Genomic DNA, 57,155 nt, shown 5'->3' with positions numbered 1-57,155 from the left:
GCCCTTGAGCAGGCTGGTGGCCGGTACCCATTCGCCCTTGTCATCCTGCGGGCTGGTGACCCGGCGTGCCTTGAGCTGGCTCATGCCGGCCTTCAGGCTGTCGGCCCGCGCCTTGCCACGCCCCTCGGCCAGAGTCTCGGCGAAGTTGGCAAACCAGAGGGTGAGCCAGAGCCAGGCGGTCAGCTGCCAGGCCAGCGAAGGAGCGACGCCGGAGAGCGGTTGCCCCAGCAGCGACTCCAGGGTCGCCATCACGGCCGCCAGCCAGAGGGTGAACAGGATGGGGCTGCCGAACAGCGCCCTGGGGTTGAAGCGATAGAGGGCTTCCACCATGGCCTGCAGGATCTGTGATTTCTGTTTCTTGCCCTTCACCGGAATGGTGTCGGTGCTCATTGAAGCGGACTTGCTCATTGGAAAGCTCCCTGCATCGAATAGTTGGTCACGCAGATCAATCGGGTGTGCAGCATCAGAAGGCACCTCCCAGCAGGCTCAGGTGTTCCGCCACCGGGCCCAACGCCAGCACCGGCAGGAAGGAGAGACCCCCCATCAGCAGCACGGTGACGATCAGCAGGGTGATGAAGAGCGGGCCGCTGACGGGGAAGTCCCCCTCGCTTCGCTCCTGGCGCGGGGCGCGGGCCAGCTGGCCGGCGATGGCCAGTACCGGAATGATGTAGCCGAAGCGGCCGAGCAGCATGGCCAGCCCGATGGCGATGCACTGCCAGCTGTCGGCGGCGGCAAAGCCGGCGAAGGCGGAGCCGTTGTTGCCGGCGGCCGAGGCGTAGGCATAGATCAGTCGTGACAGGCCATGGGGGCCATCGTGACCGATGACGGTGGCGGAGTTCGGCATCAGCAGGGTAATGCCGCCGATCACCAATACCCCGACCGGCATCACCAGCATGCTGGCGACCACCCACTTCATCTCGGTGATGCCGAGCCGTTTGCCCAGATAGGTGGGGGTGCGCCCCACCATCAGGCCGCACAGGAACACGGTGAGCAGCACGAACAGCATCATGCCGTAGATGCCGGCACCGACGCCGCCGAACACCACTTCACCCAGCAGCATGTTGATCATGCCGACCATGCCGGCGAGCGGGGCGAAGCTGTCGTGCATGGCGTTGACCGAGCCGTTGGAGGCGGCGGTGGTCGCCACTTCCCAGATGCTGGACAGCACGGGGCCGAAGCGGCTCTCCTTGCCTTCCCAGTTGCCGGCTTCGCTGGTGAGGTGGGCGAGGGCGGGATCCGGCTTCAGCTCCTGGCCGATGGCGAGGCAGAGCCCCAGCACCAGCATGATGGTCATGGCGATGAGGATGGCGCGGCTGTGGGCCAGATCCTTCACGTAACGCCCCAGGGTGCAGACCATGGCGGCGGCCAGCGTCAGCAGGGCGACCATCTCCAGCCAGTTGGAGAGGGCGGTCGGGTTTTCAAACGGATGAGCCGAGTTGATGCCGAAGAAGCCACCGCCGTTGGAGCCGAGCTGCTTGATGGCGATCTGGGAGGCGGCCGGGCCGAGCGGCAGCAGCTGCTCCTGGCCTTCCAGCGCGTGGAACGGCAGGTAGGCCGACAGACTCTGGGGCACCCCCTGCCAGACCAGCAGCAGCGCCAGGATCAGCGCCATCGGCAGCAGCACGTAGAGACAGAAACGCACCAGATCCTGCCAGAAGTTGCCAAGGTGGGTGGTCTGCTGGCGGGCGATGCCGCGAAACAGGGCGATGGCGACGGCGGCGCCGGTGGCGGCGGAGACGAAGTTCTGGGTGGTGAGCCCCACCATCTGGCTGAAGTAGGAGAGGCTGGCTTCGCCGGAGTAGGCCTGCCAGTTGGTGTTGGTCATGAAGCTGACCGCGGTGTTGAAGGCGAGTTGCCAGTTCAGCCCGGGCAGCTGCTGCGGGTTGAGGGGCAGCAGCCCCTGTGCCAGCAGGATCAGGAACAGCAGGCCGAAGCCGGCGCCGTTGAAGGCCAGCAGGCTGAGGGCGTAGGACTTCCAGTCCTGCTCGCGCCCGTCCGTGCCGCAGCAGGCCAGGGTGGCGCGCTCAAGCGGGGCCAGCCAGCGACTCTTGCCTTCAAATACCCGATAGAGGTAGTTGCCAAGCAGAGGCGCCGGCAGCAGCACCAGCAGCACGAACGCGACGGGATAGATGATCTCTTGCCACATATCCGGTTCCTCACTCATGGGTACGCGCGAGGGCGCGCAGCAGATAACCCGCGAGGGCGAGGACCAGCAGCAGATATAGCCAATTCATAACGACTCCGTTGAGGTAATTAGCGTCAGGGATCGATGCATATCCGTGTCGATCCCATAGGTCTCATTGACGCTGAAAGGGTATGTAAAACGGGCGTAAAGGCGCCATAAAGCCCAATTTGGCTGGCATAAAATCGGCGTAAAATCGGCGTAAAGAAGGCGTAAAGAAGGCGGGTTTTGCCGGCTGGTGGACGGGCAAGGCACAAAAAACCCGGCCTGGGCCGGGTTTGGTAGCAAGTTGCTGTGACTTTGATATGCGGTTAGCGCATGGTCACAAACTCTTCCGCGCTGGTGGGATGGATGGCGACACAGTTGTCGAAGTCCGCCTTGGTGGCGCCCATCTTCATGGCGACGCCGAAGCCCTGCAGGATCTCGTCCATGGCGAAGCCGATTCCATGCAGGCCGACTACCTTCTCTTCCGGCCCGACGCAGACCAGTTTCATCCGGGTGGGCTGGCGATGCTGGGTCAGGGCCGAGTACATGGCGGTGAACTGGCTGCGGTAGACCTTCACCTGATCTTCCCCGTACTCGGCAACGGCTTCCGGCTCGGTCAGGCCGATGGTGCCGATGGGCGGGTGGCTGAACACCACGGTCGGCACCAGATCGTAGTTGAGGTGCTCGCCCGGCTTGTTGTTGAACAGCCGCTCCGAGAGGCGGCGGCCTGCCGCGACAGCCACCGGGGTGAGCTGGATGCGGCCGGTGTTGTCACCGACGGCATAGAGGTTGGCGACGGCGGTGTTCTGGAACTTGTCGGTCGGGATAAAGCCCTTCTCGTCCAGGGTGATGCCGGTGGCAGCCAGATTGAGGTTGTCGGTGGCAGGCACGCGACCGATGGCCCAGATGAGGCAGTCCACGGTGAGGTGGCGACCATCTTCCAGTTGCAGGGTCAGGCTGTCGTCGGCGTTCTTGATGACGGCCTTGGGAATGGCGTGGGTGTGCAGCTTGGGCCCTTCCTGCGCCATGATCTCCACCAGGGTCTCGTGGATCATGGGGTCGAAGTTGCGCAGCGGCGCATGTTTGCGCACCACCAGATGGGTCTCGGAGCCAAGTGCCTGCATCACGCCAGCGATCTCCACGGCGATATAGCCGGCACCCACCACGGCAACCCGTTTGGGCTGGCTTTGCAGGTCGAAGAAACCGTCGGAGTCGATACCCAGTTCGGCGCCCGGAATGGTCGGGACCTCGGGGCGTCCGCCGGTGGCAATCAGGATGTGATCGGCGCTGTAGTGCTCGCCGTTCACCTCGACGGTATGGCTGTCGATGAAGCGGGCGAAGCCCTTGATGACGGTGATCTGGTTCTTGCCCAGCACGTTCTGGTAGGACTGGTGAATACGCCCGATATAGGCCTGACGGGATTCGACCAGCTTGGCCCAGCTGAAGTGGTTGAGCGTGGTGTCGAAGCCGTAGTCGGCGCCATATTTCAGGGCATCGGCGATCTGGCCTGCATACCACATGGCCTTCTTCGGTACGCAGCCGACGTTGACGCAGGTGCCACCCAGCTCTTTGGCTTCGATCAGGGCGACTTTCTTGCCGTACATGGCTGCCCGGTTGGCCGAGGCGATACCGCCGCTGCCGCCACCGATGGCGATGTAGTCAAAATGCTGTGCCATTGCGAGGTTCTCCGCTCGTTAAGAATGCAGTCACAGCATGATGGGGACAAAGCGGCCGGCCCACAAGAGCCGGTGCTCAGTTCTGCTGGATGGGCAGGCGAATGTGGAACTGGGCACCCTGGCCCGGTTCGCTGGCGCAGTGGATGCGGCCGCGCAGCAGCTGGACCACCAGATTGTAGATGATGTGAGTGCCGAGTCCGCTGCCACCCTGGCCCCGCTTGGAGGTGACGAAGGGATCGAAGATGCGCGGCAGTATCTCCGGGGGGATGCCGCGGCCGTTGTCACTGTAGTCGATGACCAGCTCGTCTCCCTGCTGCGCCACCTGGATGGTGATCTTTCTGGGCCTGTCCCAGCCATCGAAACCGTGATGGATGGAGTTGAGGATCAGGTTGGAATAGATCTGGGTGAAGCTGCCCGGGAAGGAGTAGATGCTCAGCTTGGGATCGCACTGGATGTCCACCTCGCACTGGGCCTTCTTGAGCTTGTAGCCGAGGGAGACCACCACCTGATGCAGGTTGTCGGCGAGGCTGAAGTTGTAGCGGGCCTCGGAGGACTGATCCACTGCCACCTGCTTGAAGCTGGCGATGAGCTCGGAGGCGCGGCGCAGGTTACCTTGCAGCAGTTGCATCGACTCGTCGAGATTCTGGGTGAATTCGTTGAGGTAGGTGCGGGAGAGCTGCTTGGCCTCGATATGCTGCTTGAAGTCGGCCACCCGCTCCTGCAGGTAGGAGGAGGCGGTGACGCTGATGCCGATGGGGGTGTTGATCTCGTGGGCCACGCCGGCAACCAGGGAACCGAGGGAGGCCATTTTCTCCGACTCCACCAGGGTCTGCTGGGCCTGCTTGAGATCGTCATAGGCCTTGCCCAGCTGGTCGTTGGCATCGCTCAGGCTGCGGGTGCGTTCCGCCACCTTGCCTTCCAGCTGCTCGTTGAACAGGGTGATCTCCCGCTCCACCTTTTTGAGGGGGGTGATGTCATAGCCAAAGCCGATCAGGTACTTGAGGTTGGGCCCCTCGTAGAAGGGAGCGAAGGTCCACTGCAGTACCAGCTCGTTGCCCTGCTGGTCGTGCATGGTGATCTCCCTGTCCTCCAGGGCGCCCTGATCGGCCAGGGTGGCGGCTAGCTCGTCACGCTGCTCCTTGCTGACGAAGAGATCCAGCCAGTTGTGCTGCAACAGCTCCTGGTGGTGATAGCCGGTGAGCAGGATGGCCGCCGGGTTGATGCTGGCGATGTTGAGATCCGGCTCCATGCAGCAGATGACCATGTTGGCGGAGTTGATCAAGGTGGCGGAGAAGTCCCGCTCCTGTTGGAGCTGATCGGCGGCCTGATGGCGGGCGGTGAACTCGTCGTTCAGCCGGGTGCGCATCTGGTTGAGGGTGGCGGCCAGGGTATCGAATTCGTCAGGGGACTTGCGGGGCAGGGGGCGACCTTCCAGGGTCAGCTCCACCGCGAGGCGATCCAGGCTCAGTTTCTGGGCATAGCTGACGATGCGGTTGATATGACGGATCACCAGATAGTAGATGATGACCAGGATGCAGAACGAGACGACCAGGGTCTTGATGGTCTGGCTGACCAGGATCAGCACGGATTTCTCGATGAGGCGCTGGTAGACCTGCTCCAGGGAGGCGGCGACGAACAGCTTGCCGACCACTTCCCCCTGATAGCTCAGGGTGAACTCGCGGGAGATGTCGTATTGGGGCTGCTCCACCCCCTGGGTGAGCAGGGGCACTTCCGAATTGCCCAGCATCTCCTTGACCATGACGAACTGCATGTTGGGCAGGTTCATGATGCCCTCGATCTGCACCTTCACCTGCTCTTCATCCAGGTTCCAGAGACTGGCCGAGATGGGTTGCAGGAAGGAGGCCTCGATCTGGCCGATGCTGGCCTCGATGACGGTCACATCCTTGTTGTAGTCCCAGGCGAGCTGAAGCACGGTGATGAGCAGTGCCAGCACCGTACTGCAGATCAGAATGTAGGAAAGCAGACGATAAGAGAGTCCGTTAAGGCCGACGGCCTTGGAGAAGATTCCTGACATGGCGTCCTTGCGGTCTGGATTGAGTGCGGTTTAGTTTAACTGCTTCATGGACTTATGTCGTGTGTCATCCAATGGATAAAAATAAGGCCCCTTTCGGGGCCTTTTTTGTGTGGGCTGGGATCAGTGACCGCCCTTGGCTTTTGCCGGGATGGATTCGTCGAATTCCGGCAGCGGCTTGTGCTCGGATGCCAGGAAGGTGTAGATGACCGGCAGCACGAACAGGGTGAACAGGGTGCCGATGGCCAGACCCGCCACGATGACGATGCCGATGCTGAAGCGCTGTGCCGCCCCCGCCCCCGAGGCATAGAGCAGCGGGATGAGGCCTGCGATCATCGCCGCCGTGGTCATCAGGATGGGGCGCAGACGGACCTTGGCAGCCTGCATCACGGCTTGCATCCGGTTCAGACCATGGAGCAGCTGCTCCTCCTTCGCCACCTCGCAGATCAGAATACCGTGCTTGGTAATCAGACCGACGAGGGTGATGAGACCGACCTGGGAGTAGATGTTCATGGTGGCCATGCCCCACGCCAGGGCGATCAGCGCGCCACTGATGGCCAGCGGCACTGACACCATGATGACCAGCGGGTCACGCACGGATTCGAACTGGATCGCCAGCACCAGGAAGATGATGGCCAGGGCCAGGGCGAAGGTGGCGTAGAGCGCATTCCCTTCGGTCACGAACTGGCGGGCTTCACCCATGAAGTCGTAACGATAGCCTTGGGGCAGCTTCTCTTCCGCGGTCGCCTTAAACCAGTTGATCGCATCCCCCATGGCCACGCCCGGTGCCGGCACGGCGCCGATGGTGGCGGAGTTCAGCTGGTTGAAGTGGGGTAGGGCACGGGGCTCACCCTTCACTTCAATCTTGATCAGGCTGCCCAGCGGGATCGACTTGCCGTCGGCGGCACGCACGTAGTAGCCCTTGATGGACTCGGGGTTGAGACGGAACTTGCGCTCCACCTGCGGGATCACCTCGTAGGAGCGGCCATCCAGGTCGATACGGTTGACGTAACCGTCCGCCATCATGGTGCCCATGGTGATGCCGATGTCCTGCATGGTGATGCCGTAGGCACCCGCCTTGTCCTTGTCGATGCTGATCTTCATGGTGGCCGAGTCGTAGTTCAGATCGAGATCCGAATAGACGAACTGGCCGTTGGCCTGGGTTGCCGCCAGCATCTCACCCGCGATCAGGAACAGGCTCTCGAAGCTGTTCGGGGTGGTGATAACGAACTGGATGGGCAGACCGCTCGACGCCCCCGGCAGTTCCGGGAACTGGAAGGTGGTGATGGCCATCCCGGGGATGTCCTTCACTAGACCGGCGACCCGATCCAGCACCTCTTTCTGGCTCGCTTCACGCTGGCTCCAGGGCACCATGGAGGCGATACCGAACGCCTGATTGGAGTTGAACACCCCCGAGAAGACCTGGGAGTAAGCGATCTCCGGCTGGTCGTCCAGGACTTTGTTCACGTCCGCCATGGTGTTTTCGATGTAGTCCAGGTTGGCGTTGGAAGGCGCCGTCCCCAGCACCGCCATGACGCCTTTGTCCTCGGACGGGGCCAGCTCGCTCGGAATGAACTTGAACAGCAGCGGCAGGCTGGCGAACACGATGACGGCAAACAGGATGACCACGATGCGCTTTTGCATCACGGCATGGAGCATGGCGTCGTAGCGGGCCGTCATCCGGTCCAGCAGATCGTGCACGGTACGCTCGAACTTGCCGGGCTCCTCGTTGGCCCTGAGCATCTTGGCGCACATCATGGGCGACAGGGTCAGGGCGATGATGCCCGAGACGAACACGGCTCCTGCCAGGGTCAGCGCGAACTCCTTGAACAGGGAGCCGGTGATGCCCCCCATCAGGGCGATGGGCGCATACACCGCCGCCAGGGTGACCGTCATGGCGATGACGGGCACGGCGATCTCCCGGGTACCTATGATGGCGGCCCGGAACGGCTCTTCCCCTTCCTTGATGTGACGGTCGACGTTCTCCAGCACCACGATGGCGTCATCCACCACCAGACCGATGGCCAGCACCATCGCCAGCAGGGTCATGAGGTTTATGGAGAAGCCGAACATGTCCATCATCATCACCACGCCGATGAGGCTCAGGGGAATGGTGATGATGGGGATGATGACCGCCCGGAACGAACCGAGGAACAGGGTGATCACCACCAGTACGATGGCGGCCGCCTCCAGTATGGTCTTGATGACCTCGTGGATGGATTCGTTGATGGCGATGGTGGAGTCATACAGGATGTTCACCTGCATGGTGCTCGGCATGTTGCGCTTCAGGCTCGGCAGCAGCTCCAGCACATCGTGGGCGATGTTGATGGGGTTGGCTGTCGGGGCTGCGTTGATGGCCAGAACCACGGCTTCGCGGCCATTGGCGCTGGCGCGATAGATGTCGTGGCTCTTCTCCAGGGAGACCTTGGCGATGTCGGAGAGACGGATCACCTTGCTGTCGCGGGTGGCGACCACCAGGCGCTTGAGCTCTTCGATGTTGCCGACCTGGGTCTCGGCGTTGCCGTTGAACAGGGTGAAATAGCCGGTGGCCTGGCCGGTCGCGGACTGATAGTTGTTGCTGTTGAGCACCGTCATCACGTCGCTTGAGGTCAGGTCAAAGGCGGCCATCTTGGCCGGATCCAGCCACACCCGCAGGGCGAATTCGACCCCGCCATACAGATCCACCTTGGAGACCCCGCCCACGGTAAACAGCTGGGGCTTGATGACCCGCTCCAGGTAGTCGGTGATCTGGCTGGAGTTGAGCTCCGGGCTGGTGAAGCCCATGTAGAGCACCGCCGTGGTGGAGCCGGTGGAGGAGGTGACCGAAGGGTCTTCCGCCTCTTTGGGCAACTGGGAACGCACCGAGTTGACCTTGGCCAGGATGTCGGACAGCGCGGCGTTCGGATCGGTGTTGAGCTTCATGTACGCCGTCACCGTGGAACTGCCCAGCTGGCTCGAGGAGGTCATGAAGTCGATGTTGTCGGCCTGGGCGACCGCCTGCTCCAGGGGCTGGGTGATGAAGCCCTGGATCAGGTCCGCACTGGCGCCATAGTAGCTGGTGTTGACCGTGATGACGGTGTTGATCACCTCGGGGTATTCACGCACCTGCATCTTGAAGATGGCCTGGAAGCCCAGCAGGGCTATCAGGAAGCTGAGCGAGATCGCCAGCACAGGCCGTTTTATGAATATGTCAGTAAATCGCATCGCAGCTCTCCGCGCTTACAGCATCGGGGTTTGTGCCGGAACGGCAAGGGCATCGTTCTCGACCACGTGCACCTTGGTATCGTTGCTCAGGCGAACCTGACCCGACAGCACGATTTGATCGCCAGCCTTGATGCCGGACAGCACATGGACATCGTTGCCGCGACGCTCACCTGCCTTGACCACCACCTGCTTGGCGCGTTTCACGCCGTCAGCCTCGTGAATGACATAGACGTTCTCGCCATAGAGGGTGAAAGAGATGGCGGACTGCGGGATCACGATCTGGTCCTTCACCGTGGGCAGTATGATGCTGGCGCGGGCGAACATGCCGGAACGGAGCTGGCCGTCGTTGTTCGGGATGTCTGCCTGCACCTGGATCAGGCCGCTCTGATAGTTGACCGCGGGCTCGATGGCCGTGATCTGGCCGTCAAACTGGGTCTGGGGATAGGCATCCACGTTGATCTTGATGGTCTGTCCCAGGGTGATTTTGGAGATGTCGGTCTGGGGCACGGTGAAGCGCAGGCGCATCACGCTGGTGTCTTCCAGGCGCACGATCTCGGTACCGGGCTCCAGATACTGGCCGAGGAAGACGTTGCGCAGGCCCACGGCGCCGCTGAAGGGGGCTCTCACCTCACGACGGGCGATGGTGGCCTTCAGACTGTCGATGTCCGCCTCGAGGGAGCGGTAGCTTGCCTCGGCATCATCCAGCTGGTCCCGGGAGATGGAGTTCTTCTGATAGAGGTTCTTGTAGCGCTCGAACTTGGCCCTGGCTGCCGGCAGTCTGGCCTGGGAAGAGTTCAGATTGGCTTTTTCCACACTGGAGTCCAGGCTCAGCAGCAGTTGATCCGCTTTGACATGTGCCCCCGATTCGAACCGGATGCTGTCGATGGTGCCTGACAGCTCGCTGGAGAGGGTGACCCCCTGGTTCGGCTCGATGAAGCCGATGGCTTCAATGGTGGGGACCCAGTCCTGCGCCTTGGTGACCATGGCGGTGACCGGGAACTCGGGCTCGGGCCGATTGGCCATGAACTCTGCAATCTTCTTCTGCTTGAACATATTGAAGCCGATGACACTGCCAAACAGGGCGAGTGCTATCAGCAACATGATGGCCATCCACTTTTTCATGAACAGGCTCCTGTGATGGAAACATTAGGGTTTAAAATGGCATTCCAGCTGGCCCGGATGACCGTCTCCAGCTGTTCCTGCGTCAATTCGAAATCGTGAACCCGGCGCTGCTGTGCCAGGTTGGCCACGCAATCCAGACTCAATGCTTGCAACACCAGAATGGGGAGATCGATGAAGAGTCCCTGTTGGCGTCCTTGCTCAAAGAAGCGCTCAAGTGGCGCCCACGTCGCCATTATGACCGGATCCCGCTCCAATTCAGCCCCCAATGGAGAACTTTCGTACTGCAATTTGCACTTGAGTGCATTGGGGTAGCTGGTGAAGATGGCATCGATGTTGAGCCAGAGGCGTCGATACTGCTTATAGGACACCTCTTCTATCTGCACACCTTCCATGACCAGGGGATGACACTTGAGGATAGTGTGCTGATAGAGCTGGCGGATCAGGTCATCCTTGTCGCTGAAATAGCGATAGATGGTGCCTGCCGCCACCTTGGCTTTCTTGGCGACCACGGCAATGGAAAGGCCGTAGAAGCCCTGCTCGCCGAGGATCTCGTGAGCTGCTTCGAAAATGCGTTCTTTCTTATCCATGGTTATCAGAGGTCAACGACTGAATGAACGTTCATTCATTCTAGGTGGGCGCAAAGGCAAGTCAAGCATTGCCCATCATCTCTGACCCTATGGGGTGAGGGATTCAAAAAGTAGTGGGGAATTGCTGGATCCAGCCTGAACAAAACAAAAATAGTTGAAAAGGGTCGGAAGTGATTGAAAAACAGGCACTTGATTCTTTGTGTCAAAAAAAGAGTAGACAAGGTCGGCATCATCATCAATAATGCGCCCCGTTCGACAGCGTAGCGCCCGTAGCTCAGCTGGATAGAGCGCTGCCCTCCGGAGGCAGAGGTCACAGGTTCGAATCCTGTCGGGCGCACCATCAAAAGTGCGCCGGTTAAACGGGCGTGTTGAAGAACGAAAACAGCTGTGGTGGCTGTAGCTCAGTTGGTAGAGTCCCGGATTGTGATTCCGGTTGTCGTGGGTTCGAGCCCCATCAGCCACCCCATTTTACAGCTTGTCAGGTACGCGAAGGTGGCGGAATTGGTAGACGCGCTAGCTTCAGGTGTTAGTGCCCCCCGGGTGTGAGGGTTCGAGTCCCTCTCTTCGCACCATACTTGCTGTATGACGAGGATGACCAGATGGTCATCTTTGTGTTTTTAGAATACCCCCTCGGTGATTAGCGCAGCCCGGTAGCGCATCTGGTTTGGGACCAGAGGGTCAAAGGTTCGAATCCTTTATCACCGACCACATTTGAAAACCCCGCTCAGGCGGGGTTTTTGCTTTTTGGCGTTTCTCTTCCACTTTTTCCTGTCACGTCTTTTTACACTTCTTCAGGCGCCTGTTCGCCACGAGTTCGCTATGCTGGGGCCCGGAGCCGCGAGACAGGGGACGCTCGGGCACGGACCAGATACAAGGCCTATGCATCACCATATCACTTCTCTTCAACTCTCCGTGCTGGCCATGGCCGCACTGCTGCTGGGTGGTTGCGCCCTGCAGCCGAAACCGGAAGCTCTTCTGATGGGCGCCGCCCCCAAGCCAAAGGCGGAACTCGAGGCTACCTTGGTAACCAGTGGTGGCTTCTGCGTGACCCTGAGCGAGCAGGGCCGTCTGCTGACCCAGCCCTGCGATCAGCAACCGAACCAGTCATTCAGCTGGGATGTCGGTGCCCTGCAACTGGCCGGGGATTGCCTGGTCGCCAGAGGGGAAGATGGTCTGGGGATGGAGGCGTGCCGGGAGGAGAGCCATCAATGGCAGTGGCAGGGGGATCGGCTGTTCAATCGGCAGGTGTCGTTGTGCCTGGATGTGGCGGGTCGCCGTCACAAGCCGGCCGTCCCCCTGCGCCTCGCCGAATGCTATGGCGGCGCCAACCAGAGCTTTGAGTGGACGCCCTCCGGCACGCTGTTGAACCGTCTGATACACCCGGCTCTGGTGTGGTGACAAGAGAGCGAGAAGAAAAAAGGGTGGCCACATGGGCCACCCTTTTTCGATCCGCGATGGGGATGCCTTATCAGCGGGTCTGGGAGGCGAACAGTTTCTCCAGATAGACGGCAACGCCATCTTCATCGGAAGTGAGGGTCTGTTCGTGCTCTGGCAGGGCCAGTTTGAGGCGATCGTGGGCGTTGCCCATGACCACACCACGGCCCACCATGCTCAGCATCTCGAAGTCGTTCATGCCATCGCCGAAGGCCACGGCCTGGGACATCTCCAGCCCGTGCTGTTCCAGCACGGCGCGCACGGCATTGCCCTTGTGCACGCCGGCGTGCATCACCTCGAGGCAGTCAGGCAGGGAGAAGGTGACGTTGATCCGATCACCATATTGCTGGTTGAGGTGCGCCTCTATCTTCAGCAGCTTGTCGTGGTCGCCGATGTAGAACACTTTGTTGACCCTGTCCTTCGGGTGGTTGGCCAGATCCGCCAGGCGGTAGCTGAAGCCGGAGTCGTGATGGAACTGCAGCAACCAGGGCAGCTCTTCTTCCACCAGCCACTCGTCGCCGTAGTAGACGTTGATGTGGATGGACGGGTCGCGTTCCATGGCGATCAGCTCGGCCGCCACCGTGCTCGGTAGCGCCTGGTTGTAGACCAGCTGATCCTGCTTGTCGTGTACCACGGCGCCGTTGGAGGTAATGAGGTAGATATCCAGCCCCAGTGCATCGCGGATGCTGCGCACATCCACATGGTGACGGCCGGTGGCGACCACGAACTTGACGCCCTGATCGACCAGACGGTGCAGGGTATCCCGGGTGCGGGAGGAGATCTGGTGCTGCCCGTTGAGCAGGGTACCATCGAGATCGGACACAACTACCTTGAACATCATTACCTCGACTTCAATTGAACGCCGGGGGAGTGTACCCCAGCGTCTGCCGTCACCCCATTTATTTAGGGATCCAAAAAATAACCAGCCCCTTCTGGTCGCGTCAGTAGCGCGCGAAGAAGGCCAGGGTCGCATTGAGCGCGGCCTGGCGCTGGGGATCCGCCTCGATGAAGAGCTCATGCCAGGCTCCGTCGATGCGCAGCGGCTTGCTCCCTTCACATTGGGCCTTGGCGCAGAAGGCCTCCTGGGCGGCGTTGTCCACCACGCTGTCCTCGCCGGCCTGCAGCAGCAGCAGCGGCGTCTTGATGGCGCCGGCGTCGGCTACGGCCGCGTCCGATCCTGTGATGGCCTGATGGATCCAGTGTGCGGTGGCGCCCCCCAGCCTGACCTGGGGATGCTGCTCGTAGATCTGGCGGAAGGCCTGATAACGCACCGTGCTGTGGGTCAGCTCGTTGTCGGCAAAGCCGTGATCCTCATAGGGTCCCTGACCCGGGCCGTAGGGGGGCTCGCCCACCCAGCCGCCGACCGTGCCGATGGTGGCCGCCAACCCCTTGGCCAGCCACTTGGGCAGGCCGCCGAGGTTGATGCCCATCATGGGGGAGGAGAGCACCGCCGCCTGGATGTCGTTCGGCCAGCGTTCCAGATAGCGGGCCGAGATGGCCCCCCCCATGGAGTGGGCCAGCAGGAACAGCTTGGCAGGCTTGTCCGGTACAATCACTTCGTCATGAAACTGTTTGAGATCGGCGACATAGTCGTCGAACTGGTCGACATACCCCTTCTCTTTGTCGGCCAGCATGCGGTCTGACATTCCCTGGCCGCGATGATCGATGAGGTAGAGGCTGTAACCCTGGCGCCAGAGATCCCAGGCCAGCTCCTGATACTTGAGGTAGCTCTCGACCCGGCCGTTGACGATGAGGATGGCGCGATCGATCTTGGGTTGGCGCAGGGCGGCATAGCGGAGGGTGACCCCGTCCTTGCCCTTGAACTCCCCCTCGACGGCATGCTGGCGCCAGAAGTCGGGCAGGGTCTGCTGATAGAGGGCGGGGACGTCGGCTTCAGTGGTCAGCTGGTAAGGATTGCTCACGGCAAGGGCTCCGGCAGAAAACAGGGTCAGGGCCAGCAGGGGCAGGTGGTTAAGCTTCATCAGTGTACTCTTCCGAAGGATCATCCGATTGATGGGCGGCCCAGCCCTTGCGGGTCAGCTGCATCTGCTGCCACCAGCGTTCGTCCGCCATGATCTCGCCGGCCGGACCGAGCTGGGGATAGGGCATCTCTTTCTCCTTGCAGAGCTGGGCATAGATGGGGTAGCCCCCCTCGAACAGTATGTGGTTTTGCTCCTCTAGGTCGAGCGGGCAGCCGCGCTGATAGCAGCCGGCCAGCTCGCGCTGGCGCTGGGCCTCGTAAAGGATGGCGGCGGCGGCCACCGAGACGTTGAGGGACTGCACCATGCCCACCATGGGGATGACGATATGGTGATCGGCCAGGGCCAGCGCCTCTTCGCCGATGCCGTGCTTCTCCTGGCCCACCAGGATGGCGGTGGGTCTGGTGTAGTCGATGGCACGAAAGTCCACGGAGCTGTCGGAGAGGTGGGTCGCCAGGATCTGCATGCCGGAAGCCTTGAGTTCGGTCACTGCACTGCCGATGTCCGGGTGCAGCTTCACGTCCACCCAGTTCTGGCTGCCGCGGGCGGTGCCCTTGCGCTTGTGGATCCAGCTCTTGGGCCAGACCGCGTGCACCCGGTGGATGCCGATGGCATCGGCGGTGCGCACGATGGCGGCCAGGTTGTGAGGTTTATGAACCTCTTCCATGCAGACGGTCAGGTCGAGCTGGCGCATGGCCAGCATGTCGGAAATGCGTTTGAAGCGTTCAGGAGTCATGTCGGTTTCTATGTCGTGAGGCCGGTGCATGCAACAAGGCTGGTGGCCTGCGGCATGGGGCCCTGGGTATCTCTTGAAAAGCAGCAGGCGGCTTGCGCCGCCTGTGTTCAGTTTTTCTGTCGGCTCACCCTGAGCACGTTGGGCATGACCCGGATCTTGCGCATGATGTTGGCGAGGTGGATCCGGCTCTTGGTGGTGATGAGCAGGGTGACCACATAGACCCGGCCATCCTTCTCCTCGGTGCTGATGGCGTGGATGTTGGCGCCGGTGGCGGCAATCACGTTGGCCAGCTCCGCCAGGGCGCCCTGGTGGTTGACGATCTCGATGCTGATGCCGGTGCGGAATTCCTGCTCCTGCTCCTTGTCCACCTCCCACTGCACCGGCAGGTATTTGTCCGGTTCGCGGCTGTAGCCCTTGATGTTGCGGCAGGACTCCTGGTGGATCACCAGTCCCTTGCCCGGGCTGATGTGGGCAATGATGGCGTCCCCCGGGATGGGGCGGCAGCAGTTGGCGAAGGTGACCAGCATGCCGTCGGCCCCCTTGATCGGCATCTTCTTGCTGGTGGATTTGGGCTGCTCTTCCGGCGGCAGTTCATCTCCCAGCATGCGGCGTGCCACCATGACGCTCATGGCGTTGCCAAGGCCCACGTCGGCCAGCAGCCCCTGCAGGTTCTCGTGTTTGGTATCGGCCAGCACCTGCTTGACGCGGGCTTCCGGGATGTCTTCGATGTTCTTGGCGCCGAGGGCATGGTTGAGCAGGCGGCGGCCCAGCACCACGGACTCTTCGGTGCGCAGGTTCTTGAGGAACTGACGTATCTTGGAGCGCGCCTTGGTGGTCACCACGAAGTTGAGCCAGGCCGCGTTCGGGCGGGCGCCGGGGGCCGTGATGATCTCCACCGTCTGACCGGAGTGCAGCGGGCTGCTCAGCGGATATGGGTGGCGGTCGACCCGGGAACCGACGCAGGCATGACCGATGTCTGTGTGCACCGTGTAGGCGAAGTCCACCGGGGTGGCGCCGGCGGGCAGCTCCATGATGCGGCCCTCCGGTGTGAAGACGTAGATCTCGTCGGGGAAGAGGTCGGTCTTGACTCCCTCGATGAACTCGAAGGAGCTGCCGGCGCTCTGTTGCAGCTCCAGCAGGCTCTGCATCCAGCGCTGGGCGCGGATCTGGGCCGTGGTGCCCGAGCTGTCCCCATCCTGCTTGTAGGCCCAGTGGGCGGCGACGCCCTTGTCGGCCATCTGGTCCATGAACTCGGTGCGGATCTGCACCTCCACCGGTACCCCGTGGGGGCCCACCAGGGAGGTGTGCAGGGACTGGTAGCCGTTGGTCTTGGGGATGGCGATGTAGTCCTTGAAGCGACCGGGGCGCGGCTTGTAGAGGCTGTGCATCTGCCCAAGCACCCGGTAGCAGGTGTCTATGTCTTTCACTCTCACTCTGAAAGCATAGATATCCATCACTTCGTGGAATTGCAGTTCTTTCTTCTCCATCTTGTTGTAGATGGAGAACAGGTTCTTCTCGCGTCCACTTACCTGGGCATCGATACCGGCTTCCCGCAGACGCCCCTCAATCTCGCTCTGGATGGAGTCGATGATCTCGCGTCGGTTGCCACGGGCGCGGCGCACCGATTCCCGCAGTACCCGGGAGCGCATGGGGTAGAGCGCCTCGAAACCGAGCTCTTCCAGCTCGTTCTTCATGGTGTGAATACCGAGGCGGTTGGCGATGGGGGCGAAAATCTCGAGGGTTTCCCGGGCGATGCGGCGGCGCTTGTCCGGTCGCAAGGAGCCGAGGGTACGCATGTTGTGAGTGCGGTCGGCCAGCTTGATCAGGATGACCCGGATGTCCTGGGTCATGGCCATCATCATCTTGCGGAAGTTCTCGACCTGGGCTTCCTTGCGATCGCGGAACTTCAGCTTGTCGAGCTTGGAGACACCGGAGACCAGCTCGGCGACGGCGTTGCCAAACTGCTCGGCAAGATCGTCCTTGGTGACAGGGGTATCTTCGATGACGTCGTGCAGCACGGCGGCCATCAGGGTTTCGTGATCGAGGCGCATGTCGCCCAGGATGCGGGCCACGGCAACGGGATGAGTGATGTAGGGTTCACCACTGGAACGCATCTGTCCCTGGTGAGCATCACGGGCTACCACATAGGCTTGCCTGAGCTTCTCAACCTGCTCGGGTGGCAGGTAGGAACTGGCTATTTCTTTAAGATTTTCAAATAAATACAAGACAGTCCCCGCAGCGGTTAAACGGCAATCCGTGAAATTGAGGGTATGCCCTCGAGTTTGCGAGGTTTTCGAGCGGTTGTAAATGGGGAGAACAGCCGGCACCCGGGCGGGCGCCGACTATGGGAAGCGACTGACTTAGCCGCGACCTTCTGCGATGGCAGCAACGGCAGCCAGCTCGGCGGCTTCCTGCTCTTGCTGCTCGTAGCGGTCCTGAGTATCCATCACCTGGTTGTTGACCAGACCCAGTTCGATCTCGCGCAGGGCGATCACGGTCGGCTTGTCGTTCTCTTCGTCGACCAGGGGATCCTTGCCTTGTACCGCGATTTGACGAGCGCGGCGCGCGGCGACCAGCACCAGGTCAAAACGGTTACCTACCTGTTTTACAGCATCTTCTACAGTAACGCGGGCCATGCGGGACTCCAGTGTTTGGGCTTTCTGTGATTGAAAAAGCGGTGTTTAAAAATGACGCAAAAGTTTACTTGTTTTTGGCTTACTCTGCCAGTAGCTGTTTCAGCAAGTTTTGCTGGGCCTGCTGTTGCTGACGCATTTCCAGGCGCTGGCACTCTATGACGGCCCTGAGCTGGAACAGTGCCTGATCAAAGTCTTCATTGATGATGACATAGTCATACTCGTCGTAGTGCACCATTTCGGCAATGGCTTTCTCCATCCGGCCCTTGATCACCTCGGCGCTGTCCTGGCCGCGGCCGATCAGGCGGCGCTCCAGCTCCTCGCGGCTGGGGGGCAGGATGAAGATGGACTTGGTCGGCATCAGTTCGCGGATCTGGCGGGCACCCTGCCAGTCGATGTCGAGGAAGACGTCGATGCCCTGCGCCAGACAGGCCTCGATGGCGGCGCGGGAAGTGCCGTAGTAGTTGCCGAAGACTTCTGCCCACTCCAGAAAGTCACCGCGCTCGATCAGCGCCTTGAACTCTTCCACCTTGACGAAGTGGTAGTGCACCCCGTGCTCTTCACCGGGACGGGTGGCGCGGGTGGTGTGGGAAACCGATAGCTGCATCTTGCCGGCGGCGTTGTGCTGGGTCAGCAAGGCATTGAGCAGACTGGACTTACCGGCCCCGCTCGGGGAAGAGATGATATAGAGAGTGCCTTGTTGCGCCATGTCTGTACCTTTAAGCGATGATCCGCGCTTTGGTTGTAGCAGAGGCCGCCGTCTTGTGCCCGATAAGGGAGACGGTTGCTCGCAATGCGCGGAGGAATCAGAGTCAGGAGGATGTAAAGGCGGCGAATGTTAGCAGATGGGGGCGGATAAAAAAACGGCCGGAATCATATTCCAGCCGATCAAAATATCCGTAGCTTGCTGTGCGGGCGTTACCCGCATAGAGGGCCATTCTGCCCACGGAGCCGGGGCCGGGCCATCAGATTATCCCTGCGCCAGGGCTCGGAATTTCCGAGTTGCCCTGGGTCGGTAGAAGATGCTTGTCGGTACAGAGGCGGTCGAAGGCGGCGATGACCCGCTCGCGGCTTATCTTGGCCATGGCGTCCGGATCCTTGAGGCGGGTGCGCCAGCCGAGCTCGGCCAGCGGCTTGCCGGTCTCCTGCTCAATCAGTTCCTGATAGACGCTGACCAGATAATCCCGGCACAGATAGGGGCCGGTACGGGCGGGGTTGTGGTGGGCGTAGAGGCCGATCACGGGTGTCCCCACCAAGGTGGCCATGTGGGCCGGGCCGGTATCCGGGGCCAGCACCAGGCTCGCCTCGCCAATCAGCGCCAGCAATTGCTTGAGGCTGGTCTGCCCCACCAAATCTTCCGGCTTGCTCTGGCTGAGGCGCTGGATCTCGGCGGCGAGATCCCGCTCCAGCCTGGCCGGTCCGCCGCACAGATAGACCTGAAAGCCCTTGTCTGCGGCGTGATCCGCCAGCGCGGCATAGCCGGCGGCAGTCCAATTCTTGAATGCCTTGCTGGCAGCGGCGCAGATGAGCAGGGTCGGCTTGCCGCCAATTTTCTCCTTCGCCCAGGCCTGGTGCTTGGCGCTGATGGGCAGTTGCCAGTCCGGGGTCAGATCCTTTATCCCGAGCTCTTTGGCGAAGGCGAGAAAGCCGTCCAGGACGTGGGGGGAGGCGGGTGAGGGGACCCGATGGTTGGTGAACAGCCACTGACCGTCGCTGGCGCGCTCCCGATCAAACCCGAGTTTGACCTTGGCCTTGATGCCGAGGGTGGCGATGCTGGCGCGCATGGCGGCCTGCAGGTGGAGCAGGGCATCAAACCTGCGCCCCTTGAGGGTCTGCCAGAGATCGCGATAGCCTCGCCACCCCTTGCTCTTGTCGAAGGGAATGACCTCGACCCCCGGCAGATCGGCGAACAGGGTCGCCTCAATCTTGCCGGTGATCCAGGTGATGCGGGTCTGGGGCCACTCCCGCTGGATGACGCGCACCAGCGCCAGCGCGTGGCAGCAATCTCCGATGGCGGAGAGCCGCAGGATGCAGATGGAGGAGGGCGGCGTTTGGAACAGCGGCATGATGTGGCGCAACGATGGCAAAATGGATGGATGGCATTATGCAAACTCCCCTGTGGATTGTAAAATTGCGCCGGTTGCCCGACCGGCACGGCTTTCTGAATGGATGCCCTGCCCCCACTATCGACCGGAAATCTCATCATGCTGACACACACCACCCACAACCAGGTCTGCTGGTATGCCGACGGAGTCTTCCGCGATCCTTCCCCTGCCTTGTTCGATCCTGTCTGGTGGCAGACCCATCGCCAGGTGGTGGGCTCTTCCATCGGCCGCGGTGTGACCTGGTTCGTGAAGGATGAATCCCGTCACTTGGTGCTGCGTCACTACTACCGTGGCGGCATGGTGGGCAAGCTGGTACGTGACCGGTTCTGGTTTGAGGGGGTGGAGAGCAGCCGGGCCATGGCTGAATATCGTCTGCTGGCGACCCTGAGTGAACAGGGGCTGCCGGTGCCGCGCCCCTTTGCGGCCCGCATGGTCAAGCAGGGGCCCTTCTATCGGGCCGACATCCTGATCGAGCGTATTCGCGGCGCCAAGGATCTGGTGGCCCTGCTCAAGCAGGGGTCGATCGCCGGTGAGGTGTGGCACAAGATAGGCAAAACGGTGCGCCAGTTGCACGATGCAGGGGTCTATCATGCGGATCTCAACAGCCACAACCTGCTGCTCGACAAGGAGGGCAAGGTGTGGGTGATCGACTTCGACAAAGGAGCCATCCGCTCCCCCGGCAACTGGCAGCAGGCCAACCTGGAGCGGTTGCTGCGCTCCTTCAACAAGGAGTCGCAACTGCACACCAGCTTCCACTTCGTGCCGGAGAACTGGCAAGCCCTGATGGCAGGCTATCAGGGCAAGGTGGCGTGACGTCTGGCTTCACTTCGTAGCTGGAAGCAGGCAGGCCCTGATGGCGGACCACCGGGGGCGAGGGGTGCGAGGCCAGCGATGCTGGCGCGGTTGCTCGGCGCCAGCACCAATGTTACTTATTGAGTGTGATTGCTTGGACAGATATTCAGATCCGGTTTCGAGGCGCGTGATGGAAAGGTATGAGACTCCCGGGGTTGAGGTCACCACTCCCCTTGAGGTGACGCTGATGGCACAGGCCATGGCGATGTTGGAGGCCGGGATCTGGACCTGGTCGGCCGGGCAGGGTCTGAAGCGGGACCCTTCCTGTCTGCAACTGCTAGGTCTGGAGGGGGGTGAGCTGGGAGATCTCGGCTGGCTGGATCGGGTACATCCGGATGATGCTCCCCGTCTGGCAGAGGCCCTGGAGGCCTGTCAGCAAGGGCGCAGCAACGGGCTTCGACTCGAGTACCGCATCCTGCACCATCAGGGCCATTACATCCGGCTGGAGGAGCGGGTCCGTCGCGACGAAGGGGGTCAACTGCTGGGGGTGGTTCGCCATCTGGATGCCGCCATGGCGCCCCTGGAGGATCGCCATGACACGGATCCCCTCACCGGCCTCGAGAGCCGCAGCCACTTCGAGCTGTTGCTGGATGAACGGCTGGCCAGCGAGAGCGGCAGTTTCTGTCTGCTGCAGTTCAGCGTGGATCACCGCAGCAAGATCCTGCAGTTGTTCGGGGAGGCGGCCTGCGACGCCATGCTGGCCAAGCTGGCCCGCATCGTGCGCCGCGAGCTGCGCCGGGAAGATCCCTTCGCCCGTTGGGACGAAGACGGCTTCATCCTGATGCTCTCCCAGACCGATCGGTTGAGCGGCCTGGAGATTGCCGAGCGGCTGCGTCTTGAGATCGCCGACGCCAGCCTGCTGCCCCAGCGCCCGGTGACCGTGAGTATCGGCCTGGTGCAGAGCCAGAGTGCCGAGCAGCTCGATCACCTGCTGGCCCGGTTGGCCTCCTGCCACGGTCAGGCGAAGCGGGAACACAACGCCGTGGTCGGCTGACGGCCAGTCAGTGTCCGCGTACCCATTGACGCCGATGGACCCATCAGCGTCAATGGTTTTCAGTCAGCGCTCACTGACCTGCTGACGCTGGCAGACCCAGAGAGAAGCCAGCATCAGCAGGGCGCCCAGACCGAGCCTGAGCAGGTCGGTATCCTTTCCCCAGAGCACCAGATTGACCAGCAGACCCGCGGGGATCAAGGCGTTGTTCATGATGGCCAGCACACCGCTGCTGACCAGGGTCGCCCCCTTGTTCCACAGGAAGTAGCCGAGCCCGGATGCCCCGACCCCCAGCCAGAAGAGGATGCCCCATTGCAGGGGGCTGGCGGGATATTGAGGTTTGCCCAGCAGCCACCAGGCGGGCAGGGCGATCACCAGGGCGCCCAGATAGAAGCAGCCGAACACCGCCAGCTGGGGCGGCTGCTCAGCCTCCCGGGCCAGCAGCACCTTGTAGCCTACCTGGCCCAGGGCGAAGCAGACGTTGGCGCCCTGCACCACCAGGAATCCCAGTACATAGCTTTCGGTCAGGCCGTCGAAACGGATGACGGCCGCCCCCAGCACCGCCAGCAGGGCCCCCCACAGATAGACAGGCTTGAAGCGCCCTTCCAGCAGGTCGTGGATCAGGGTGACATAGATGGGGGTGAAGATGGTGAACACCAGCACTTCCGGTACCGTCAAGAGCAGGAAGGAGTGGTAGTAGAAGAGATACATGATGCCGAGCTGGATGGCACCGAGGGCCATCAGCTTGGCCACCAGATCGGGGCGCAGCCAGCGACGGCGCAGGAAGGGCAGAAACACCAGGCTGGCGAGCACGATGCGGGTCAGTACCGAGAAGTAGGCATCCACCTGACCGGCAAGGTAGACCCCGATCAGGCTGAAGGAGAAGGACCAGAGCAGGGTAACCCCTATCAAGTAGTTCATGTGATTGAATTGTCGTCAGTTGTCAATTTGGAGGGCGCTATGATGGCCGAGTTGGAAGGCGCGATCCAGCGTTTATGGGAAGGGTTGTCACAGATCGGAGCATTTGCCTTCGAGGCGAGCAACGGGGCCGGATCCGCCACCGACTGGTGCGGTCGCGGGGAGGGGGCCGTGGTGGTGACCGATCACCACGGGGGGTGGCTGTATGCCGAGACGGGTCGCTACACCACGCCCCATGGCCGGGAGCTGACCATGCACAACCGCTTCTGGTGGCAGCGCACCGCACGGGGGATCATGCTCTCCCACCTGCGCTACGAGCAGCCGGTGATGTTGTTCGAGCTGTTGCCCCGGGGGGACGGGCACTGGGTCACGGCCGAGCCTCACCTGTGCGGGCAGGATCACTACAGCGCCGAGCTGACCGAAACCGGCGAGGGTTTCCTGCTCGCCTGGCAGATAACGGGGCCGCGCAAGAACGAGCGGTTGAGTTATCGCTACGGACCAGAGGCGCAGAGATAAAAAAACCGGCGCAGGGCGCCGGTAGAGGGGACAAATCGGAGGTTTTGTTAAAACGGTCCCAAAAACAGGAGAGATACACTCTCGTCACACACGCAGAGAGGGTCTTCAGGCATTCAGTGCATAGTTCAGCATGGCTTGCAGCTTGCTGTCGAAGAACCAGGGCAGCAGCACCATCAGCAGACCCAGCACCCCGGCCAGCCGGTGGCGATACTGCCAGCCGGCTATCAGTACCAGACCGCCGCAGAGGGTGGTCAGGATGCCTGACATAGGGCAGCCTCCCGCTGTTGGCGGCGCTGCTGTGCCCACTGGTTGAGGGCGACCGAACCCAGGATCAGGGCCAGCGCCACGCCCGTGGTGGACTGGATCTGCTCGCCGAGGAACAGGGCTCCCAGCATGACGCCGAACAGCGGCACCAGGTAGTTGCTGAAGGAGGCGAAGGTCGGGCCCGCCTTCTGGATCAGCGCCATGTAGAGGAAGTAGACCAGGCCGGTACAGAAGATCCCCAGCATGGCGACGGCGCCCATGGCCTGCTGGCTCGGCAGGGTGAGGGTGCTCAGGTCGGCCACGAAGGGCGCGGCCAGCAGCAGCTGGATGGCTGAGGAGATCAGGATGTTGCGGGCCACGACCACAGGATGGTCCTTGGCGAAGCGCTTGATCATCAGCAGGCCGATGGCGAAGCAGCTGGCACCGAACAGGATGGCCATGGCACCGAGCAGGCCGGCATTCATGCCGCTGGTCAGCTTGGGCCAGAACAGTACCAGCACGCCGATGAAGCCGATGATCACGGAGACGAGGCCGCCCTTGGTGATTCTTTCACCAGAAATAAACAAGGGAGCCGCCAGAATGGTCACAAAGGGGATACAACCCATGACCACGGCCGCGATGGCGCTGTCCACGTACTGTTGTCCCCAGGCCACCATGATGAAGGGGATGGTGGCGTCGAGCAGGGCGATCAGCATATAGGTTCGCCAGGGCGTGTGTTCACTCTTGAGGCGCATGAACAGGCAGAGCAGACCCAGGGTCAGGCTGCCGCACAGGGCGCGTCCGGCGGCCACCATGATGGGGGGCAGTTCAGCCACGGCCTGGTGCATGAAAATGAACTGGGAGCCCCACAACAGGCCGATCGCCAGCAACAACAGATAGCTACGCATTTGAATCTCCGATGTAATTCGCCTGCGCATTCTATGCAATCTGCTACTATGCCAAAAATGAATTGTCGTCATTCAACTATGGCCAATATCGATGGAACTGCCCCTCTCCCGCCTCGACCTCAACCTGCTCACCGTGTTCGACATGCTGATGCAGGAGCGCAACGTCACCCGCGCCGCCGAACGGCTGCACCTCTCCCAATCCACCGTCAGCCATGCGCTGGGGCGCTTGCGCCAGGCGCTGGATGACCCGCTGTTCGTGATGAGTCGGCGCGAGATGATGCCGACCGAACGGGCCAAGGCGCTGGCGAGCCCAGTGCGCCAGGCGCTGGCCATGCTGGAGCAGGGGCTGCGTCAGGCCAAGGGATTCGACCCGGCAAGTGCGCGGCGGATCTTTCGCATCGCCACCCCGGGCTCGGTGGAGCACGGCCTGGTGCCGGTGCTGGTGGAGTGGATGGTGCAGCAGGCTCCCCACTGCCGACTGGAAGTGTGCGAGCTGGCGGACAGCGACTACGAGCGGGAGCTGGAGAAGGGGGAACTGGATTTGGTGATCGGGTTTGCCGGTGCCAACCACCTCTCGCCCCGGTTGTGGCGCGAGGAGTGGTTCAGCAATCCGCTGGTCTGTTTGTCGCCCCTCGGCAGCGCTCTGCCCGACATGCTGGGGCCGGGAGAACTGGTCAGCCGCCCCCATATCCACACTTCCAGCTGGGGCCACAGCCAGGCCATGGTGGATCTCTGGCTGGCCCGTTTCGGGGTGGAGCGGGAGCTGGGGGTCAGGCTGCCGAGCTTTATGGCGGTACCGCCGCTGATGGCGACCGGCCGCTACCTGGTGGTGGTGCCCGAGATGATCGGGCGCCACTTCTGTCGCCACTATCCGTTGCGCCTGCACCAGCTGGAACCCGCCATCCCCATCGTCTATCTGATGGCGGGCCACCCGCTCAGTGCCCATGACGAGGCGATCGGCTGGTTCAAGGGGTTGTTGCACCGGCTGGCGAAGGAGCGCTACGGCGCGGATGCGCTCGGCAGCCCGGCGCAGCGCGGGGCGGATCAGTTCAATCCGGCGAAGTAGTCGAGCCCCATCGCACCCTTCACCTCGGCCAGCACCTCGTCGGTGAGGGCCCGGGCCTGCTGGGTGCCCTGCTGCAACAGGCGCAGCAGCTGGCGCTTGTCGGCGATGGCGGCCTCGCGCCGCTCCCGCATCGGAGCGAGCAGGGTCTGCAGGCAGTCGTTGAGTACCTGCTTGCAGCGCATGTCCCCCAGACCACCGCGCTGGTAGTGGGCCTTCATCTCGGCCACCAGGGCCTTGTCGGGGTGGAAGGCATCCAGATAGGCGAACACCGTATTGCCCTCCACCTGACCCGGATCGCTCACCTTGAGGTGATTGGGGTCGGTATACATGGCGAACACCGCCTGCTTGATCTCGTCGCACGACATGCCGAGTTCGATGGTGTTGCCAAGGGACTTGGACATCTTGGCCTTGCCGTCGATGCCGGGCAGGCGGCCGGTGTCGCTCAGGATGGGCTGGCACTCGGTCAGCACCTCTTTGCCAACCAGGGTGTTGAAGCGGCGCACTATCTCGTTGGTCTGCTCCAGCATGGGCAGCTGATCCTCGCCCACCGGCACGTGAGTGGCACGAAAGGCGGTGATGTCGGCGGCCTGGCTGACCGGATAGACGAGGAAGCCGGCGGGCAGGCTGCGCTCGAACCCTTTTTGCTGGATCTCGGCCTTCACCGTGGGGTTGCGCTCCAGCCGGGCGACGCTGACCAGGTTGAGGTAGTAGGTCGTGAGTTCGGCGAGGGCGGGCAGGGCGCTCTGGAGACAGAAAGTGGTCTTGGCCGGGTCGAGGCCAGCGGCCAGGTAGTCGGCCATCACCTCCAGCACGTGGTCGGTCACCTTGGCCGGGTTGTGGCCGTTGTCGGTCAGCGCCTGCAGATCGGCGATCATCACGAACTGGCGGTAATGGTGCTGGGCGGCCACGCGCTGGCGCAGGGAGCCGACGTAGTGGCCGATGTGCAGTTTGCCGGTGGGGCGGTCGCCGGTCAGGATCACGGGGTTGTGCATGTCACTCTCTCCAGTTGGGTGAGCCGGGAGGCGACAAAGGGATGAAAACAATGACCGCCTCTCGGCGGTCACGGTGTTTTCTTTGGGGAATTTTACATAGAAAAGCAGTGCCGCCTGTTTAGAAGCAGCACCACCAGTAGTTGTGATTGAATGAGGTCATATTCATGGCAAATCACACTACGCCTGTTCGATCACTTCTGCAAGGGCACGACCAGCATGTCGCAGGGCACGGTATTCATCAGCTGGCGTGCGCTCGAGGTGAGCAGGCTCCAGAAGCTCTGGCGATGGCCGCACACCAGCAGGTCGATCTGGTAGTCCTTGACCGCCTGGTTAACCCGCTCGCTCAGATCGCCGCAGATGACCAGCTTCTTCTCGATGGGGTAGTCCACCGAGGCGAGGAAGGCTTCCAGCTTCTCCTTCGCTTCGGCGATCACCTGGTCCTGCACGTTGTCGATGTCGATGTCGATCATCTCGGTGTAGAGATCCTTGAGGTCCACATCCACATGGATCACCGACAGCTTGGCGCCGTTGGAGCGGGCCCGGTCGACCGCCTTCTCGATCACCTTGCGGTTGTCTTCCGACAGGTCGATCGCGGCCAGTACGTGTTTGTAATAGGTTCCATTCATGGGAGTTCTCCTCACTGATCCTGGGTCCACTATACCAATGTCTGCTGAAACTAAAACGGCATCGTCGCCACAGTTTCAGGATTTGCCTGACCCCGAACCGGAAGGCGTAGAGGTGCAGGTGGCCGGGGAGTGCATATTTTGAACAGGAGTTTGACGCCGGTCACAGGCGTGCTATTGCCCCCGGGAAGGTGGGGGAATAGGATGTGCCCGTGCTTCGCAATGAACACAAAACAACAAAAAGCATCTGAATACCGCTTTGGGGAGCCTCGCGCTCCCTTTTGTTTTTCTGCCCTCTTCCAGCCCATATCCCGTCCGACATCAAGGTAATCCCGCCCCCCTTGGTTATGCTGTAGCCAGTTCCCTTGGCAAAACGGCCAGGGCTCCTCACCTGCAACCGGGTGACGCTGTCATGGCCGTTTCTCATGTCCCACCGATGCACCGGAGAGTCCTTCATGATCATTCATCCCCAGATCCAGGGTTGTGTTGCCCGCAATTGCCACCCCATGGGTTGTCGCGCCGCCGTGCTGCAACAGATCGAACAGGTGCGGGCGGCGGGGCCGTTCAACGGGCCGAAACGGGTGCTGGTGCTGGGGGCATCGTCCGGTTTCGGGCTGGCGTCCCGGATCGCGCTCACCTTCGGTGCCGGGGCCGATACCCTGGGCGTCTCGTTCGAGCGGGGTCCCTCCGACAAGGGGCTCGGCAGTGCTGGCTGGTACAACAACATCTGGTTTCGTCAGGTGGCGGAGCAAGCCGGTCGCATCGCCGTCAACCTGATCGGGGATGCCTTCTCCGACACCATGCGCCAGCAGGCCATCGACGTCATCCGCCAGCAGCTCGGGCAGGTGGATCTGGTGGTCTATTCGCTGGCGAGCGGAGTCAGGGTGATGCCGGATGGCACACAGGTACGCTCGGTGCTCAAGACCACAGGCCAGCCGCTGCAAGGTTGGGGGCTGGATCTGGAGCACGATGCGCTGGTGCAGCAGTCGCTGGTGCCAGCCACCCCGGAGGAGATCCGCGACACCGTCACCGTGATGGGGGGCGAGGACTGGCAGCGCTGGATGCAGGCATTGCAGCAGGCGGATTGCCTGGCCCCCGGTGCCCGGACCGTCGCCTACTCCTATATCGGCCCCGAGTCCACCTATCCCCTCTATCGGGACGGCACCATCGGCTATGCCAAGGAGCACCTGCACGCCACCGCCGAGACCATCAACCTGCAACTTGCCGGGATTGGCGGTCATGCCTGGGTGTCGGTCTGCAAGGCGCTGGTGACCAAGGCGAGCGTGTTTATTCCGGTGCTGCCTGTCTATCTGGGCCTGTTGATGGGGGTGATGAAGGAGCGTGGTGTCCACGAGGGCTGCATCGAGCAGATGCAGCGGCTGTTTGCCGACAAGATGTACGGGCCCAGAGGGGTCGTCGCCGATGGCAACCGGCTGATCCGGATGGATGACCACGAGCTTGAGCCAGCGGTGCAGGCCGCCGTCTCGGCACTCTGGCCCAAGGTGACGCCGGAGAACTTCCGCACCCTGGGGGATTTTGCCGGGTTGCGCCAGGAGTTCATGCAGCTCAACGGCTTCGAGCTGCCGGGGGTGGATTACGGTGCGCCGGTGAACGTGGCGTCACTCACTGAGCTGACGCCCTGACACCCGCACGAGGGGCATCAGGCGACGTTGCAGGCCAGTTCAGGGGAAAGGTGGGGAGACTGGGCCAGCACGGTCTGGTTGCGCCCCTGGCGTTTCGCCTGATACATGGCCATGTCGGCCCGATGGATGAGCTGGCTCAGGCTGTCATCCTGCGTCGAGCGTTCCGCCACTCCGATGCTGATGGTCATGTGGGGGGCGGCCAGGTAGGCGATCCGGCTTCTCAGCTGCTCCGCCAGCCGCCAGCAGGTGGCCCCGTCCTGGGTCATGGCCACCAGAAATTCTTCCCCGCCCCAGCGCCCGATCAATTGCTGGTCCGGCGCCCAGCTCTTGAGCTCCCTGGCCAACTGCCGGATAGCCTGATCCCCCGCCTGGTGACCATGCTTGTCGTTGATCTGCTTGAAGTGATCGATGTCGATGATGAGCAGGGTCAGGGGCGTTTCGTGCAGCCACTGTTGACCCAGTCTCTCCAGCAGGGCGCGCCGGTTGGGCAGCCCGGTCAGCTGATCGAAGGTGGCGAGCTTGTAGAGGTGGCGCGAGCTGCGGTGGAGCCTGCGGGTGGTGAGCCCGAGCAGGATCAGGGCGACGGCCAGCAGCACCAGCAGCAGCAATTGGTAGTAGCGGGCACTCTGCTGGTAGAGCAGTTGCTGGCGCTTGCTCTCGTTCTCCTGCTGCAGCACGCGATTGCTGGCCTCGCTGCGAGCCAGATCCATCTCGACCTGGAAGGCGGCCGCATGCTGGCTCAGGGTCTGGTTGAAGTGCTGCTTGTAGTACTGCATGTAGCGGGTCATGGCCCCGTAGGCCTCGGGGTAGCGGCCCAGATCGGCCAGCAACCTGGCCTGCATCGCCCGACCATCCATGGAGAGAGGGGCGGTGTGCTCCATCAGCAGTTGCAGGGCCAGCTGCTTTTCGCCACGACCCAGCAAGGTTCTTGCCCGGATCTCGGTCAGACGGGAGGCTGCCTGCGGGCTATCCAGCCTGTCATAGATGGCTTGTGCCTCCTCCAGGCTGCGCCAGGCGGCGTGCCAGTCCGCCCGTGCGTTGAACACCATGGCCTGGTAGCCGAGGACGATGGCACGATAGTGGGGTGACAGGCTCGGCGTGGCCAGCAGGGTATCGAGCAACTGGCTGGCTCTGGCAGGCTGGCCCATGTCGATGTAGAGCCTGGCCATGTTGGCCCGGATGATGGCCTGGCTGTTGGGTTCGTTGAGCTGCACCATCTGGCCGAGGGCATCCTGATAATAGGTCTCGGCCTCACGGTAGAGATTGAGGTCCGCATAGAGGTTGCCGAGTGTCATCAGCAGACGGCCGCACTGCAAGGTGGAGAGGATGGAATCCGGCTCTTTCTGCTTGAGGTGATAGGCGGTCTTGAGCTCGAGGATCGCCTCTTTCATCTGCTGGGTACGGTAGAGGGCGAGCCCGTTGAGGGCATGCCACTCCGAGACCTGCCTGGGGTGATGCCGGACCGCTGGCCAGAGCTGGGTGAGCAGATCGAGCGCCTGATCCGGCGTATCGGCATCCAGGGTCAGGGCAATCTGCTGCAACCGGAAGTCGAGCAGGCGAAGGGTCTCCTGCTGGGCATTGGCCAGACCGCGGGCGCGGGCATTGTCGCGCTGTGCCTGTGGATAGCGGCCAAGGGCTGCCTGGGCCAGGGACCTGGCGTAGAACAGTTCCATATCCTGCTGGGGACTGGCGTCGAGGCGCTGCAGATAGCCGACGGGATCGCGCGCCGCTTGCAATTCAGCCTCTTTCAGCAAGGAGGGAGCTGCCTGCAACTGGGTCATCCAGAGCAGCGCCAGTGCCATTATGAATCTCATTGAATCCTTTCCCCGACCAATGGCGCCATCATAATGGCTGATGTCACCTACACCATGTTTCTTTGCTTCTCTATAACCGTATGGGGGAGAGGATGAGGTGAAAAGTCGTCGCAACTGCGGGGTGCGTCGGTTGTCTTTGGTTGCGTCAGGATGCAACAGTGGCGACAATCGTGGGCAAATCACAGTGGAGAATCATCATGTTGGCCAAAGCCATGATCGAGAAGTTGAACGAGCAGATTAATCTTGAATTCTATTCCTCCAACCTCTACCTGCAGATGAGCGCCTGGTGCGAGGACAAGGGCTTCGAGGGAGCCGCCACCTTCCTGCGCCAGCATGCGGTCGAGGAGCGCCAGCACATGGAGCGCCTGTTCACCTACGTGAGCGAGACCGGCGCCATGCCGGTGCTGGGGGCCATCGAAGCGCCTCCCCATGAATTCAAGTCCCTGGGTGACATCTTCCGCACCACCCTGGAGCACGAGTATCACATCACCAAGTGCATCAACGGTCTGGCCCATGTCGCCTTCACCACCCAGGATTACTCCACCTTCAACTTCCTGCAGTGGTACGTGGCCGAGCAGCACGAAGAGGAGAAGCTGTTCAAGAGCATCGTCGACCGTCTGAGCCTGGTGGGCGAGGATGGCAAGGGCCTCTATTTCATCGACAAGGAGCTGGCCGAGCTGGCCAAGGGCGCCCCGGCCAGCATCATGGACGGCAACGCCTGATAGTCGTGGACACTTAGTGTTCAGTCAGTACAATGACGGCCCCTTGTAAAGGGGCCGTTTTCTATTTGCAGGTATCCTTGTACCGCTGTGCTGGTGTCTGCCGGGTACAATGACGGTCCTTTAAGGTAAAGGGGCCGTTTTTCTTTTGATGGGTGAGTGACGATGAAACAGGTGGATGTGGTGGTGATCGGTGCCGGGGCGGCCGGATTGATGTGTGCGGCCCAGGCTGGCTACCGGGGTCGCTCCGTGCTGGTGCTCGACAACGCCAAAAAGCCGGGCCGCAAGATCCTCATCAGCGGCGGCGGTCGCTGCAACTTCACCAACCATCAGGCGGGTCCCCATGCCTTCCTTTCGGCCAACCCCCACTTCTGCAAGTCGGCGCTGGCGCGCTATACCCAGCAGGATTTCATCGATCTGGTGGACAGGCACGGCCTGAACTACCACGAGAAGACGCTGGGCCAGCTCTTCTGTGACGACAGCGCCAAGGATATCGTCGACATCCTGCTGACCGAGTGCGCCTGGGCTGGCGTGACCCTGCAGTTCCAGACCGAGATCCTCACCGTCAGCAAGACAGATGAAGGCTTCGTGCTCGACACCAGCAAGGGGGAGATCGCCTGCTCGTCGCTGGTGGTCGCCACCGGCGGCCTCTCCATGCCGAAACTCGGTGCTACCCCTTATGGCTTCAAGCTGGCGGAGCAGTTCGGCCTCACCGTGCTGCCGACTCGCGCCGGGCTGGTGCCCTTTACCCTGCATCAGGCCGACAAGGAGGCCTTCGCCGATCTGGCGGGGGTCAGCCTGCCGGTGGCGGTGACCGCCGAGGATGGCACCCGCTTCAAGGAGGCCATGCTGTTCACCCATCGCGGCCTCTCCGGCCCCGCCATCCTGCAGATCTCCTCTTTTTGGCTGGCGGGGGAGAAGATTCACATCAACCTGCTGCCGGATCTCGACATTCCAGAGACCCTCAAGACCTGGGCCCAGGCCCATCCTGCCCAGGAGCTGAAAACCGTGCTGGGGCGCGAGCTGCCCAAGCGCTTCGTCGACAAGCTGGTGGAGCTGGGATGGCTGGTGAGCAAGCCGATGCGCCAGTACAACGAACGGGAGCTGGAGGCGGTGGCCACCCTGCTGGGGGATTGGCAGATCCTGCCCAACGGCACCGAAGGGTATCGCACCGCCGAAGTGACCTTAGGGGGGGTGGATACCAACGCGCTCTCCTCCAAGACCATGGAGGCGCGCACCGTGCCCGGCCTCTACTTCATCGGCGAAGTGGTGGACGTGACCGGCTGGCTCGGTGGTTACAACTTCCAGTGGGCCTGGTCGTCGGGCTGGGTGGCAGGCCAGTACTGCTGAGGGATGCCGCGGCCCTGCGGTGAATGGCCCCGTCAGCGGCCTCTCGGGTGACAACTTCCAGTTGGCCCGGTCGTCGGGCTGGGGTGCTGACAAAGAGGCTAGGCGGATGAGTCCGAGCGGATCGGGCCGTGTCAGGCGGCCCGAGTGATGGAACCAGACGCGGCCTGCTCAGGCCGCGTTTTTTATGGTCGGTCGACTCGTCCGTCGACGCTGGCGGCCGCTTGGCCTCTAGCCTCTCCTGATATTGGGCAGGAATGCGGTCAGCAGGCCAATAAGGGGCAGATAGGCGCAGACCTGATAGACGGTTTCGATGCTGGTGGCATCGGCCAATCTGCCCAGCAGGGCGGCCCCTATCCCTCCCATGCCGAAGGCGAAGCCGAAGAAGAGGCCGGAAATGGTGCCGACCTTGCCGGGTACCAGATCCTGGGCGTAGACCAGGATGGCGGAGAAGGCCGACGCCAGGATGAGGCCGATGACGATCGACAGCACCGAGGTCCAGAACAGGTCGACGTGGGGCAGCAGCAGGGTGAAGGGAGCGACGCCGAGGATGGAGATCCAGATCACCCGCTTGCGACCGATGCGATCGCCGAGCGGCCCGCCGAGCACTGTCCCCGCCGCGACGGCAAACAGGAAGGCGAACAGATAGAGCTGGGCGCTCTCCAGCGACAGGTGGAACTTGTCCATCAGGTAGAAGGTGTAATAGCTGCTCAGGCTGGCCATGTAGAAGAACTTGGAGAACATCAGCAGACCGAGGATGGCCAGTGACCAGCCAATCTGGCGGCGGCTCAGGCCGGTGCCGGCATGGGCCCTCATCCGCCGATGGAAGCTGGCAGCATGGTGGCTGGACCAGCGGCCGACGAAGCTGAGCACGATGACCCCGATGAGTGCGAACAACGAGAACCAGGCCGCACTGCCCTGTCCCTTCGGCACGATGATGAGCGCCGCGAGCAGGGGGCCGATGGCCGATCCCAGATTGCCGCCGATCTGGAACAGAGACTGGGCCAGACCAGGCTGGTTGCCGGCCGCCATGCGGGCGACCCGGGAGGATTCCGGGTGGAAGACGGAGGAGCCCATGCCGATCAGCATGGCCGACAACAGCACGGCGCCAAAGCTGCCTGCCTGCGACAGGTAGAGCAGCCCCACCAGAGTGAAGCCCATGCCCAGAGGCAGGGAGTAGGGCATGGGTCTGCGGTCGGTATAGAGGCCGATCAGGGGTTGCAGCAGCGAGGCCGTGAACTGGTAGGTGAGGGTGATGAGACCTATCTGGGTGAACGACAGATCGAGCCCCAGCTTCAGGAGGGGATAGATGGCCAGCAGTACCGACTGCATCATGTCGTTCAACAGGTGCGAGAAGCTGATGGCGGCGATCACCGGATAAGCGGTGGTAGTCGGGTTGTCCACCGCGGGCGGGGCGGTGATCGGGGTGTCGGTACTCAAGGTCTTGTCCATGGCTGGGGTATCACTCCCTCTACCATGCCCTATCCCGGCGTATCTGGACATAACCAAAATGGGCGAACGCCCGGATTGCGTTCGCGTGGCGCGCAGGCCGTTCATGCTGACGGCGTGTGGATGGCTGGTCAGATCTTGTGCTTGGCGCGGGGCGGATTAGTATAGAAGGCCTGCCGCCGTTATCCGGCTCATCACCCGCCATGGAGGGAACATGTTCGAAAGCCTGGGTGTCATCAACGTCTGGACCTATCTGGTCGGTCTCTTCTTCATCATCATCGCCCCGGGCCCGAACTCCCTCTATGTGCTGCGAACCGGTGCCGTGCGCGGCATAGGCCCGGGTTATCGCGCCGCCCTCGGCGTCTTCGTCGGCGATGCCATCCTCATTTTCTGCGCCTATCTGGGGATCGCGTCCCTCATTCGCACCACCCCATTGCTGTTTACCCTGGTGCGCTATCTGGGCGCCATCTACCTGCTTTATCTGGGGGTGAAGATCCTGCACGCGAACTTCATCGCCAAAAAGGCGGGACCGGCATCCGAGATGGATCCCGGTGAGCGCTATTTTACCAAGGCCCTCACCCTGAGCCTCACCAATCCCAAGGCGATCCTGTTCTACGTCTCTTTCTTCGTGCAGTTCATCGACTTCAGCTATGCCCACACCTGGATCTCCTACCTGGTGCTGGCTGGCATGCTGGAAGCGATGAGCTTCGTCTATCTGACCCTGCTGATCTTCGGCGGTACCCTGATGGCCCGCTTTTTCCGTCAGCGCCAGACGGCGGCCCGTCTCGGCAACGGCCTTATCGGCCTCTTCTTCATGGGGTTTGCGGCCAGGCTGGCGACGCTCTCCTCCTGACCCAATCAATTAGCCAATTTCGTGAACATGATTGCTGTTAATAGATGGAGAGAGCCGGGCGTCCCCAGCTGTTCTGTCAATCAAACATATAAAGGGTGCCACTCTTAGACAATGCTAAAAACTGCCCAGCGGAAGGATATATCCCTGTAATATTTCTGAGTTTACTCTGGGAGCCATTTTCAATACTCATCTGGTCACCCCAAGCAATTACAGAACCATCAATTTTGAGTGCGGCGAATGAATTGAGCATAGGGATTACTGATGCGATATCGTGTCGATACGTCTCGAGCTGTTCATTATTATATTCATCGCTATAACCACCCCAAGTGAACACATCACCGACGGTGTCAATGGCTGCAAAGCCACTGTAATTGCTAATTACAGACTTAATGTTGGCCAATGATTTCAGAGTTGTCTGAGATTGTTCATTGAGATTGCTATTATAACAGTGAGCTTGAGATACTGAACCATCTGACATTTGTAGCATCATCATCCCCGTGCCCAAAGCTGTTGCCACAGTCAAACTACCCTTCGTATTAATAAAAGCTGATGCATCACTGCAAGTGATATGGTCCTTACTGACAGATAAACCATAGTTATTACCACTGATAATATGGGAAACATTTTTTTCCTGGGATATCAGGTGTTGTGTATCATAAGGGTATTTATATGCATTACCCTCTTTGTCTAGAATTGTGAATCCGTATGTTCCTACAGCAACATCAATAACTTCAGTATTGTTAGTAGAAAAGCCACTACAAATATCATAGCTCCATGCTGATACTGACCCATCTCCATGTAATGCAACAACACCATAACTATTGGGGTGCGTGATAACTCTTTTTATATTATTTAAGTTGGTCTGACATTGGAAAGGAGGTGTTTGCTCATTCCAGGTGACAACTGTTCCATTGCTACGAAGAGCAACGAAACCACTTTGCATCGCTTGTAAATCTATAATACCTGGGATGATCATTGAGGTATTCTGATCCCCTTTATTGAGAAGGACATTGCCGATGGAGGTCAGGGCTGCAAAGTCACCCGTAGAAGAGGATAAGATCTTGACAACATCTTTGCCAATTACACCTGTATTTATGATGCTGTCATGCTCAACTTTAAATATATTCTTATCACCCTCCCTTATAAAATAGGCTGGTGTGACATGATCTCCTGGGAAAACTCTATATACATTTTCCGCTATGATTTCTGGCTCTGAAGTATCTGCATGAGAAGATGATATGAACAGCATGCTCACTAAGAACAACTTAATTTTTAAAGATATGTACTTCATTCCATAACTCCTATGTCGAGAATAATTTATGTTGCAAATGCTTGTGATATTGCAATAATTAAAGTGTAACGCTTTATCGCCCAGTTAAGTGATGTGTTATTTATTTTCAGCATTCTTTACCTAAAGGAATGAATCGTTGCTGATATATAATCATGTGCTGGTTTCCTGTCTTACCTATTTTTGAGTTTTGATAGCTTTCTCCCGGTAATAAATATTTACTTTCTGCCTCGTGATCTGGTTGTTCACAGCCTTTTTTGATCATGAACTCGAAATAGGTGTTGCCGGTATTGGTGATGGCGCTCTGTACCGGGTCCAGCTGGTATGCAAAACGTGACTGACGCGGGCGCACCACCAGGATGGACTGCAGGGCCAGTTTCACCTCGACGGTTCCCCGGTGCTGCGTCTGGCTGCCTTCATCCACCTGGGCTGCCGGTGACTCGGTGAAGGTGATGCGGTAGTAACGCTCATGGTCATCGGCGGGCCCCTTGTAGTAGAACTTGACGTTCTGGGCATGTCTGGCGTGCAGGGTGAAGCGCTTGGGGGCAAACAGCAGCTCACCGGGGACGGTGGGCAGTGTCCTGCCTCTGGCCGTGGGGTCGCTGATTTTTTCCATCTGTATGTCGTACAGCTTGGGTGAAGCACTGTTGTTGGTCAGGGTTCTGGTAATGAACTCCTGCTCTGGCGCCATGGCAAGAGTCATGGCGCCGATGTCGAGGGCGGCGGCCTGTGAGGCCAGCAAGCCGCCCAGCAAGGGCCAAAGTAGACGATGCATGTTGTACTCCATGGTCAGCGCCAGGTCCCCTTGATGGTGATGGTGCCGCTTTGTTCCACCTCGCCTTCCCACATCTCGTCGCCCATGGTGCGCTGCACCATGGGATCGGTCAGGTCGAATTCCAGCGCCAGCTTGTAAAACCGGGTGATGCCCTGGCCGTTGACGGGATCATTCCACTCCTGTGGTGGTTGATTGTCCTGTATTCCGAGGGTGCGAATATCCACCGGTGTGCGATCGCAGCGAATGGCGTGCCGTGAACCCGCTCCATGAGCCACCGAATCGAATACCAGCCTGGTAGGGATGGGGACGGCCTGTTCAGGTGCGAAGGAGCCTGCCGGATAGAAGGTGCAATATCCCCGATAGGGCGACCCTCTGTCCTGTGAAATAGAAATTTCCAGCATATCGGCACTGATGGGGCCGCTATCAGAGATATTGTATGAGAAGCTCAGAATGTCTTTTCCGACCTGCCCCTCCCTGTAAGGATTGCTGACGCCCTCCGAAGACAAGATGGATACGCTGAAGTCCCGTGGCTTTATCACGATTTCAGTGGTGCCACTGAATTCATAAAATCCACTTTCTGGAGATCTGATGTTTGTCATGTTGAAGTTAATAAAGCTTCTGGTTAGCTGGTTCTGAAGTCCTAGTCTGACCACCTGCTTGAAAAAATTACTTGATAGGAAAATATAGATAGAGGACTGGCCTCTAAGGTAATTAAGATCGTAGTTGTATCCTTTAAGTGCCCAATTAGTTAGATTTGTGCTCATTTGCACATCTGTGCTAGCAATAGCACTATTAAGTGCCGAGTTTTTCATGTTGGTGTTAATGTTTATCCCTGAGAGAGACTGATTCCCGTCTAGATTGAAATCGTAGTCAAGGAAGCGACAGAGAATGCCATCCTGGGTACCCCGCCGATAATTCTCGCAGCCTTGTGAACCGGGTAACACATAGGGGGCTCCATTGCTGTCCACGATCACTTCACTGATGGCATTGGTCTGTATAAAGCGCAGATGACCCGCTTTCTTGTGCTGTACCTTTCTCACATACCAGGTGCCGCTGCTTTGATCTATGCAACGCTCACCCGAGGCTGCATCATAGGCTCGGGTGGTCATGCAGAGGTTCATCTCCCTGTTCAGGATGGCTCCAACCGGCATGGTGCGCAGGTAATCAAAGAAGCTGGCGCTCAATTTTGCATGAGCATATCCAGTCGCGGCTTTCGTTAACCCAAAGAAACCAGTCTCATTGACGACGACCGGTTTGTTGACCGCTTCTGCCGTTTGCGGATCACATCCAGACCAGCTTTTTATGCAACGCTGATTGATATAAGGATACCGAATCGGGCCGTTTTCCCACATGTCGATGTTGTAGTTGGTGACAGTGTAGTTATAGCCATTGTCGGCATAGGCCAGGCTGACCTGTCTGGAGTCGGACGTCCAGGCATTGCCACCCGACAGGCGAGGGTCCAGATAATCGGTTGGGGTAATGAATAAATTGTTGTCCTCCTGATTTTCAATAAACAGCAAATGACGAAGATCGGCATCAGCCAGATTATATTTTGTGACAGCCGCACTGCCTTGCTGTGCCCAGCCGGCGCCAAGTGCAATGACCAGCAGCAATCTGTGTGTGATGTTCATGTTCAATACTCTCTCACCATGGCGTAGGTGGGCAGCCCCTGGCAGGTCACGATGCCGACCCAGGCCGCGCCCGTGTGTTGTGCAAGATCCAGGTCGGCTTCACAGAAGTCGCTTCCCCGGCGGAAAGTCAGCATGGGGTTGGCCTTGTCCACGTCCAGGGTGAACTCGCCGACCTCGTTGGTCACCGTGGTGCCGATGTGGTTGTCAATGCGGGCGTTAGCAAGCAGCGAGCCATCTTCTGCCCTGAGTACGCCAAACACGGTGACCATCTCCTTGATGCTGCTGCCGGCATCCAGAGTGGCGACGTTGCCGGGGAACAGGGTGTAGCGCTGCTTGCCGGTGTTGATGTCATAGCTGTCCTTGCCCGTCTTGCTGTTGAGCAGTTCCACCTCGTATTCCTGATAAGGCGAGAGCGCCAGGAAGGTCTGTTCCCCTTGCAGGGGGTAGTCCTGTCCATTCACCTTGGCGAGCATCTGTCCTTCCCGGTGGATGCCGGTATTGATGATGAGGCCTGAACCAGAGGTGCTCCGGCTGGATGCGATCACGTCGTTCTCCGTGGTGATCAGGGCACCCCGTGCAATCAGGTTGCCATTCACGTCGCCGCCATGACCGCGACCCAGCGTCATGGTGCCGCCGATGACCCTGTTCTCGAACCCCAGGGTGCCGGAAAGCGCCATATTGTGTGTGTCGCTGCCGTGCATCATGCGGGAGGCATTCAGTGCGGCCAGGTTGATGGCTCCCTCCATGCGCTTCTGATAGTTGAGGTTGGCCGTGGTCTGGCCCTGCTCGTTGCTGCTCATGCCGAAGCTGAACAGATTGTCGAACGGGATGGAGTAGTCCAGGGTGATGCTCTTGTTGCTGAATCCATTGAGTGTGCCACTGTCGCTCTGCAGGCTGGCGCGCATGGAGAGGTTGCCGTATCGGCCCGCATAGAGGTGCTGGTAGTAATCCGCATAACTGCGATCGCTGTTCATCTGACGGTCGTGCGTGGTGTTGAAGGTCAGCTGGCCCATGCCGCTGACCCAGCCACCCAGATTGATCGTGATGCCGGCCGAGTAGAGCTCGGTTGCACTCACTCCCAGGGCATCGCCTGCATACAGTTTTTCCTGGCTGACCCACAGGGAGGCATTGTCATGGGCTTGCAAGGAAAGGCTGGACGCCAGCCGCCAGGAGTGATCGGTGGACAGCATGCTTTGCAACTGGGTGCCGAGGCGATCCGTGACCTGCCAGCTTGCGCGTGCCTCGCCGACTGCCGCATCCCTGAAAGCATAGGTGGTCGTCGCCAGATCAAGGGTATCCAGCGAGCGTGCCAGCGACAGACCGAGCAGGGGGGAATCGCCGCTGTGCTGGCTGTTCTCCATCATGCCTCCCCACCATTGCCATCCCCACTCCCGGGTAAAGCCCTGATTGCCGCCCAGCTTGGTGACTCGCTGGGTGGTCGTGCTGGTCAGGCGGCCGTCGACATAGACTTCGACCGTGACGTTGTAGACCCCGTTGGGGAACGCGGAGGTGTCGATGTGCTGGTTGCCGATCGCCAGGTTTTGCAGGCCTATCAGGCGTTCATCCCGATAGACCCTGACCTCGCCGTTGGCGGGCATGAAGACTTGCACCGGAGTGGTCGATTCGTTGGTGGTCTGTTTTCGAGATTGCGCCTGGTTGCCATAGGATGCGCCGTAGAGGCGACCCGTGGTCAGGCCCGTCACCACCCCCAGTGTCTGCAGGTCCCATGTCGAGACCATGCCTGCTGCGATGCGGCGATCATCGAGATCCCGCTCGTACATGGCGCGGTAGATATCGCCGCTCTGCTCCGGCTCACCCAGGTTGTAAAGGGAGGCATCCACGGCGACATGGTGCGCGCCCAGCCCGACGGTACTCTCCAGCTGCAGGAAATTGGAGTCCTGGTGCCCGCTCTGGGGGGTATTGATGAAGGAGTAACCCAGGTTGTAGCGCTGTACGCCCGTCAGGGTGTCCACCGTCGGGGTCAGTGCGACACGGTTGTCAGATTGCCTCGCCTGGCCAAAGGCGTCCCGTGACACCCGGATGGTGAGCAGCATGGCGACGAGGTCCAGCTGCATGCTGGCATCGGCATCGATCTGCAAGTCGCCATCGGCAGAAAAGGTGCGTCTTTGCTTGCTGGAGAGCAGAGTGGTAAGGGCATCGTTCAGCACGCCTTGCTGCTGGCCGGCACTGAAATCAAGGTGCAACAAGTGCAGCTTGCCGTCTTGCAGCAGCAGGGTGGCATTGCCGATGGTGTCGTCGGTCAGGGTGTCGATCCTGTTGTCCTCATCCGTGTATCGCAGGCGTACCGGTACCGCCAGCCCCTCTTCCAGCGCCTTGGCAAAACTGGCAGGAATGATGACGTTGGCAATTTTGAGAGGGGCAGCAGTGCTGGCCGAGGCTGACATCGCAATCAGCCAGGAGAGCGGCAACAGCCAGGCTTTTTTCAACATATCGAGCACCATGGTTCCGGGTGTGGAGATCGAGAGCCGTCACCCTGCAAGAGGGTGGGGCGGCACCGTGATAGGGGGTTACTTGATGACGACGAATTCCTGACCCAGCCAGAGTCCCAGGTGGCTCTTTGGATCACGCATGTTGACCTGCTTGAACCGGCGTTGCTTGCCCGGCAGGTCGTAGTAGGTTTCCTTGCACAGCTCCTCGCCTTTCAGGCAGGGGCCATACGCTACCGTGCGATAGGAGGCATTGCCCTGGTTGGTGAGCGTGTCGTCCTTCAGGTCATAGGCGAACCGGTGCTGGCGTGGTGTTACCACCAGAATGGTGCCTATCTGTGCTGACGTGGTGGCAACCGCCTGACGGCGTTCGTTGCGCTGATCGTCGACGGAGAGCGCCGTGTCCAGCCAGCGGATGCGGTAGTAACGCTCCTTGTCATCCTGCGGACCCTTGTAAAAGAACCTGACGTTGTTTCTGGCATTGGCGGGCAGCATCAGCCGACTGGGTGACAACATCAGCTCGCCGCTGACTTCCATGGGGATCTCCTGCCCTCCCTCTTCCGGTGAGGTGATGCGTGTCACGCTGATCGTGACCAATCTGGCCTGGTCACTGCCATTTTCAATCTGTTTGGCGACCTCCTGGCTGCCTGCATCGATGAAGGTGGTGACGGCGCCGACATTGATTGCCTGGCTGATACCGGGAATGAGCAGCAGCCATATCGCTGCAATTTTCAGGTTCATGATGTGCCCCTAAGAGAACAAAGGGCCCCTCAGGGCCCTCAATGGTACGCGGTGGATGAGTTAGCTCCAGTTCGCTACGAACTCGACGTTGACTTCACCGCTCCACAGGCCGTCCGGCAGGGCGTCAAAGGTGGTGGGGGTGCCGCTGGCAGTGGCACTTTCAATGTTGAAAGTGAAGGAACCCTGCGCCGTGACGCGTTCGGCATCGTTCTTGAAGCCGTTGGCAAGAGGAGACAGATTCCCCCCCGTGATGCCGGCAGCGGTGTCGATCAGGGTGGTGTAGGCGGTTGTGCTGACCGGGGCGCCGCCCCACAGCACACCCACATCGACGGTAGAGTCGCCGCTCAGGTGATTCAGGGTGCCGTTCAGCTTCTTCGCCTTCAGGGTGAAGTCGGTCGCGCTGGCATCCCCCTTGATGGCGACATCAAACAGGCCGTTGACGGTGTTGAACCCCTTGATCCCTTCGGCATATTGGAAGGAGAGGCTGGAGAGCGGGGTGACCACCAGCTCGGAAGTGGTGTCTTTCTTGGCAGTGGCCTGCCAGGTCGCGACGGCTGTGGCTTCTACGGCAGCATAAGAGGCGGTAGTGAAGCCGAGGCCTACAACGGTCAGTGCAATCAGAGTCTTTTTCATTTTTTCTTCCTAATTTTCCCAATATGACAGGCTGGATACCCGATACTTGCCGTATTCTTGGACCACTCTCCGTGCAGTGGAGTAGGATGGCCAAGATTTCGACAGCAAAGATACCGTAGTAACGCATCTTCATCGACAAAAGGGCGTGTAGGAAAAGTCTTAATAAGTGTATGTGCTATACGTTATTACTTGTGTTTCTTTACTGTGTCGAATCCCCTCATTTTTTATGTATCTATATGTTTTTTAAATATAAAAAGCACTCATCGATTTGAGAGTGAGAGACTTTTTTAGTCTCATTTCTAGGGGGCGATATGATAAGTGCATGATTATAAAAACAAAAAATAATTTTCTATACTTGGTGCGAAGTTGCCGAGATCACTTCCTGAAATGACCAAAGATAGTGATAGATTATGTGTGTTCGAATCGTTGTATGTTTAATGCAACATGGGGGTACATATGGCGAATGTTTTGGTAGTTGATGACCATCCTGCAATAAGAATGGCTGTTTCATTATTGTTGCAGCAAGATGGACACAACATATGTGGTGAGGTAGACAATGGTGTCGATGCTATTCAGGAGTGCAAGCGTATATCTCCCGATATCGTTGTGTTAGATATAGGTATTCCCAAGCTTGATGGGATCGAGGTAATTAAAAGGATGAGAGAGTTGGAAAATACCCCTTTCGTTGTTGTGCTCTCAGCCCAAGACAGTCATCACATCATGATCCGTAGCTTTCAGGCCGGCGCCAGTGGCTTCGTCTCCAAACTGGAAGATCTGACCTTGTTAAACAAGGCAATAAAGGCTTGCCTTGCAGGTGAGATTTTTTTCCTACTGAAATTAGGGTACATGGTAAATATTCAGCTGATGTAAACAATAATAATATTCTGAAGACGCTCTCAGATAGAGAGATGAGTGTGCTGATTGCGCTATGCCAAGGGCGTTCAAACAAGTTAATTGCTAATGATATGCTTTTGAGTGAAAAAACTATTAGCACCTATAAAACGAGAGTCATGCAAAAACTACAGGTTAGCAATATGGTCGAATTAATCGAGCTTACCAAACGCCATATGAACATTTAGGATAAAAAATGCATAGTTATGTATTAACCTTATTGATCATTATATATAGCCTACCTATATTATTAATGGCGGATGAGCATGATAATAAAGGTATCATAGAGGTTTTTTCAAGGGAGTCATTACCTGATTATAATAGGATGACACCATTCTTAAGTGCAGAAGAGTGGTTATGGTTGAAAAAAAAAGATAACTTGGTTCTGGCAGTTCCATTACCAGATAATCCACCAATGGATATTACTCTGAGGTCTAAAAACTACGAAGGTGTAACTGCTGACATCGTTGGGATATTGAAAAGTAGTCTTGGTATAGATGTTGTTGTAAAAACATACTCATCAAGAGAGAAAGCCATTGAAGCTGTAAAAAATGAAGATGCAGATTTTATTGGGTCTGCTAATAGCTATGAAGTTGGAGAGGGACTTCTGTTAACTAATCCATATATAATGGATGAACCTGCCATATATAAAAGCTTTGGTGTTAATAATGATGACCTTAAAAAGGTTGCCATTCCTGAATCATACCTACCACTTTCCGAAGTAATAAGATATTTACCTGGAAAGAAAGTAGAAATATATCCATCTCGTTATGCTGCTGTGGCTGCCGTTGCATATGGAAAGGCGGACGCAGTCTTGATTGATATGATTTCGGGTAACTTTATTGTAAATAAGTTTTATCAGGATCGGATCCAATTGGTTAGACCTATTTACTCCGACACTGGAGGTTTTTCTTTTGCTGTGAAGTTTGATAACAGTATGTTGATTAACATTCTTAATGCAGCACTTGTTTCTGTTTCTGAGATGCATACATCTTCTATAATAAAGCGCTGGAGTGGTGGTGGTCTATCAATTCAGTCTGCTCGGGCTCGACTTAGTATGCAAGATTGGCAATTGCTTAACGATAAAGGTAGCATCTCCATAGCTGTTAACACAGGGTTGCCACCATTGAGCTTTATTGATGTGCAGGGTAATCTACATGGTATGGCGGCAGATTTATTTCAAATAATAGGTTCGAAGCTGGGCATAAACATTGAAGTGTTACCATTTCCGTCAATGAGTGAACAAATTGACGCGGTGGCATCAGGGAGCGCTGATCTTATGATAATGTCCTCAAGTGAGGATAGGCGTAAAAAGTTTATCTTTAGTCGATCTTTTGCTCTTGACCCATTGGTATATGTAATAAATATAAAAAATAGAGGCGTTGATCCAGAAACACTCCTTAGAATTGGGAGAGTTGCGCAGATTAAAGAGTTTATTCCATATGTTAAGAGTGAGAATGCTAAAGCGGGTAACACAGTGTCTTTTACTAAGGTAGATAATGCACTTGCATGTGTTGAGAGGGATTTATGTGATGTCATAGTATTACCACTAAGGATTGCAAAATTTTTTGTTAGTTCAGAATACTCAGAGACATTGTTTATTGCTGGAGAGCTTTTTGAGTCAACTCCAATTGGGGCTAGCTTTGCTGCTCTACCTAGTCAGAAGCCTTTAATTAATATATTGAGTCAAGTGTTGTCCTCTATACCACCAGATGAACTAGAGAGCTTGGCAACCCGTTGGAGGGTTAGTGCCAAAAAGGAATTAATTACATGGCAAGACGTCTTGAACGAGTTCGGATTAACTATATCTTTCACATTGTTTATTTTCCTGTGCGGTGGACTTTGGAGCTTATCTCTTCGTTGGCAAATTAAACATAGAAATAAAGCGGAGCATGCGCTTGGGTCTCAGTTGAAGTTTATCGAAGAGTTGGTTGATAGTACCCCACATCCAATTTATGCAAGAGATAGTTCAGGATGCCTCATTCTTTGCAATAGTAGTTATGCAGAATTTATTGGCGTAGAAAAAAAGGAGTTGCTTGGCTCAAATATATCAGATGCAGAGCATCGCTGGCCTCATTTCAGTGTGTTGGAGGATATTTTTAGAAAGACTCTAGAGGATGGGGTTGTACGAAATGAGGACCATCATATTCAGCTAGCAGACCGTGAAGTCGATATATATCACTGGTTACAGGTTTATCGAGGGCTTTCCGGTGAAGTGCAGGGCGTTGTCGGGGGATGGATTGATGTGAGCGAGCGAGCCGCTCTGGTGCGTGAGCTGGCGGTGGCCAGCCAGGAGGCCCAGGAGGCAAACCGTGCCAAGAGCACCTTCCTCGCGACCATGAGCCACGAGATCCGTACCCCCATGAATGCCATCATCGGCTTGCTGGAACTGGCGCTCAAGCGGGGTCGGCTGCACGAGGAGGATCAGGCCTCCCTCGCCATTGCCCATGGCTCGGCCAGCGATCTGCTGAGCCTCATCGGCGACATCCTGGATATTTCCAAGATCGAGTCTGGCCGGTTCGAACTTGCCCCCGAACCCCATGACATCGTGACCCTGACAGCGTCGGTCGTCACCGTCTTTACCGCGCTGGCGACGCAGAAAAACCTGCGGCTGGATCTCGTCACGGGCGATCCGTCCTGGGTGCAGATCGATGGTCTTTGTTACAAGCAGATCGTCTCCAACCTGATCAGCAACGCCATCAAGTACACCGAGCGCGGGTCGGTCACGGTGACGCTGGCCTCCCTGGTCAGCGATGGCTGGTGTACCGTGCAGCTCACCATTCTGGATACCGGAATCGGCATCGATCAGGCCGAGCAGGCCAGGCTGTTCGAGCCCTTCAGCCAGGCCAGCCAACCCGAGAAAATCCAGCAGTCGGGTACTGGGCTGGGTTTGATGATCTCCCGCTCCCTGTGCGAGACGATGGGCGGCTCCCTGCAACTGGAGAGTGCGCCCGGGCAGGGGACCCGGGTCAGTATCGAGATCAAGCTGCCGGTGGCCGATGCCGTGGCGATGCCCGCCACGCCTGCACAGGAGCCGGCGGTGGAGCCGGTGCGGCGACTGAAGATCATGGTCGTGGACGATCATCCAGCCAACCGGTTGCTGGTCAGCCAGCAACTGGCTTATCTGGGTCATGACGCCACGGCCGTCGAGTCGGGAGAAGAGGCGCTGCGGCTGCTGATCGGAGCCAGGGTGGATGTCATCATGACCGACTTCAACATGCCCGGCATGAACGGCTTCGAGCTGGTTCGCCAATGCCGGGAGCTGGAGCGGCTGCACGGCTGGCGACGCACCGTGATCCTCGGGCTGACGGCCGATGCGCGGCAGGAGCAGATCAATGAAGGGCAGGCGGCAGGGATGGATGACTGTCTGTTCAAGCCCGTCGGGCTGGAGGCGCTCGATCATTGCCTGCGTCGGCACATGCAGCGGGAAGAGCAGAGTGACATGGTCGTCTGCATGGAGGAGATCCGGCGGTATCTGGGGCCGCTGACCGCACACCAGTCGACCCTGATGGTGCCTCTGCTGGCCGAGTTCGTGCGGGCCAGTGACGACGATATCGCGGGATTGCAACGGGCCGCGGAGGAGGGGCATGTCGGCCAGTTCATCGACCGCATACATCGCCTGAAAGGGGGCGCCAGGATCATGGGCACTCTGAAACTGGTGGCGACCTGCAGCGAAATAGAATCCTGGGAGCTCGATCAGGCCAGGCTGCCCGAGGCGCTGGTCCGTTTGCAGCAAGAGTACGAGGTCGTTCGGCTGGCGGCGACCCAACTGCAGGTGATGGAAGGGGAGGAATGAAGGCATGGGAACATGCCTTCGGCTCCTGTGGTCAGCCCAGCCAGTACACCATCAACTCATAGGCGGCTTCGCCCACCTGGTCCGGTCTGGCTGACGGGGCCTGATAGCTGAGGTAATAGCGGGTCGCCTGCGCCAGGGGGAGGGCGCGGCTTGCTTCGAGGGGTTGTCCGTTGAGCGCCAGCGTGATCCGGAGATCATCCTGCTGTGGCAGGGAGCCGTAGAGTGCGCGGGCTTGCAAACGATAGGTGGTGTTGAAATCCGGGTGGCTCAGGTCTGCTGCCAGGATCTGGACGGGAGCCTGTGCCGGATCCGAATTGATGGCCTGGAGGCCTGGGTGGGTAAGCGCTACTTCCATGTTGGTCTCTTTGCTGGCGGTGGCCTGCCAGTTCAGCTGGCTCACCTGCGTATTGGCGTGAACGGCGGCACTGCTGCAACCGATCATCACTGCCAGCACCATGCTTTTTTGAAACATAGTTATCTCCTTTGTCGGACTGGGCCCTCCTTGGCGAGGGCCTCCTCTTATCGGCGCTTTCCCCGAAAGCTGAACCGCTCTCCCCGGATTCGCCCATGAGTCGGCGGCAGATAAGGGGTATGATCCGCCCCCTGGCGCCATGCCATTGACGGAGGAGAGCCATGCTCGAAAATCAGATGATGTTGTTGGCGGTGTTTGAGCGGGCGGCGCTGATGCTGATGACGCTCTTTCTTCTCACCCGCACCCGGCCGTTTCAGCGATTGTTTCAGAAGCGTGACCACACCCCTGCTGAGCTGGTGCTGGTGGCGGCCATCTTCTGTCTGTTCGCGGTGTTCAGCACCTACACCGGCATTCCGGTGGAGGGGGCCCTCATCAATGTGCGGATCATCGCCATCATCTCGGGCGGCATCCTGTTCGGCCCCTGGGTCGGCATTCCGGCCGGGGTCATCTCGGGGCTGCACCGCTATCTCATCGACATGGATGGCCACACCTCCATTCCCTGTCTCATCGCCAGCATCATCGCCGGCCTGCTCGCCACCTGGCTGCACCTGCGCTGTCGCAAGTCGCGGCTCTGGCTCTATGGCATCCTGGCGGGCATGGCCTGCGAGGGGCTGACCATGCTGCTTATCTGGCAACTGACCGAGCCCCATGCGGTAGGTGTGGAGATAGTCAGTCATATTGCCTACCCGATGATCGCCGGTGCGCTCTGTATCGGGCTCATTATCAAGCTGGTGCAGGATCTGGATGACGAGAAGGAGCTGATTGCCGCCAAGCAGGCCAAGCTGGCGCTCGACATCGCCAACAAGACGTTGCCGTTTTTCCAGAACATCGATCGCCACTCCCTGAGCCAGGTGTGCGGCATCATTCGCAGCGAGATCAGCGCCGATGCGGTGGCCATCACCGATACCCGCGACGTGCTGGCCTATGTGGGGGTGGGCAAGGATTACTACGAGCTGGACGAGCACCACGCCATCAGCGACATGACCCACAGAGCGGTGCTGCTGGACCAGATCATCATCAACAACGATCTGCGCCAGTATCACCTCTCCGATTTCCACTCGGTCATCATTATTCCGCTGCGGGAAAACGGCGCCGTCAGCGGCACCCTCAAGATCTACTATCGCCGCACCCACAGCATCACCAGCTCCCTCAAGGAGATGGCGGTGGGTCTCTCCCAGCTCATCTCCACCCAGATGGAGGTGTCGCGCATCGAGCAGCTCAAGGAGATGACCCGCAAGGCGGAGTTCACCGCGCTGCAGAGCAAGATCAACCCCCACTTCCTGTTCAACGCCCTCAATGCCATCTCGTCGCTGATCCGCATCCGTCCCCAGCAGGCACGCCAGCTGATCGCGAACCTCGCGGATTACCTGCGCTACAACCTCAACAAGGGGGACACCCTCATCGACATCCAGGAGGAGCTGCAGCAGGTGCGCGACTACGTGGCCATCGAGCAGGCCCGCTTCGGCGACAAGCTGGAGGTGGTGTTTGAGGTGGACGACGTGCATATCCAGGTGCCGAGCCTGCTGTTGCAGCCGTTGGTGGAAAACGCCATCCTGCACGGCATCCAGCCCCGCAGTGCGCCGGGTCGGGTCACCATCGAGGTGAAGCAGCTGGCGGGCGGCATCCGGGTCGCGGTGCGCGACACCGGCTACGGCATCAGCCAGGCGGTGATCGACGGGGTCGCCGCCGGTCGGGTGGAAAGCCGCAGCATCGGTCTGATGAACGTGCATCAGCGTGTCAAGCTGCTCTATGGCGACGGCCTGCACCTCAAGCGGCTGGAGCCGGGGACCGAAGTCTGTTTCTATCTGCCTGATCAGGAGGCAATGCCATGCTGAAAGCCATCATAGTGGAAGACGAATACCTTGCCCGCGAGGAGCTGGCCTTTCTGGTGGGGCAGCACAGCAACATCGAGATAGTGGCGAGCTTCGAGGACGGGCTGGAGGCGTTCAAGTATCTGCAGGATCACGAGGTGGACGTGGTGTTTCTGGATATCCAGATCCCCGCCATCGACGGCCTGCTGCTGGCCAAGAACCTGCACAAGTCCAGCCATCCGCCCCACATCGTCTTCGTCACCGCCTACAAGGAGTTTGCGGTGGAGGCGTTCGAGCTGGAGGCATTCGACTACATCCTCAAGCCCTACAACGAGCCGCGTCTCATCAATCTGCTGCAGAAGCTCGAACTGGCGGGCAAGTCCCAGCCCCAGGGTGCGGAGTCCGGGTTGCCACAGAACCGCACCGTCAATCTGGTGAAGGGGGAGCGCATCATCGTCACCCCCTGCGAGCAGATCTACTACGCGGAAGCCGACGAGAAGCTGACCCATGTCTACACCCGTACCGATCGCTACGTGATGACCATGACCCTCAGCGAGTTCGTCAGTCGGTTGCCTGCCGAGGGGTTCTTTCGTTGCCACCGCTCCTACTGCGTCAACATCAACAAGATCCGCGAGATAGTGCCCTGGTTCAACAGCACCTATCTCATCCGGCTCCATGACCTGCCGTTCGAGGTGCCGGTCAGCCGCAGCAACATCAAGGCATTCCGTCAGCTGATGCGGCTCTGATTGTCATTCATTCCCGCCGATCTGCATTTCATGCCTTAATCGGTCGGCGGGAGTGGCGTCTTGCCTATAGTGGCCCCAGTTTCCTTAAGGCCATTCCTCGAGACGCATCATGACCAAAGAGATGAATCGCACCCGGTACCTGACACTGATCGGTACCATCATCACCCAGTTTGCACTGGGTTCCGTTTATACCTGGAGCCTGTTCAACGCCCAGCTTTCCGACAAGCTGGACGAACCGGTGAGCCAGGTCGCCTTCGCCTTTGGCCTGCTCAGCCTCTCCCTGGCGGTGGCCTCCTCCCTGGCGGGCAAGCTGCAGGAGCGGTTCGGGGTGCGCAACGTCACCCTGGGCGCCGGCGTGCTGCTCGGCATCGGCTTCTTCCTCACCGCTCATGCCAGCAACCTGGCGATGCTCTACCTCTGCGCCGGCATCCTGGTCGGTTTTGCCGATGGTACCGGTTACCTGATGACCCTCTCCAACTGCGTGAAGTGGTTCCCGGAGCGCAAGGGGCTCATCTCCGCCTGCTCCATCGGTGCTTATGGCCTCGGCAGCCTGGGTTTCAAGTACATCAACCTGCTGCTGCTCTCCAGCAATGGCCTTGAGACCACCTTCCAGCTGTGGGGGCTGATCGCCATGTCCATGGTGCTGGTGGGTGGCATGCTGATGAAGGATGCGCCCAAGCAGGCCGCCGCCGTGCAGCAGAGCGAGAGCCGCGACTTCACCCTGGCCGAGGCGATGCGCAAGCCCCAATACTGGATGCTGGCGCTGATGTTCCTCACCGCCTGCATGAGCGGTCTCTACGTCATCGGCGTGGCCAAGGACATCGGCGAGAACATGGTGGGCCTGCCGGCCGTGGTCGCCGCCAACGCCGTCGCCATCATCGCCATGGCCAACCTGGGCGGCCGGCTGGTGCTGGGGATCCTCTCCGACAAGATGTCCCGTATCCGGGTCATCACCATCGCCCAGTTGATTACCCTGGCGGGCATGGCGCTGCTGCTGTTCGTGCCGCTCAATGCCAACCTCTTCTTCGTGGCAGTGGCCTGCGTGGCGTTCAGCTTCGGCGGCACCATCACCGTCTACCCCTCGCTGGTGAGCGACTTCTTCGGCCTCAACAACCTGACCAAGAACTACGGCGTCATCTATCTGGGCTTTGGTCTGGGCAGCATCATCGGCTCCATCGTGGCCTCCCTGTTTGGCGGCTTCATGGCGACTTTCAACCTCATTCTGGTGTTGCTGGTGGTGGCCCTGGTGCTCTCCCTCACCATCCGCCTGCCAGCTCCCGTTGCGGCTGTCGACAGGGCCTGACCCCTCTCGCTTCTCAAGTCATAAAAAAAGACCCGGGCCTTGGCCCGGGTCTTTGCATGTCAAGGGGTGGACTCAGCGCGGAGGCAGACCCAGCAGGGCGCGCAGCTGGTGCGCGGTGGCCTCGACCGCCGCCCAGTCGCGGCCAGTGACGGTGACGTGGCCCATCTTGCGGCCGGGGCGGGCTTCGCCCTTGCCATAGAGGTGAAGGTGCACCCCGGGCAGGGCCAGGGCGCCGGCCCAGTCCGGCGTGCCGTCTTGCCACAGATCCCCGAGCAGGTTGAGCAGGATGGCGGGCTGAACCTCAGCCTGTGCCGGCAGCGGCAGATCGCACAGGGCGCGCACCTGCAACTCGAACTGGCTGCAACCGGCGTTGTCGATGCTGGGATGACCCGAATTGTGGGGCCGGGGGGCCATCTCGTTGACCAGCAGTTCACCGCCGACCAGGAAGAACTCCACCGTCAGCACACCCACATAGTCGAGGGCGGCGATGATGTGCTCGGCGATGCGCTGGGCTTCGCGCTCCAGGGCGGGCACATTGGCCGGGGAGCGGGTCTGATCCAGGATGCCGCCGCTGTGCCAGTTCTGCACCAGAGGCAGGGCACTGATGGCACCGCTCGGACTGCGGGCCAGGGTGAGGGCAAACTCCCCCTCCAGTGGCAGGCGTTTTTCCAGCACGCAAGGGACACCGCTGGCGGCCAGGGCCGCTGGCAATTCGCCCGCATTGTGGATAGTCCACTGCCCCTTGCCATCGTAGCCCTCGCGGGCGGTCTTGAGGATGGCCGGGAAGAGGTCGCTGGGCAGGGCGGGCAGCGGCTCGCCGGGCAGCAGGGTCAGGTTCGGGGCGACCGGTACGCCGGCGCGGGTCAGGAAGGCTTTCTCTTCCCGGCGATCCTGACAGACACGTACTGCGCTCGCGGCCGGACGCACCGGCTTGTACTGCTCCAGCAGGGCCAGGGAGGCGGCGGGCACGTTTTCGAACTCGCAGGTGATGGCGTCGCAGCGGCTGGCCAGATCGCGCAGGGCATCGGTATCGTCATAGGCGGCAACGATCTGCTCGTCGGCGGCTGCACCGGCGATGCTGATGGGGTCCGGGTCCAGCACTATCACCTTGTAGCCGAGACGGTGGGCAGACATCACGAAGTAGCGGCCGAGCTGGCCGCCACCGAGCATACCCAAAGTGGCGGGGGGCAGTATCATGCCGGCTCCTCCAGGGTGAGCGCCAGCACCCGGTCGCGCTCCTTGGCGCGGAAGCCATCGAGCTGCTGGTGATAACGGGGAGCGTCGCCATCCTGGGCGACAGAGAGCAGGGACACGGCGAACAGACCGGCATTGGCGGCACCCGCCTCGCCGATGGCGAAGGTGGCGACCGGCACGCCCTTGGGCATCTGCACGATGGAGAGCAGGGAATCCATCCCCTTGAGCTGGCGGGTGGGGATGGGCACGCCCAGCACCGGGATCGTGGTCTTGGCGGCCAGCATGCCCGGCAGGTGGGCTGCGCCGCCGGCGCCGGCGATGATGGCGCGCAGACCGCGATCGCGCGCACTGGCGGCATATTCAAACAGGAGATCCGGGGTGCGATGGGCGGATACGACGCGCGCTTCATAGGGCACGCCGTGCTCCTTGAGGATGCGGGCGGCGGCCTGCATCACGGGCCAGTCAGAGTCGGAGCCCATTACCAGGCCGATCATAGGGGGGGTCGTCATTACGGCTTCCTCGGATGTCAAACGTTTGCCGCATGTTACCAAAAAGCCGTGGGATCTGGCTCAACATTTCTTGTGTTTGACCCGCTCGAATGACGGTCAACGAGCCTCAAGGTACGAGAGGGGGCGAGGATATGCGCCACTTGGCACCGACTTTGGGTAAAAACGACATTAGAAATCCAGATGGCTATACATCCAAGACGGCTCTGCCTATAATCCCCCCGCTTTGGCGCATCATGCTTAAAAGGGAATCCGGTGAGAATCCGGAGCTGGCGCGCAGCGGTAAGGGGGAACGAAGCGACATCAGGGCACTGCCGTCAGGTGGGAAGCCGTCGCCGTAGGCCATCAGCCCCCAAGCCCGAAGACCTGCCAAAGTTCGTATTTCGGGCCGAGAGAAACCGGCCACGAAGTAGATGCTTACGCGAACTTAAGGATCTCTCATGTCCAAGACATTATTGGCGGCTGCCCTGTTGCCAACGGCGGCCTTTGCCCAACAACTGACCATCCCCGTCAATCCCACCATGGTGGTGACCGCTACCCGTGTCGCCCAGCCTGCCTCCAGTGTGCTGGCGCCCGTCAACGTGGTGACCCGTGACGAGATCGATCGCCTGCAAGCCCAGACCGTGACCGACGTGGTCAAGACCCTGCCCGGCGTGGAAGTGGTCAGCAACGGCGGCCGCGGCCAGCTCAGCTCGCTGCGGGTACGTGGTGGCACCTCTTCCCAGACCCTGGTGCTGGTGGACGGGGTGCGCAGCGCCTCTCTGACCGCCGGGATGACCGAGCTCAACAACCTGCCCCTCAACCAGGTGGAGCGGATCGAATATATCCGCGGTGCGCGCGCCACCATTTATGGATCCGATGCCATCGGTGGGGTCATCAATATCATCACTCGCCCGGATCAGGGGACCAATCAACACAAGTTCAACTTGGGTGCGGGCTCCCACAAGCAGCGTCAGGCCGCCTTCAGCAGCGCCAGCCAGGTGGGTGATGCGGGTCAGATCAAGGTCGCTGGTGGTTTCGATGACGAGACCGGCTACAACGTGCATCCCATCGTCGGGGTGAACGATGGCGACAAGCATGGCCACCGGGGCTACAACGCCATGGTGGATTATCAGCAGGCGCTGGCCAGCAACTGGGATCTGTTCGGTACGACCCGTTGGTTCCGCAACATTGCCCAGTACGACAGATCCTCTGCCGCTTCCGCCTGGGGCCCGGCGTTTCATCAACGCAACGAGACCTGGACCGAGAACCAGAGCTACCAGCTCGGCTCCCGCTATCATGACGAGCGCTACCTGAGCGAACTGCGCGGCGCCTTCTCCAAACAGGATGCCTACGACTACCCGGATACCAGCGGCCGCGATCAGTCCGCTGATCGACTCTATACCCGTCAATACACCCTGAACTGGGTCAACAGCGTCAAACTGGACGAGAGCTGGACCCTGGGGGGCGGCGCCGACTGGCAGCGCGACATGCTGGACGATAGTTCCCGCTCCTCTGGCGTCGCCTTCCCGAGTGACGCCGATGAGCGTGACAACACCGGGCTCTATGCCCTGGCCCAGTTTGACAACCAGGTCTGGCAGGCCGAGCTGAGCGGTCGCAGCGATGACAACGAGCAGTTCGGACGTCACAACACCTGGCAAACCGGCGCTGGCTGGCGCTTCGTTGAGGATTATCGCCTCAGTGCCCGCTACGGCACCGGTTTCCGTGCCCCCTCCTTCAACGATCTCTACTACCCGGGGTCCGGCAATCCTGATCTGAAGCCGGAAGAGTCGAAAAGCCACGAGTTGATGCTGGACGGACAGACCGCTGGTGTGGAGTGGCGCTTGACCGGTTATCGCAACGACTTCGAGCAGATGATCCAGTGGGCACCGGACAGCCAGGGCATGTGGACGCCGCAAAACGTCGGCAAGGCGCGGATTGAAGGGGTTGAGCTGGAAGGGGAGTTCGAGACCGGCTGGCTGAGCCATCGCGTTTCCGCCGAATACAAGGATCCCAAGGACAAGGTCACCGACAAGCAGTTGCAGCTGATCTCCCGCAAGGGTGCCAAGTGGGTGAGCCAGGCGCAGTGGCAGCAGTTCGATGGCTCCCTGAGCTGGATCTACCAGGGTGAGCGTTATGGTGACGCGGCCAATGCCACCCAGCTGGGCGGTTACAGCGTGTGGAACCTGGCGGTGGGCTATCAGGTTGCACCGTCCTGGAAGGTCTCCGGCAAGATCAGCAACCTGCTGGACAAGGAGTACCAGACCTCGGTGGGTTACCCGGCTGACGAGCGTGCCTACTATGTGACGGTGGACTACGCACTCTGATCCCCTTGTCTGGATCTGAAAAATCAGGGGCCCTGCCATTGGCAGGGCCTTTTCTATTGGCGCCGGGCGGGAGTATGATCGCGGCCTCGCATTCAAGGGGGAGCTCAGGTGGCCAATATTCTCGTGTTCGACTCCGGTATGGGCGGTCTGACCGTCTATCGGGAGATCCGTCGCGCTCTGCCGGAGCACAACTATTTCTACAGTTTCGACAATGCCCACTTTCCCTATGGCGAGCTGAGTGAGGCGGCCCTCATCGAGGCTTGTACCGGACTGGTCAGCCACATGGTGGCCGAGCACGCCATCGATCTGGTGGTGATCGCCTGCAATACCGCCAGCACCATTGCCCTGCCATCCCTGCGTACCGCACTCAGCATTCCCGTGGTCGGCGTGGTCCCCGCGATCAAGCCTGCCGCCGCCCTGACCCGTAACGGCTACATCGGTCTGCTGGCAACGCCCGGCACCGTCAGCCGTGACTATACCCATGAACTCATCGCCCAGTTCGCCCCGGGCAAGCATGTGCTGCTGAAGGGAGCCACCGAACTGGTTATCGAAGCCGAGCGCAAGCTGGCGGGGTTGCCGGTCAATATGGCCCTGCTCAGAGAGGTGCTCACAGACTGGATGGAAGGGGAGGAGAGGCCGGATACCCTGGTACTGGGATGTACCCACTTCCCCTTGCTCAACGAAGAGATCAAACAGCTGATGCCGGAATGCCAACTGGTCGATTCGGGTCTTGCCGTGGCAAGGCGGGTGGCGCATCTGCTGGCGACACTGCCGGTCCAGGCGCCTGGCGAGGGGACGGGACGTGCCTACTGCACGCGACTGGATGCTGGGGCCCAGAAACTGACAGCCCCCTTGCAAGCTTGGGGGCTGTCGTCACTCGAAGAAGTGGTGTACTGAATATCAGGCGTCGACGTCGTTGACGTCCTTCTCATCCCGGTCCCGCTTGTCATTTGCTTCACGCACTTTCAGGGTGCGCTGCTGATACTCCTTGTCATTGAGCGCGGCGATGGCCTTGGCCGCATCGGCGACAGGCATCTCCACAAACCCGAAGCCCCTGCGTTTGCCGGTGGCCTTGTCCTTCATCAGACGAACTGACAGTACCTGACCTTGCTCGGCAAAGAGTTCGCGCACCGCAATCTCGTTGGCGCGATAGGGCAGGTTGCCTACATATAAGGTACAGGTCTCCTGGCTGGTTGCCTGTTCGAGGGCGGTGGCAGGCGCACGGTTAAGGAAGAGCGGTACCACGAAACCGCCAATGGCCAGACCGGCGGCAAAAATGACTTCGACTTTCAGAGAGAACTGCAGGGCCTGGGCAACCAGATAGCCGAACAGCGCCAATACCAGAGCAAGAACTGCTGCCTGCACATAAACGGGAAACTTGGATAAATTCATCTTTAAAGACCTTTTGTAAATGAAAGCAAAAAAGGTGCAACACTTTATTCACCTTCATGGTAACCAGCTTTACGACCAGACGCTACCATGGACCACTTGAGGCAAATTATCCGCTTCAGTATGGCATTCCTTCAGCCAGGAAGATCCTGATAAATGCCAATAAAAGAGGGCTGAAATCATCAGCTTGTGGATAACATTGTATATATACACTGGGTAAGTTGTTTCTAACTGGATAATTTGAAGTTTCCGTGACTTTCTTCAAAAAATCCCTTGTCATCGCAACCGGCCTCCCTATAATGCGCCCCTACCAGCACGGCGGAACACGCCAACCTGATGAGCCAGCTTTCTTAGGAAGTGGGCGCCGAAAGAAAAGCGAAAACAACCGCTTGACTTTCGAAGTGAGAGGCGTAGTATGCGCCTCCTCAACGCGATAAGCGTGACGCTCTTTAACAATTTGAATCAAGCAATCTGTGTGGGCACTCACAGTATCGAGCATCAAAAACAATTTTTGATATCAATGTCTGATGAAGTGACCAAAGCAACTTTTAGTTGCAGCAGTTAATTCAGCAATTCATTGAGCCGCCTTAATTGGCAACCAAACTTAAATTGAAGAG

The 57,155-nt window shown here is 59.6% G+C and carries 48 protein-coding genes, 4 tRNA genes and 1 riboswitch (1 of these 53 running past the window's edge); of the genes, 21 read left to right on the top strand and 31 right to left on the bottom strand.

What is annotated here, in order from left to right:
• The 7 genes from kdpB to AB7E19_RS19070 form a co-directional block, all read right to left on the bottom strand.
• Window positions 1-408: the 5' end (the start) of a potassium-transporting ATPase subunit KdpB gene (gene kdpB / locus AB7E19_RS19100; RefSeq protein ID WP_427936255.1), read on the bottom strand. 1,650 nt of this gene lie to the left of the window's left edge; 408 of the gene's 2,058 nt are visible here — the first part of the coding sequence; it begins with the start codon at window positions 406-408; the stop codon falls past the left edge of the window.
• 55 nt (window positions 409-463) lie between these two features.
• Complete coding sequence (kdpA, locus tag AB7E19_RS19095) at window positions 464-2,146, bottom strand: potassium-transporting ATPase subunit KdpA (RefSeq protein ID WP_427936253.1); 1,683 nt, start codon at window positions 2,144-2,146, stop codon at window positions 464-466.
• 347 nt (window positions 2,147-2,493) lie between these two features.
• On the bottom strand, window positions 2,494-3,843 hold the full coding sequence (gene gorA, locus AB7E19_RS19090; protein WP_236275753.1) for a glutathione-disulfide reductase: 1,350 nt from the start codon (window positions 3,841-3,843) through the stop codon (window positions 2,494-2,496).
• 76 nt (window positions 3,844-3,919) lie between these two features.
• Window positions 3,920-5,878, bottom strand: a complete 1,959-nt coding sequence (locus tag AB7E19_RS19085; RefSeq protein WP_010672308.1) for an ATP-binding protein — start codon at window positions 5,876-5,878, stop codon at window positions 3,920-3,922.
• Between the two features lie 120 nt (window positions 5,879-5,998).
• On the bottom strand, window positions 5,999-9,079 hold the full coding sequence (locus tag AB7E19_RS19080; RefSeq protein WP_045522654.1) for a multidrug efflux RND transporter permease subunit: 3,081 nt from the start codon (window positions 9,077-9,079) through the stop codon (window positions 5,999-6,001).
• Between the two features lie 15 nt (window positions 9,080-9,094).
• Window positions 9,095-10,201, bottom strand: a complete 1,107-nt coding sequence (locus AB7E19_RS19075) for an efflux RND transporter periplasmic adaptor subunit (protein WP_041212081.1) — start codon at window positions 10,199-10,201, stop codon at window positions 9,095-9,097.
• A complete protein-coding gene (locus tag AB7E19_RS19070) occupies window positions 10,198-10,788 on the bottom strand; it encodes a TetR/AcrR family transcriptional regulator (RefSeq protein ID WP_010672311.1) in 591 nt (196 codons plus the stop codon). The genes AB7E19_RS19075 and AB7E19_RS19070 overlap by 4 nt, the downstream gene beginning before the upstream one ends.
• Window positions 10,789-11,051: 263 nt before the next feature.
• Here AB7E19_RS19070 and AB7E19_RS19065 point away from each other — a divergent pair.
• The 5 genes from AB7E19_RS19065 (at window position 11,052) to AB7E19_RS19045 (ending at window position 12,186) form a co-directional block, all read left to right on the top strand.
• A tRNA-Arg gene (locus AB7E19_RS19065) sits at window positions 11,052-11,128 on the top strand.
• A 50-nt stretch (window positions 11,129-11,178) separates the two neighbouring features.
• Window positions 11,179-11,254, top strand: a tRNA-His gene (locus tag AB7E19_RS19060).
• Between the two features lie 20 nt (window positions 11,255-11,274).
• A tRNA-Leu gene (locus AB7E19_RS19055) sits at window positions 11,275-11,360 on the top strand.
• Window positions 11,361-11,419: 59 nt separating this feature from the next.
• Window positions 11,420-11,496, top strand: a tRNA-Pro gene (locus tag AB7E19_RS19050).
• Window positions 11,497-11,667: 171 nt separating this feature from the next.
• Window positions 11,668-12,186 (top strand): RICIN domain-containing protein, encoded by a 519-nt coding sequence (locus AB7E19_RS19045; protein WP_124244148.1) that lies wholly within the window; start codon window positions 11,668-11,670, stop codon window positions 12,184-12,186.
• Between the two features lie 70 nt (window positions 12,187-12,256).
• On the opposite strand, the gene AB7E19_RS19040 is transcribed toward AB7E19_RS19045, so the two are convergent.
• The 7 genes from AB7E19_RS19040 to AB7E19_RS19010 form a co-directional block, all read right to left on the bottom strand.
• Entirely contained in the window at window positions 12,257-13,060 is an 804-nt protein-coding gene (locus AB7E19_RS19040; RefSeq protein ID WP_253583940.1) for a Cof-type HAD-IIB family hydrolase, read from the bottom strand.
• Window positions 13,061-13,163: 103 nt separating this feature from the next.
• A complete protein-coding gene (locus AB7E19_RS19035; RefSeq protein ID WP_322131103.1) occupies window positions 13,164-14,204 on the bottom strand; it encodes an alpha/beta fold hydrolase in 1,041 nt (346 codons plus the stop codon).
• Window positions 14,194-14,937, bottom strand: coding sequence for a tRNA (guanosine(18)-2'-O)-methyltransferase TrmH (gene trmH, locus AB7E19_RS19030; protein WP_322131102.1), 744 nt, complete (start codon window positions 14,935-14,937; stop codon window positions 14,194-14,196). The genes AB7E19_RS19035 and trmH overlap by 11 nt, the downstream gene beginning before the upstream one ends.
• A 107-nt stretch (window positions 14,938-15,044) precedes the next feature.
• Window positions 15,045-17,162 (bottom strand): bifunctional GTP diphosphokinase/guanosine-3',5'-bis pyrophosphate 3'-pyrophosphohydrolase, encoded by a 2,118-nt coding sequence (gene spoT, locus AB7E19_RS19025; RefSeq protein WP_039040667.1) that lies wholly within the window; start codon window positions 17,160-17,162, stop codon window positions 15,045-15,047.
• 135 nt (window positions 17,163-17,297) lie between these two features.
• Entirely contained in the window at window positions 17,298-17,573 is a 276-nt protein-coding gene (gene rpoZ, locus AB7E19_RS19020) for a DNA-directed RNA polymerase subunit omega (RefSeq protein WP_005307060.1), read from the bottom strand.
• 79 nt (window positions 17,574-17,652) lie between these two features.
• Window positions 17,653-18,279, bottom strand: coding sequence for a guanylate kinase (gene gmk, locus AB7E19_RS19015; protein ID WP_139700782.1), 627 nt, complete (start codon window positions 18,277-18,279; stop codon window positions 17,653-17,655).
• A 256-nt stretch (window positions 18,280-18,535) separates the two neighbouring features.
• A complete protein-coding gene (locus AB7E19_RS19010) occupies window positions 18,536-19,636 on the bottom strand; it encodes a glycosyltransferase family 9 protein (RefSeq protein ID WP_069784779.1) in 1,101 nt (366 codons plus the stop codon).
• 138 nt (window positions 19,637-19,774) lie between these two features.
• Between AB7E19_RS19010 and AB7E19_RS19005 the strand changes: the two genes are divergently transcribed.
• A complete protein-coding gene (locus AB7E19_RS19005) occupies window positions 19,775-20,488 on the top strand; it encodes a 3-deoxy-D-manno-octulosonic acid kinase (RefSeq protein ID WP_139736269.1) in 714 nt (237 codons plus the stop codon).
• 169 nt (window positions 20,489-20,657) lie between these two features.
• A complete protein-coding gene (locus AB7E19_RS19000; RefSeq protein WP_045522664.1) occupies window positions 20,658-21,521 on the top strand; it encodes a GGDEF domain-containing protein in 864 nt (287 codons plus the stop codon).
• 63 nt (window positions 21,522-21,584) lie between these two features.
• Here AB7E19_RS19000 and AB7E19_RS18995 read toward each other — a convergent pair whose 3' ends face one another.
• A complete protein-coding gene (locus AB7E19_RS18995) occupies window positions 21,585-22,439 on the bottom strand; it encodes a DMT family transporter (protein ID WP_041212087.1) in 855 nt (284 codons plus the stop codon).
• A 42-nt stretch (window positions 22,440-22,481) separates the two neighbouring features.
• Between AB7E19_RS18995 and AB7E19_RS18990 the strand changes: the two genes are divergently transcribed.
• Window positions 22,482-22,952: a DUF6314 family protein gene (locus AB7E19_RS18990; RefSeq protein WP_029313393.1), complete on the top strand. Its 471-nt coding sequence runs from the start codon at window positions 22,482-22,484 to the stop codon at window positions 22,950-22,952.
• A gap of 105 nt (window positions 22,953-23,057) precedes the next feature.
• Here the strand turns inward: AB7E19_RS18990 and AB7E19_RS18985 are convergent, their stop codons facing one another.
• Window positions 23,058-23,219, bottom strand: coding sequence for a hypothetical protein (locus AB7E19_RS18985; RefSeq protein ID WP_010672325.1), 162 nt, complete (start codon window positions 23,217-23,219; stop codon window positions 23,058-23,060).
• Entirely contained in the window at window positions 23,204-24,103 is a 900-nt protein-coding gene (locus AB7E19_RS18980; protein ID WP_045522666.1) for a DMT family transporter, read from the bottom strand. Before AB7E19_RS18980 ends, AB7E19_RS18985 begins: the two co-directional genes overlap by 16 nt.
• Window positions 24,104-24,194: 91 nt before the next feature.
• Between AB7E19_RS18980 and AB7E19_RS18975 the strand changes: the two genes are divergently transcribed.
• Window positions 24,195-25,169 carry a LysR family transcriptional regulator gene (locus tag AB7E19_RS18975; RefSeq protein ID WP_202044898.1) on the top strand — a complete coding sequence of 325 codons (975 nt, stop codon included), beginning with the start codon at window positions 24,195-24,197 and terminating at the stop codon, window positions 25,167-25,169.
• On the opposite strand, the gene trpS is transcribed toward AB7E19_RS18975, so the two are convergent.
• Window positions 25,148-26,161, bottom strand: a complete 1,014-nt coding sequence (trpS, locus tag AB7E19_RS18970) for a tryptophan--tRNA ligase (protein WP_427936244.1) — start codon at window positions 26,159-26,161, stop codon at window positions 25,148-25,150. The genes AB7E19_RS18975 and trpS overlap by 22 nt on opposite strands.
• 191 nt (window positions 26,162-26,352) lie before the next feature.
• Complete coding sequence (locus tag AB7E19_RS18965; RefSeq protein WP_010672329.1) at window positions 26,353-26,787, bottom strand: universal stress protein; 435 nt, start codon at window positions 26,785-26,787, stop codon at window positions 26,353-26,355.
• Window positions 26,788-27,239: 452 nt separating this feature from the next.
• Between AB7E19_RS18965 and fabV the strand changes: the two genes are divergently transcribed.
• A complete protein-coding gene (fabV, locus tag AB7E19_RS18960) occupies window positions 27,240-28,427 on the top strand; it encodes an enoyl-ACP reductase FabV (protein WP_322131101.1) in 1,188 nt (395 codons plus the stop codon).
• A gap of 17 nt (window positions 28,428-28,444) precedes the next feature.
• Here the strand turns inward: fabV and AB7E19_RS18955 are convergent, their stop codons facing one another.
• Window positions 28,445-30,229: a diguanylate cyclase domain-containing protein gene (locus AB7E19_RS18955; RefSeq protein ID WP_427936286.1), complete on the bottom strand. Its 1,785-nt coding sequence runs from the start codon at window positions 30,227-30,229 to the stop codon at window positions 28,445-28,447.
• Window positions 30,230-30,438: 209 nt separating this feature from the next.
• Between AB7E19_RS18955 and ftnA the strand changes: the two genes are divergently transcribed.
• Together ftnA and AB7E19_RS18945 are read left to right on the top strand one after the other, a co-directional pair.
• Window positions 30,439-30,963: a non-heme ferritin gene (gene ftnA, locus AB7E19_RS18950; RefSeq protein WP_010672333.1), complete on the top strand. Its 525-nt coding sequence runs from the start codon at window positions 30,439-30,441 to the stop codon at window positions 30,961-30,963.
• 162 nt (window positions 30,964-31,125) lie between these two features.
• Window positions 31,126-32,310 carry an NAD(P)/FAD-dependent oxidoreductase gene (locus AB7E19_RS18945; RefSeq protein WP_268452440.1) on the top strand — a complete coding sequence of 395 codons (1,185 nt, stop codon included), beginning with the start codon at window positions 31,126-31,128 and terminating at the stop codon, window positions 32,308-32,310.
• Between the two features lie 228 nt (window positions 32,311-32,538).
• Here AB7E19_RS18945 and AB7E19_RS18940 read toward each other — a convergent pair whose 3' ends face one another.
• A complete protein-coding gene (locus tag AB7E19_RS18940; protein ID WP_041214206.1) occupies window positions 32,539-33,759 on the bottom strand; it encodes an MFS transporter in 1,221 nt (406 codons plus the stop codon).
• Between the two features lie 211 nt (window positions 33,760-33,970).
• On the opposite strand from AB7E19_RS18940, the gene leuE reads away from it, so the two are divergent.
• On the top strand, window positions 33,971-34,609 hold the full coding sequence (gene leuE / locus AB7E19_RS18935) for a leucine efflux protein LeuE (RefSeq protein ID WP_010672336.1): 639 nt from the start codon (window positions 33,971-33,973) through the stop codon (window positions 34,607-34,609).
• A 76-nt stretch (window positions 34,610-34,685) separates the two neighbouring features.
• Here the strand turns inward: leuE and AB7E19_RS18930 are convergent, their stop codons facing one another.
• The 6 genes from AB7E19_RS18930 to ecpA all read right to left on the bottom strand — a co-directional run bounded on the left by AB7E19_RS18930 (window position 34,686) and on the right by ecpA (window position 42,124).
• The gene (locus tag AB7E19_RS18930; protein ID WP_427936239.1) at window positions 34,686-35,900 is read right to left on the bottom strand and encodes a hypothetical protein; all 1,215 of its coding nucleotides are present in this window, start codon (window positions 35,898-35,900) and stop codon (window positions 34,686-34,688) included.
• A gap of 106 nt (window positions 35,901-36,006) precedes the next feature.
• Window positions 36,007-36,684 (bottom strand): fimbria/pilus periplasmic chaperone, encoded by a 678-nt coding sequence (locus AB7E19_RS18925; RefSeq protein WP_427936237.1) that lies wholly within the window; start codon window positions 36,682-36,684, stop codon window positions 36,007-36,009.
• Window positions 36,685-36,686: 2 nt separating this feature from the next.
• Window positions 36,687-38,303: a hypothetical protein gene (locus tag AB7E19_RS18920; RefSeq protein ID WP_427936235.1), complete on the bottom strand. Its 1,617-nt coding sequence runs from the start codon at window positions 38,301-38,303 to the stop codon at window positions 36,687-36,689.
• 2 nt (window positions 38,304-38,305) lie between these two features.
• A complete protein-coding gene (locus tag AB7E19_RS18915) occupies window positions 38,306-40,753 on the bottom strand; it encodes a TcfC E-set like domain-containing protein (RefSeq protein WP_427936234.1) in 2,448 nt (815 codons plus the stop codon).
• A gap of 78 nt (window positions 40,754-40,831) precedes the next feature.
• A complete protein-coding gene (locus tag AB7E19_RS18910; RefSeq protein ID WP_010672340.1) occupies window positions 40,832-41,491 on the bottom strand; it encodes a fimbria/pilus periplasmic chaperone in 660 nt (219 codons plus the stop codon).
• Window positions 41,492-41,551: 60 nt separating this feature from the next.
• Window positions 41,552-42,124 carry a common pilus major fimbrillin subunit EcpA gene (ecpA, locus tag AB7E19_RS18905; RefSeq protein WP_408815982.1) on the bottom strand — a complete coding sequence of 191 codons (573 nt, stop codon included), beginning with the start codon at window positions 42,122-42,124 and terminating at the stop codon, window positions 41,552-41,554.
• Window positions 42,125-42,580: 456 nt separating this feature from the next.
• On the opposite strand from ecpA, the gene AB7E19_RS18900 reads away from it, so the two are divergent.
• The 3 genes from AB7E19_RS18900 to AB7E19_RS18890 are packed head-to-tail and all read left to right on the top strand — an operon-like array spanning window position 42,581 to window position 46,811.
• Complete coding sequence (locus tag AB7E19_RS18900) at window positions 42,581-42,994, top strand: response regulator (RefSeq protein WP_427936231.1); 414 nt, start codon at window positions 42,581-42,583, stop codon at window positions 42,992-42,994.
• A gap of 38 nt (window positions 42,995-43,032) precedes the next feature.
• On the top strand, window positions 43,033-43,203 hold the full coding sequence (locus AB7E19_RS18895) for a response regulator transcription factor (RefSeq protein ID WP_427936229.1): 171 nt from the start codon (window positions 43,033-43,035) through the stop codon (window positions 43,201-43,203).
• An 8-nt stretch (window positions 43,204-43,211) separates the two neighbouring features.
• Entirely contained in the window at window positions 43,212-46,811 is a 3,600-nt protein-coding gene (locus AB7E19_RS18890) for an ATP-binding protein (protein ID WP_427936227.1), read from the top strand.
• A 31-nt stretch (window positions 46,812-46,842) separates the two neighbouring features.
• On the opposite strand, the gene AB7E19_RS18885 is transcribed toward AB7E19_RS18890, so the two are convergent.
• Window positions 46,843-47,283, bottom strand: a complete 441-nt coding sequence (locus tag AB7E19_RS18885) for a hypothetical protein (protein WP_045522692.1) — start codon at window positions 47,281-47,283, stop codon at window positions 46,843-46,845.
• A gap of 161 nt (window positions 47,284-47,444) precedes the next feature.
• Here AB7E19_RS18885 and AB7E19_RS18880 point away from each other — a divergent pair, with 161 nt between their 5' ends.
• The 3 genes from AB7E19_RS18880 (at window position 47,445) to AB7E19_RS18870 (ending at window position 51,143) form a co-directional block, all read left to right on the top strand.
• Window positions 47,445-49,118: a sensor histidine kinase gene (locus tag AB7E19_RS18880; RefSeq protein ID WP_039040684.1), complete on the top strand. Its 1,674-nt coding sequence runs from the start codon at window positions 47,445-47,447 to the stop codon at window positions 49,116-49,118.
• On the top strand, window positions 49,112-49,840 hold the full coding sequence (locus tag AB7E19_RS18875) for a LytR/AlgR family response regulator transcription factor (RefSeq protein WP_069651566.1): 729 nt from the start codon (window positions 49,112-49,114) through the stop codon (window positions 49,838-49,840). Before AB7E19_RS18880 ends, AB7E19_RS18875 begins: the two co-directional genes overlap by 7 nt.
• 109 nt (window positions 49,841-49,949) lie before the next feature.
• On the top strand, window positions 49,950-51,143 hold the full coding sequence (locus AB7E19_RS18870) for an L-lactate MFS transporter (protein WP_322131096.1): 1,194 nt from the start codon (window positions 49,950-49,952) through the stop codon (window positions 51,141-51,143).
• Between the two features lie 72 nt (window positions 51,144-51,215).
• On the opposite strand, the gene AB7E19_RS18865 is transcribed toward AB7E19_RS18870, so the two are convergent.
• Both AB7E19_RS18865 and purE read right to left on the bottom strand, forming a co-directional pair.
• Window positions 51,216-52,340: a 5-(carboxyamino)imidazole ribonucleotide synthase gene (locus AB7E19_RS18865; RefSeq protein ID WP_049636933.1), complete on the bottom strand. Its 1,125-nt coding sequence runs from the start codon at window positions 52,338-52,340 to the stop codon at window positions 51,216-51,218.
• A complete protein-coding gene (gene purE / locus AB7E19_RS18860; RefSeq protein ID WP_029313402.1) occupies window positions 52,337-52,846 on the bottom strand; it encodes a 5-(carboxyamino)imidazole ribonucleotide mutase in 510 nt (169 codons plus the stop codon). The genes AB7E19_RS18865 and purE overlap by 4 nt, the downstream gene beginning before the upstream one ends.
• A 207-nt stretch (window positions 52,847-53,053) precedes the next feature.
• A riboswitch (cobalamin riboswitch) is annotated at window positions 53,054-53,231 on the top strand.
• Window positions 53,232-53,283: 52 nt separating this feature from the next.
• Between purE and AB7E19_RS18855 the strand changes: the two genes are divergently transcribed.
• Window positions 53,284-55,149 carry a TonB-dependent receptor domain-containing protein gene (locus AB7E19_RS18855; RefSeq protein WP_214003651.1) on the top strand — a complete coding sequence of 622 codons (1,866 nt, stop codon included), beginning with the start codon at window positions 53,284-53,286 and terminating at the stop codon, window positions 55,147-55,149.
• A gap of 108 nt (window positions 55,150-55,257) precedes the next feature.
• Window positions 55,258-56,046, top strand: coding sequence for a glutamate racemase (gene murI / locus AB7E19_RS18850; protein ID WP_322131095.1), 789 nt, complete (start codon window positions 55,258-55,260; stop codon window positions 56,044-56,046).
• Between the two features lie 3 nt (window positions 56,047-56,049).
• Here the strand turns inward: murI and AB7E19_RS18845 are convergent, their stop codons facing one another.
• Window positions 56,050-56,541, bottom strand: coding sequence for an RNA-binding protein (locus AB7E19_RS18845; protein ID WP_322131094.1), 492 nt, complete (start codon window positions 56,539-56,541; stop codon window positions 56,050-56,052).
• Window positions 56,542-57,155: the final 614 nt, after the last annotated feature.

This window comes from Aeromonas sp. (assembly GCF_050252055.1).
GTDB classification, from domain to species: domain Bacteria; phylum Pseudomonadota; class Gammaproteobacteria; order Enterobacterales; family Aeromonadaceae; genus Aeromonas; species Aeromonas caviae.
The sequence above is the reverse complement of the archived record's forward strand: the minus strand, read 5'-3'. Positions and strand labels throughout refer to the sequence as shown.

Coding starts and splice junctions, on each gene's coding strand:
- kdpA (WP_427936253.1), bottom strand. CDS start 2,146: ATGTGGCAAGAGATCATCTATCCCGTCGCGTTCGTGCTGCTGGTGCTG.
- gorA (WP_236275753.1), bottom strand. CDS start 3,843: ATGGCACAGCATTTTGACTACATCGCCATCGGTGGCGGCAGCGGCGGT.
- AB7E19_RS19085 (WP_010672308.1), bottom strand. CDS start 5,878: ATGTCAGGAATCTTCTCCAAGGCCGTCGGCCTTAACGGACTCTCTTAT.
- AB7E19_RS19080 (WP_045522654.1), bottom strand. CDS start 9,079: ATGCGATTTACTGACATATTCATAAAACGGCCTGTGCTGGCGATCTCG.
- AB7E19_RS19075 (WP_041212081.1), bottom strand. CDS start 10,201: ATGAAAAAGTGGATGGCCATCATGTTGCTGATAGCACTCGCCCTGTTT.
- AB7E19_RS19070 (WP_010672311.1), bottom strand. CDS start 10,788: ATGGATAAGAAAGAACGCATTTTCGAAGCAGCTCACGAGATCCTCGGC.
- AB7E19_RS19045 (WP_124244148.1), top strand. CDS start 11,668: ATGCATCACCATATCACTTCTCTTCAACTCTCCGTGCTGGCCATGGCC.
- AB7E19_RS19040 (WP_253583940.1), bottom strand. CDS start 13,060: ATGTTCAAGGTAGTTGTGTCCGATCTCGATGGTACCCTGCTCAACGGG.
- AB7E19_RS19035 (WP_322131103.1), bottom strand. CDS start 14,204: ATGAAGCTTAACCACCTGCCCCTGCTGGCCCTGACCCTGTTTTCTGCC.
- trmH (WP_322131102.1), bottom strand. CDS start 14,937: ATGACTCCTGAACGCTTCAAACGCATTTCCGACATGCTGGCCATGCGC.
- rpoZ (WP_005307060.1), bottom strand. CDS start 17,573: ATGGCCCGCGTTACTGTAGAAGATGCTGTAAAACAGGTAGGTAACCGT.
- gmk (WP_139700782.1), bottom strand. CDS start 18,279: ATGGCGCAACAAGGCACTCTCTATATCATCTCTTCCCCGAGCGGGGCC.
- AB7E19_RS19010 (WP_069784779.1), bottom strand. CDS start 19,636: ATGCCGCTGTTCCAAACGCCGCCCTCCTCCATCTGCATCCTGCGGCTC.
- AB7E19_RS19005 (WP_139736269.1), top strand. CDS start 19,775: ATGCTGACACACACCACCCACAACCAGGTCTGCTGGTATGCCGACGGA.
- AB7E19_RS19000 (WP_045522664.1), top strand. CDS start 20,658: ATGGAAAGGTATGAGACTCCCGGGGTTGAGGTCACCACTCCCCTTGAG.
- AB7E19_RS18995 (WP_041212087.1), bottom strand. CDS start 22,439: ATGAACTACTTGATAGGGGTTACCCTGCTCTGGTCCTTCTCCTTCAGC.
- AB7E19_RS18990 (WP_029313393.1), top strand. CDS start 22,482: ATGGCCGAGTTGGAAGGCGCGATCCAGCGTTTATGGGAAGGGTTGTCA.
- AB7E19_RS18985 (WP_010672325.1), bottom strand. CDS start 23,219: ATGTCAGGCATCCTGACCACCCTCTGCGGCGGTCTGGTACTGATAGCC.
- AB7E19_RS18980 (WP_045522666.1), bottom strand. CDS start 24,103: ATGCGTAGCTATCTGTTGTTGCTGGCGATCGGCCTGTTGTGGGGCTCC.
- AB7E19_RS18975 (WP_202044898.1), top strand. CDS start 24,195: ATGGAACTGCCCCTCTCCCGCCTCGACCTCAACCTGCTCACCGTGTTC.
- trpS (WP_427936244.1), bottom strand. CDS start 26,161: ATGCACAACCCCGTGATCCTGACCGGCGACCGCCCCACCGGCAAACTG.
- AB7E19_RS18965 (WP_010672329.1), bottom strand. CDS start 26,787: ATGAATGGAACCTATTACAAACACGTACTGGCCGCGATCGACCTGTCG.
- fabV (WP_322131101.1), top strand. CDS start 27,240: ATGATCATTCATCCCCAGATCCAGGGTTGTGTTGCCCGCAATTGCCAC.
- AB7E19_RS18955 (WP_427936286.1), bottom strand. CDS start 30,229: ATGGCACTGGCGCTGCTCTGGATGACCCAGTTGCAGGCAGCTCCCTCC.
- ftnA (WP_010672333.1), top strand. CDS start 30,439: ATGTTGGCCAAAGCCATGATCGAGAAGTTGAACGAGCAGATTAATCTT.
- AB7E19_RS18945 (WP_268452440.1), top strand. CDS start 31,126: ATGAAACAGGTGGATGTGGTGGTGATCGGTGCCGGGGCGGCCGGATTG.
- AB7E19_RS18940 (WP_041214206.1), bottom strand. CDS start 33,759: ATGGACAAGACCTTGAGTACCGACACCCCGATCACCGCCCCGCCCGCG.
- leuE (WP_010672336.1), top strand. CDS start 33,971: ATGTTCGAAAGCCTGGGTGTCATCAACGTCTGGACCTATCTGGTCGGT.
- AB7E19_RS18930 (WP_427936239.1), bottom strand. CDS start 35,900: ATGAAGTACATATCTTTAAAAATTAAGTTGTTCTTAGTGAGCATGCTG.
- AB7E19_RS18925 (WP_427936237.1), bottom strand. CDS start 36,684: ATGGAGTACAACATGCATCGTCTACTTTGGCCCTTGCTGGGCGGCTTG.
- AB7E19_RS18920 (WP_427936235.1), bottom strand. CDS start 38,303: ATGAACATCACACACAGATTGCTGCTGGTCATTGCACTTGGCGCCGGC.
- AB7E19_RS18915 (WP_427936234.1), bottom strand. CDS start 40,753: ATGTTGAAAAAAGCCTGGCTGTTGCCGCTCTCCTGGCTGATTGCGATG.
- AB7E19_RS18910 (WP_010672340.1), bottom strand. CDS start 41,491: ATGAACCTGAAAATTGCAGCGATATGGCTGCTGCTCATTCCCGGTATC.
- ecpA (WP_408815982.1), bottom strand. CDS start 42,124: ATGAAAAAGACTCTGATTGCACTGACCGTTGTAGGCCTCGGCTTCACT.
- AB7E19_RS18900 (WP_427936231.1), top strand. CDS start 42,581: ATGGCGAATGTTTTGGTAGTTGATGACCATCCTGCAATAAGAATGGCT.
- AB7E19_RS18895 (WP_427936229.1), top strand. CDS start 43,033: ATGAGTGTGCTGATTGCGCTATGCCAAGGGCGTTCAAACAAGTTAATT.
- AB7E19_RS18890 (WP_427936227.1), top strand. CDS start 43,212: ATGCATAGTTATGTATTAACCTTATTGATCATTATATATAGCCTACCT.
- AB7E19_RS18885 (WP_045522692.1), bottom strand. CDS start 47,283: ATGTTTCAAAAAAGCATGGTGCTGGCAGTGATGATCGGTTGCAGCAGT.
- AB7E19_RS18880 (WP_039040684.1), top strand. CDS start 47,445: ATGCTCGAAAATCAGATGATGTTGTTGGCGGTGTTTGAGCGGGCGGCG.
- AB7E19_RS18875 (WP_069651566.1), top strand. CDS start 49,112: ATGCTGAAAGCCATCATAGTGGAAGACGAATACCTTGCCCGCGAGGAG.
- AB7E19_RS18870 (WP_322131096.1), top strand. CDS start 49,950: ATGACCAAAGAGATGAATCGCACCCGGTACCTGACACTGATCGGTACC.
- AB7E19_RS18865 (WP_049636933.1), bottom strand. CDS start 52,340: ATGATACTGCCCCCCGCCACTTTGGGTATGCTCGGTGGCGGCCAGCTC.
- purE (WP_029313402.1), bottom strand. CDS start 52,846: ATGACGACCCCCCCTATGATCGGCCTGGTAATGGGCTCCGACTCTGAC.
- AB7E19_RS18855 (WP_214003651.1), top strand. CDS start 53,284: ATGTCCAAGACATTATTGGCGGCTGCCCTGTTGCCAACGGCGGCCTTT.
- AB7E19_RS18845 (WP_322131094.1), bottom strand. CDS start 56,541: ATGAATTTATCCAAGTTTCCCGTTTATGTGCAGGCAGCAGTTCTTGCT.